At 56.3% G+C, this 57,671-nt stretch carries 52 protein-coding genes and 1 tRNA gene (1 of these 53 running past the window's edge); 21 read left to right on the plus strand and 32 right to left on the minus strand.

Translation table 11 applies throughout. The annotated features are described in order from the left end of the window. Positions 1-127: 127 nt before the first annotated feature. The 3 genes from istA to VLM75_00490 all read left to right on the plus strand — a co-directional run bounded on the left by istA (position 128) and on the right by VLM75_00490 (position 3,320). Positions 128-1,693, plus strand: a complete 1,566-nt coding sequence (gene istA / locus VLM75_00480) for an IS21 family transposase (protein ID HSV95387.1) — start codon at positions 128-130, stop codon at positions 1,691-1,693. Next, positions 1,686-2,459 (plus strand): IS21-like element helper ATPase IstB, encoded by a 774-nt coding sequence (gene istB / locus VLM75_00485; GenBank protein ID HSV95388.1) that lies wholly within the window; start codon positions 1,686-1,688, stop codon positions 2,457-2,459. The genes istA and istB overlap by 8 nt, the downstream gene beginning before the upstream one ends. 612 nt (positions 2,460-3,071) lie before the next feature. After that, the gene (locus tag VLM75_00490) at positions 3,072-3,320 is read left to right on the plus strand and encodes a zf-TFIIB domain-containing protein (GenBank protein HSV95389.1); all 249 of its coding nucleotides are present in this window, start codon (positions 3,072-3,074) and stop codon (positions 3,318-3,320) included. Positions 3,321-3,428: 108 nt separating this feature from the next. Here VLM75_00490 and VLM75_00495 read toward each other — a convergent pair whose 3' ends face one another. Together VLM75_00495 and oadA are read right to left on the minus strand one after the other, a co-directional pair. Continuing rightward, positions 3,429-4,895 carry an acetyl-CoA carboxylase biotin carboxylase subunit gene (locus VLM75_00495; protein HSV95390.1) on the minus strand — a complete coding sequence of 489 codons (1,467 nt, stop codon included), beginning with the start codon at positions 4,893-4,895 and terminating at the stop codon, positions 3,429-3,431. A gap of 143 nt (positions 4,896-5,038) precedes the next feature. Then, positions 5,039-6,763, minus strand: a complete 1,725-nt coding sequence (gene oadA, locus VLM75_00500; GenBank protein HSV95391.1) for a sodium-extruding oxaloacetate decarboxylase subunit alpha — start codon at positions 6,761-6,763, stop codon at positions 5,039-5,041. 545 nt (positions 6,764-7,308) lie between these two features. Between oadA and VLM75_00505 the strand changes: the two genes are divergently transcribed. The 3 genes from VLM75_00505 (at position 7,309) to ndk (ending at position 8,906) form a co-directional block, all read left to right on the plus strand. After that, positions 7,309-7,380: transfer RNA gene (locus tag VLM75_00505), tRNA-Gly, on the plus strand. A gap of 74 nt (positions 7,381-7,454) precedes the next feature. Next, a complete protein-coding gene (locus tag VLM75_00510) occupies positions 7,455-8,393 on the plus strand; it encodes a cysteine synthase family protein (protein ID HSV95392.1) in 939 nt (312 codons plus the stop codon). An 84-nt stretch (positions 8,394-8,477) separates the two neighbouring features. Continuing rightward, positions 8,478-8,906 (plus strand): nucleoside-diphosphate kinase, encoded by a 429-nt coding sequence (gene ndk / locus VLM75_00515; protein ID HSV95393.1) that lies wholly within the window; start codon positions 8,478-8,480, stop codon positions 8,904-8,906. 39 nt (positions 8,907-8,945) lie between these two features. Here the strand turns inward: ndk and VLM75_00520 are convergent, their stop codons facing one another. After that, positions 8,946-11,351 (minus strand): hypothetical protein, encoded by a 2,406-nt coding sequence (locus VLM75_00520; GenBank protein ID HSV95394.1) that lies wholly within the window; start codon positions 11,349-11,351, stop codon positions 8,946-8,948. 248 nt (positions 11,352-11,599) lie between these two features. Here VLM75_00520 and VLM75_00525 point away from each other — a divergent pair, with 248 nt between their 5' ends. The 4 genes from VLM75_00525 to VLM75_00540 are packed head-to-tail and all read left to right on the plus strand — an operon-like array spanning position 11,600 to position 17,078. After that, positions 11,600-13,294 carry a cation:proton antiporter gene (locus tag VLM75_00525; protein HSV95395.1) on the plus strand — a complete coding sequence of 565 codons (1,695 nt, stop codon included), beginning with the start codon at positions 11,600-11,602 and terminating at the stop codon, positions 13,292-13,294. 25 nt (positions 13,295-13,319) lie between these two features. Further along, positions 13,320-15,671, plus strand: a complete 2,352-nt coding sequence (locus tag VLM75_00530; GenBank protein ID HSV95396.1) for a hypothetical protein — start codon at positions 13,320-13,322, stop codon at positions 15,669-15,671. Positions 15,672-15,679: 8 nt separating this feature from the next. Further along, positions 15,680-16,264, plus strand: a complete 585-nt coding sequence (locus tag VLM75_00535) for a hypothetical protein (protein ID HSV95397.1) — start codon at positions 15,680-15,682, stop codon at positions 16,262-16,264. 10 nt (positions 16,265-16,274) lie between these two features. Beyond that, positions 16,275-17,078, plus strand: coding sequence for a histone deacetylase family protein (locus VLM75_00540; GenBank protein ID HSV95398.1), 804 nt, complete (start codon positions 16,275-16,277; stop codon positions 17,076-17,078). Here the strand turns inward: VLM75_00540 and VLM75_00545 are convergent. The 6 genes from VLM75_00545 to VLM75_00570 form a co-directional block, all read right to left on the minus strand. Next, complete coding sequence (locus VLM75_00545) at positions 17,075-17,923, minus strand: MBL fold metallo-hydrolase (GenBank protein HSV95399.1); 849 nt, start codon at positions 17,921-17,923, stop codon at positions 17,075-17,077. The genes VLM75_00540 and VLM75_00545 overlap by 4 nt on opposite strands. 33 nt (positions 17,924-17,956) lie before the next feature. Further along, the gene (locus VLM75_00550) at positions 17,957-18,805 is read right to left on the minus strand and encodes an HDOD domain-containing protein (protein HSV95400.1); all 849 of its coding nucleotides are present in this window, start codon (positions 18,803-18,805) and stop codon (positions 17,957-17,959) included. Positions 18,806-18,936: 131 nt separating this feature from the next. Then, a complete protein-coding gene (locus VLM75_00555; protein HSV95401.1) occupies positions 18,937-19,317 on the minus strand; it encodes a PDZ domain-containing protein in 381 nt (126 codons plus the stop codon). A 115-nt stretch (positions 19,318-19,432) separates the two neighbouring features. Continuing rightward, positions 19,433-19,684, minus strand: a complete 252-nt coding sequence (locus VLM75_00560; GenBank protein HSV95402.1) for a hypothetical protein — start codon at positions 19,682-19,684, stop codon at positions 19,433-19,435. A 60-nt stretch (positions 19,685-19,744) separates the two neighbouring features. Further along, positions 19,745-20,914: a hypothetical protein gene (locus VLM75_00565; protein HSV95403.1), complete on the minus strand. Its 1,170-nt coding sequence runs from the start codon at positions 20,912-20,914 to the stop codon at positions 19,745-19,747. Between the two features lie 125 nt (positions 20,915-21,039). After that, entirely contained in the window at positions 21,040-21,501 is a 462-nt protein-coding gene (locus VLM75_00570) for a hypothetical protein (protein HSV95404.1), read from the minus strand. A gap of 498 nt (positions 21,502-21,999) precedes the next feature. Here VLM75_00570 and VLM75_00575 point away from each other — a divergent pair, with 498 nt between their 5' ends. The 5 genes from VLM75_00575 to VLM75_00595 all read left to right on the plus strand — a co-directional run bounded on the left by VLM75_00575 (position 22,000) and on the right by VLM75_00595 (position 26,227). Next, entirely contained in the window at positions 22,000-23,004 is a 1,005-nt protein-coding gene (locus VLM75_00575) for a DUF4899 domain-containing protein (protein ID HSV95405.1), read from the plus strand. Between the two features lie 202 nt (positions 23,005-23,206). Then, positions 23,207-23,335: a hypothetical protein gene (locus VLM75_00580; protein ID HSV95406.1), complete on the plus strand. Its 129-nt coding sequence runs from the start codon at positions 23,207-23,209 to the stop codon at positions 23,333-23,335. Further along, positions 23,336-24,661 (plus strand): glutamine synthetase family protein, encoded by a 1,326-nt coding sequence (locus VLM75_00585; GenBank protein ID HSV95407.1) that lies wholly within the window; start codon positions 23,336-23,338, stop codon positions 24,659-24,661. A gap of 18 nt (positions 24,662-24,679) precedes the next feature. Then, complete coding sequence (locus VLM75_00590) at positions 24,680-25,765, plus strand: Gfo/Idh/MocA family oxidoreductase (protein ID HSV95408.1); 1,086 nt, start codon at positions 24,680-24,682, stop codon at positions 25,763-25,765. Positions 25,766-25,885: 120 nt separating this feature from the next. Continuing rightward, entirely contained in the window at positions 25,886-26,227 is a 342-nt protein-coding gene (locus tag VLM75_00595; protein HSV95409.1) for an STAS domain-containing protein, read from the plus strand. A 67-nt stretch (positions 26,228-26,294) separates the two neighbouring features. Here the strand turns inward: VLM75_00595 and VLM75_00600 are convergent, their stop codons facing one another. The 19 genes from VLM75_00600 to VLM75_00690 all read right to left on the minus strand — a co-directional run bounded on the left by VLM75_00600 (position 26,295) and on the right by VLM75_00690 (position 44,400). Further along, positions 26,295-26,951: a riboflavin synthase gene (locus tag VLM75_00600; GenBank protein HSV95410.1), complete on the minus strand. Its 657-nt coding sequence runs from the start codon at positions 26,949-26,951 to the stop codon at positions 26,295-26,297. Between the two features lie 33 nt (positions 26,952-26,984). Beyond that, the gene (gene ribD / locus VLM75_00605; GenBank protein ID HSV95411.1) at positions 26,985-28,199 is read right to left on the minus strand and encodes a bifunctional diaminohydroxyphosphoribosylaminopyrimidine deaminase/5-amino-6-(5-phosphoribosylamino)uracil reductase RibD; all 1,215 of its coding nucleotides are present in this window, start codon (positions 28,197-28,199) and stop codon (positions 26,985-26,987) included. Further along, positions 28,186-29,118, minus strand: a complete 933-nt coding sequence (locus tag VLM75_00610; GenBank protein ID HSV95412.1) for a hypothetical protein — start codon at positions 29,116-29,118, stop codon at positions 28,186-28,188. The genes ribD and VLM75_00610 overlap by 14 nt, the downstream gene beginning before the upstream one ends. Positions 29,119-29,127: 9 nt before the next feature. Continuing rightward, on the minus strand, positions 29,128-30,003 hold the full coding sequence (gene secF / locus VLM75_00615) for a protein translocase subunit SecF (protein ID HSV95413.1): 876 nt from the start codon (positions 30,001-30,003) through the stop codon (positions 29,128-29,130). A gap of 22 nt (positions 30,004-30,025) precedes the next feature. After that, entirely contained in the window at positions 30,026-31,690 is a 1,665-nt protein-coding gene (gene secD / locus VLM75_00620; protein ID HSV95414.1) for a protein translocase subunit SecD, read from the minus strand. A 27-nt stretch (positions 31,691-31,717) separates the two neighbouring features. Further along, positions 31,718-32,344: a hypothetical protein gene (locus VLM75_00625; GenBank protein HSV95415.1), complete on the minus strand. Its 627-nt coding sequence runs from the start codon at positions 32,342-32,344 to the stop codon at positions 31,718-31,720. 26 nt (positions 32,345-32,370) lie between these two features. Beyond that, a complete protein-coding gene (yajC, locus tag VLM75_00630; protein HSV95416.1) occupies positions 32,371-32,685 on the minus strand; it encodes a preprotein translocase subunit YajC in 315 nt (104 codons plus the stop codon). A gap of 187 nt (positions 32,686-32,872) precedes the next feature. Continuing rightward, positions 32,873-33,547, minus strand: a complete 675-nt coding sequence (locus VLM75_00635; GenBank protein HSV95417.1) for a L,D-transpeptidase — start codon at positions 33,545-33,547, stop codon at positions 32,873-32,875. 6 nt (positions 33,548-33,553) lie between these two features. Then, a complete protein-coding gene (locus VLM75_00640) occupies positions 33,554-34,042 on the minus strand; it encodes an OmpH family outer membrane protein (GenBank protein HSV95418.1) in 489 nt (162 codons plus the stop codon). A gap of 1 nt (position 34,043) precedes the next feature. After that, positions 34,044-36,578 (minus strand): outer membrane protein assembly factor BamA, encoded by a 2,535-nt coding sequence (gene bamA / locus VLM75_00645; protein HSV95419.1) that lies wholly within the window; start codon positions 36,576-36,578, stop codon positions 34,044-34,046. A 164-nt stretch (positions 36,579-36,742) separates the two neighbouring features. Next, the gene (locus VLM75_00650) at positions 36,743-37,147 is read right to left on the minus strand and encodes a biopolymer transporter ExbD (protein HSV95420.1); all 405 of its coding nucleotides are present in this window, start codon (positions 37,145-37,147) and stop codon (positions 36,743-36,745) included. 10 nt (positions 37,148-37,157) lie between these two features. Then, entirely contained in the window at positions 37,158-37,775 is a 618-nt protein-coding gene (locus tag VLM75_00655) for a MotA/TolQ/ExbB proton channel family protein (GenBank protein HSV95421.1), read from the minus strand. A 9-nt stretch (positions 37,776-37,784) separates the two neighbouring features. Further along, positions 37,785-39,242, minus strand: coding sequence for a hypothetical protein (locus tag VLM75_00660; protein ID HSV95422.1), 1,458 nt, complete (start codon positions 39,240-39,242; stop codon positions 37,785-37,787). Positions 39,243-39,605: 363 nt separating this feature from the next. Next, entirely contained in the window at positions 39,606-40,760 is a 1,155-nt protein-coding gene (metK, locus tag VLM75_00665; protein HSV95423.1) for a methionine adenosyltransferase, read from the minus strand. Positions 40,761-40,873: 113 nt separating this feature from the next. After that, positions 40,874-41,065 (minus strand): ferredoxin, encoded by a 192-nt coding sequence (locus VLM75_00670; protein ID HSV95424.1) that lies wholly within the window; start codon positions 41,063-41,065, stop codon positions 40,874-40,876. A 66-nt stretch (positions 41,066-41,131) separates the two neighbouring features. Next, entirely contained in the window at positions 41,132-41,473 is a 342-nt protein-coding gene (secG, locus tag VLM75_00675) for a preprotein translocase subunit SecG (protein ID HSV95425.1), read from the minus strand. Between the two features lie 226 nt (positions 41,474-41,699). Continuing rightward, the gene (tpiA, locus tag VLM75_00680; protein HSV95426.1) at positions 41,700-42,455 is read right to left on the minus strand and encodes a triose-phosphate isomerase; all 756 of its coding nucleotides are present in this window, start codon (positions 42,453-42,455) and stop codon (positions 41,700-41,702) included. Between the two features lie 21 nt (positions 42,456-42,476). After that, positions 42,477-43,487 carry a type I glyceraldehyde-3-phosphate dehydrogenase gene (gene gap / locus VLM75_00685; protein HSV95427.1) on the minus strand — a complete coding sequence of 337 codons (1,011 nt, stop codon included), beginning with the start codon at positions 43,485-43,487 and terminating at the stop codon, positions 42,477-42,479. Positions 43,488-43,620: 133 nt separating this feature from the next. Then, positions 43,621-44,400: an alpha/beta hydrolase gene (locus VLM75_00690; protein HSV95428.1), complete on the minus strand. Its 780-nt coding sequence runs from the start codon at positions 44,398-44,400 to the stop codon at positions 43,621-43,623. Positions 44,401-44,552: 152 nt separating this feature from the next. On the opposite strand from VLM75_00690, the gene VLM75_00695 reads away from it, so the two are divergent. The 3 genes from VLM75_00695 to VLM75_00705 all read left to right on the plus strand — a co-directional run bounded on the left by VLM75_00695 (position 44,553) and on the right by VLM75_00705 (position 47,103). Beyond that, complete coding sequence (locus VLM75_00695) at positions 44,553-44,879, plus strand: hypothetical protein (protein HSV95429.1); 327 nt, start codon at positions 44,553-44,555, stop codon at positions 44,877-44,879. Positions 44,880-45,128: 249 nt separating this feature from the next. After that, the gene (locus VLM75_00700; GenBank protein ID HSV95430.1) at positions 45,129-45,737 is read left to right on the plus strand and encodes a TetR/AcrR family transcriptional regulator; all 609 of its coding nucleotides are present in this window, start codon (positions 45,129-45,131) and stop codon (positions 45,735-45,737) included. Between the two features lie 34 nt (positions 45,738-45,771). After that, the gene (locus VLM75_00705; protein ID HSV95431.1) at positions 45,772-47,103 is read left to right on the plus strand and encodes an NCS2 family permease; all 1,332 of its coding nucleotides are present in this window, start codon (positions 45,772-45,774) and stop codon (positions 47,101-47,103) included. A 52-nt stretch (positions 47,104-47,155) separates the two neighbouring features. On the opposite strand, the gene VLM75_00710 is transcribed toward VLM75_00705, so the two are convergent. From VLM75_00710 to VLM75_00725, 4 genes are all read right to left on the minus strand, one after another. Then, the gene (locus VLM75_00710; GenBank protein HSV95432.1) at positions 47,156-47,683 is read right to left on the minus strand and encodes an adenine phosphoribosyltransferase; all 528 of its coding nucleotides are present in this window, start codon (positions 47,681-47,683) and stop codon (positions 47,156-47,158) included. Positions 47,684-47,771: 88 nt separating this feature from the next. Then, on the minus strand, positions 47,772-52,259 hold the full coding sequence (locus VLM75_00715) for an acyl-CoA dehydratase activase (protein ID HSV95433.1): 4,488 nt from the start codon (positions 52,257-52,259) through the stop codon (positions 47,772-47,774). Positions 52,260-52,544: 285 nt separating this feature from the next. After that, a complete protein-coding gene (locus VLM75_00720; protein ID HSV95434.1) occupies positions 52,545-53,516 on the minus strand; it encodes a M23 family metallopeptidase in 972 nt (323 codons plus the stop codon). 176 nt (positions 53,517-53,692) lie between these two features. Then, positions 53,693-53,893 (minus strand): cold-shock protein, encoded by a 201-nt coding sequence (locus VLM75_00725; GenBank protein HSV95435.1) that lies wholly within the window; start codon positions 53,891-53,893, stop codon positions 53,693-53,695. A gap of 348 nt (positions 53,894-54,241) precedes the next feature. On the opposite strand from VLM75_00725, the gene VLM75_00730 reads away from it, so the two are divergent. The 3 genes from VLM75_00730 to VLM75_00740 form a co-directional block, all read left to right on the plus strand. Further along, positions 54,242-55,543: an ABC transporter permease gene (locus tag VLM75_00730; GenBank protein ID HSV95436.1), complete on the plus strand. Its 1,302-nt coding sequence runs from the start codon at positions 54,242-54,244 to the stop codon at positions 55,541-55,543. A 27-nt stretch (positions 55,544-55,570) separates the two neighbouring features. Then, on the plus strand, positions 55,571-56,242 hold the full coding sequence (locus VLM75_00735) for an ABC transporter ATP-binding protein (GenBank protein ID HSV95437.1): 672 nt from the start codon (positions 55,571-55,573) through the stop codon (positions 56,240-56,242). Positions 56,243-56,342: 100 nt separating this feature from the next. Continuing rightward, positions 56,343-57,671, plus strand: partial view of an MBL fold metallo-hydrolase gene (locus VLM75_00740; protein HSV95438.1) — the 5' portion only. Its footprint extends 267 nt past the window's final position; 1,329 of the gene's 1,596 nt are visible here — the first part of the coding sequence; it begins with the start codon at positions 56,343-56,345; its stop codon lies off the right edge, out of view.

Consider the following 57,671-nt stretch of genomic DNA (forward strand, 5'->3'; position numbering starts at 1 on the left):
GACCCCCCATCCGGCAGGGGAAGAGTCCCTCCTGTCGGCACTTAAAATGACCCCTTAAACGGCAGTCAAAGTGACCCCCCTCCCGTAAAATGGCCCTCCAAACGATACCTGTTTCTGGAGGGCATACATGGCACGGGAGAAAACGATTATGGAAATGCGCGACATACTATCCAGACTCAAACTCGGGCATGGGATAAAACAGATATTCAGGGATACCGGCACCCACCGGAATGTCATTCGAAAACTCAAGAAGATAGCCGTGAAGAAGGGGTGGCTTGCGCCGGATTCCTCGCTGCCTCCGGAAAAGGAGCTGTACGAGGAATATTACGGGATGAAGGGGAAATCGTCGACTCACCCGCTTGAACCGTTCCGGACGCTTCTGGAAGAGTACGTCGAGGCGGGGATTTCGTACGTGGTGATGCATCAGAACCTCCGGGATCGGGTCTTTTGTTCGGAAAGCACGGTGCGTAGATTCGTTCAGACACGCATTGAGAACACGCGTCCGAAGGAGATTGTGAGAAGAAGGCGGGAGTTCGGCGTCATGGAAGTGGATTTCGGGAGGCTGGGCGTCGTGTACGATCACCGTGAACGGCGAAACCGGATCGCCTACGTATTTTCCGCCCGACTGCGATATTCCGGGAAGGCGTACCGGGACATCGTGTTCGACCAGCGACAGGAGACCTTCTGGGGATGCCATATTCGCGCGTTCGATTATTTTGGCGGCGTTGTGGCCCGCGCGGTGCCTGATAATACCAAGGCCGCGGTGATAGCGGCATCGTTCTATGACCCGTTATTGAACCGCGGGTACCACGACCTGGCCGAGTATTACGGTTTTCTCGTCGATCCCTGCAAGCCGTATCATCCCCAGCACAAGGGCGGGGTTGAAAGCGACATCAAGTACGTGAAGAACAATTTCTACGCCGCTTTCCGTTTGCGCCAGAAAGAGATGGGGAGGGATATCCCCTGCGCGGATGATATTCTGCCGGCGCTTCGGCAGTGGGAGCGGACGATTGCCGATGTGCGCGTCATCAAGGGCATTGGAAGCACGCCCGACGAGCTTTTCGTTCAGGAGTCCGCCTCCCTGAAGCCGCTTCCCGGCGATCGATTCGATATCGTTTCATGGAGCAAAGGCACGGTACGGCCGGACGGCAGAGTGCATTTCGACCGCTCCCGGTATTCCGTTCCCGACCGGTATATCGGCAAAGACGTGCTCGTTGCCTCGGATACGCGCAGAATACGCGTGTTTTGTGACCTCGAACTCATCGCCTCACACCGGAGGGCATCCAGACCGCATCAGGACGTCGACAATCCCGACCACCTGGGCGCGCGGGCACGGGCATACCTGGAGCACACCCGCGATACACTGCTCGCACGGGCGCAGTGCATCGGCGATGCCGCACACGAGCTCTCCCGGCTTCTCCTCAACGAGCGGCCCGTCGCACGGGAGCGTTCCGTTCACGGCATTATCACCCTTGCCGTCAAATACGGGCAGCCGCGCGTGGAGGCCGCCTGCCGCCGGGCCCTCAACTTTGACGCGCCCCGCTACGACGCGGTCAAACGCATCCTCGAAAAAAATCTCGATACACTCGGCGCTTCTCACCCGGCCGACTCGCACGGGCAGCGTCTCTTCGCCTTCGCGCGGGTGTCCGGATATTTTAACACACATTCACCCGCGGAGGAACACCATGAATGAACTGGCACAACTCAAACCGAAGCTCACACGACTCAAGATGTCCGGCGTCCTCGACAACCTGGAGCTGCGTATCCGACAGGCCGAGGATGATCGAAGCGGATACTCGGAATTTCTGCTCTCGCTCTTCCAGGACGAGATCGAGCGGCGGGACTTCAAGGTCCTCGTCACCCGTCTCAAAAAAAGCGGCCTGGACCCGAAGATGACGTTCGAATCCTTCGACTTTAAATTCAACGCACGCATCCACGAACCGCTCATCCGCGAGCTTGCCACCTGTGCCTTCGTCGAGCGTGGGGAAAACATCTTCCTGGTCGGACCGTCCGGCGTGGGCAAATCGCATCTTGCCTGTGCCCTGGGGCACGAGGCGTGCCGGCGCGGCATCGATGTGCTTTTCCGGCGTACCTACGCCCTTCTCAAATGGCTTGGCTCAGGAAGGGCCGACGGTACCTTCGAACGGAAATTGAAATCGCTCGCCGACGTCCCGCTGCTCATACTCGACGATTTCGGGTTGAACGATCTCGATCCCATCCAGCAAAACGACCTCTATGAAATCATCTGTACCAGGTATGAATCGGCGGCAACCGTCATCACTTCGAACCGGGATTTCTCCGAGTGGCAGTCCATCTTCGAGAACCCGCTTATCGGCAGCGCCGCAATGGACCGCCTGGTGCACCGTGCGTTTAAAATCGTCATCGAAGGGAAAAGCTATCGCCTCGACGCTTTCGTCTCCAGAAACAGGCAGCAGGGATTGACAAATGAAATCGGTTAATGCATGATTCTCCAGTAACGGGAGGTGGGGACATTTTCATTGCCGACCCGGGGGCATTTTAAGTGACGGATGACATTCAAGAGAACAGTTGCATTTATTGCATTTTTCCGCCCGGTGGACTTCCGTCCGATCGGGTGAGACGCTCATCTTCAATTGGTTGCCTTCGTGACCATTCTGACCGCCGCGCTTTTTCCGGCTCTTTCGTTCGTGCGCACGTCTTTCCTTGCGGCTCAATCCGTCGCTCGAGGGTGGCTTGTTACTGTTATGACTGTCCTTGTTCAGCCGACGTTCAAGCTCTTCGACCCTGGCAAGAAGTTTTTCGATTAAATCAATAATCGCTTCCGGGTCTTGTTCTATTAATTTTCGTATATCGTCGCGATTCATGCGACATAAATTATACCATCCTATTCAGATTAATATTCTTTTTTTCCCTCATTGACTTTTTTTGCTGAATAGTTACAAAATTTTAATGATTGACAGGAGGGCGAGTTAGGGTTATGAAAAATTACCGCTGATGTATTTCCACTAAAAGCGGGACAGATTCGAAACGCCCTTCAAATGAGAAGGATAAGCTTTTTGAAAAAAGTATTAAATTAAGAAAGGGGTAACACTATGAAATGTCCAAGTTGCAATGTAAACCTGGTAATGACAGACCGAAGTGGTATCGAAATTGACTACTGTCCGGATTGTCGTGGAGTTTGGCTTGACCGCGGAGAACTTGATAAAGTCATTGAACGTTCTTCGCAAAATGTCAAGGATGTGCAACACGATAACTATTCCGATAAAAAACGATATCCATCGGACAAGGATTCTCATTATAAAAAGAAAAAAGGATTACTGGGGGAATTGTTTGATTTTTAAAGCATAAATGCAAGGACAAACCCATACCGACTGGAGAGACTGGAGTGACACCTTTTATTAAATAGTATCGGCTTGTGTCGGGTGTTATGCTAACTATTACAAATAAACCTAATTTGTTTTGATATATGATTCTACTGCTGCTGTTATTGCAGCGGTTTTCATTTCAGAACGAAATATACTTTTAAGTTTTTTCTGCAATGATTGTTCATCTATTATTATATTCATGGTTTGGCTAAGGATGGTTTGTTGTTCTGAAATAAAATGTGTTGAGAGGTCTCCTTTAACAAACATATCGTTAGACATAACTGCTTTATGAAAAGGTATATTTGTTTTAGGCCCAACAATTATATACTCATATAGAGCCCTTTTCATTCGTTCAATAGCCTCGTTTCTGTCTTTTCCGCACGCAATAAGCTTTGAAATCATAGAGTCGTAATAAGCTGGTATGGTGTATGAACTAAACACCCCCGAATCTATTCTTATACCAACCCCTCCCGGAGAACGGTATCCCTTCAGTTTCGCAGGGGAGGGCGCAAAATTATTTAACGGGTCTTCCGCGTTAATTCTGCATTCTATCGCATGACCATATATTTTAATATCATCCTGTTCAAAAGGAAGTTTTTCGCCGGCAGCGATAAGTATTTGATGTTTAACGATGTCGATTCCGGTAATTACTTCAGTTATAGCATGTTCAACCTGAATGCGGGTATTCATTTCCATGAAATAGAACTTGCCTTTGGTATAAATGAATTCTATGGTTCCGGCGTTTGTATAATTTATTGCTTTCGCTATTTTTACCGCTACATCGCCCATATTTTTTCTTAACTCATCTGTCATAACCGGAGATGGCGCTTCTTCTATAAGTTTTTGATGGCGTCGCTGAATCGAACATTCTCTTTCTCCAAGATGCACAACATTTCCGTACTTGTCGGCAATAATCTGGAATTCAATATGTCTTGGCTCTTCAACATATTTTTCAATAAAAACAGACGGATCCCCAAACGCTGATCCTGCTGTAGCTTTCGACTGTTCTATTGCAATTAAAAGTTCTTCGGGATTATTGGCAATTCGCATTCCAATGCCCCCGCCCCCGGCCGCAGCTTTAATGATTACAGGATAACCTATTTCGGAAGATATTTTCTTCGCTAATTCAATATCTTTTACCTCATCAACAGTTCCCGGAACCACGGGGGCGCCTGCTTCCGCAACTGTTTTTCTGGCTATAATTTTATTGCCCATTAGCTCGATAACCCTGCTCGACGGGCCAATAAAAATGATACCTTCTTTTTCACACGAATAAGCAAAATTGGGGTTTTCGGACAAAAAACCATATCCGGGATGTATCGCCGAAGCATCGCATTTCTTTGCAATAGCAATTATTTTCTTAATGTTAAGATACGTTTCCTTAACATTGTTTCCCCCCAAGGGGTATGCTTCATCGGCATATTTTGCGTGTAAAGCATGAGTATCAACATCAGAATAAATGGCTACAGTTTTAATTCCAAGCTCTCTTGCAGCACGCATTATTCTTATTGCTATCTCAGAACGATTCGCTATCAGTATTTTCTTTATCATAAATTTTATTTTTAAAACTTCTATTAGGGCGCCTCGAAAAATCAGGGCATTCATTATTCAAATAATAGTAAGTCCTGATATAACCAGCAGTTGTTCCCTGAGGGGAACTTTAAAAAACTAATTTATAGAGGTTCCCATTAATGTTATTCTATTACCATCAGCACGTCGTTTGTATCTACTACTTCGCTCTCTGAAACGTATATTCCTTTTACAATACCATCGTTTTCTGATAGAATTTCAGCCTGCATCTTCATTGCCTCAAGTACTACAACCGATTGTCCTTTTTTAACATTTTCGCCAATTTTAACTTTTATTGATACCACCATTCCCTGCATGGGCGACAAAACAGCTCCTTTTGAAACAGGCTCATTCGGTGGCTTTATTACCTCTTTTTCTTTTTCAATGACAATACCCTTAACCGGTTTTATCTTAACCCTGAACTCTTCATCATCAACTGTTACAATGAACTCGTCAGAACTAACGGGCCTGTTAGATGGTTTTTCAATAGTTTCGGCAACGGGGAGAGTCTCCGGCTTTGCTTCTCCTTTAAGAAACTTGGCTGCCACTTGCGGGTACATAACGTAACTTAACAGGTCTTCTTCTGAATTTATGGGGACACCCAGTTCTATTGCTTCTTTTTTCGATTTTTCCAACTCGGGACTTAATAAATCGGCGGGACGCACCGTAATGGGTTTTTGATTATTAATGATAATATCGAGTATTTCTTTTTTTATTGGCACGGGTGTTTCTCCATAACCGCCCATGCAATAATTTTTAACTTCTTCGGTAACCTTTTTATACCTTGCCCCCATCAAAACATTTAACACGGCCTGTGTTCCTATAATCTGGCTTGTAGGGGTTACCAGTGGCGGAAAACCCAAATCTTCCCTTACCCTGGGAACTTCTTTAAGAACATCATTGTATCTGTGTGTTGCTTTTTGTTCTTTTAGTTGCGAATAAAGGTTCGAAATCATTCCTCCAGGAATCTGGTGAAGCAAAACGCTTACATCCGACTTTTCGGCGACAGGGGTGAAAAGTGTCTCGTATTTCTCCCTCACTTTTAAGAAATAATACCCGATATCGACAAGTTTTTTTAAATCCAAGCCGGTATCGAATGGAGTATCTTTAAGCGAAGCAACAAATGATTCCATAGGTGGCTGGGAGGTCCCACCTGCCAACGGTGAAAATGCACAGTCAACAATATCCGCACCTGCCTCGCAGGCTGCGTAATAACTCAACATGCCCATTCCGCTGGTCATGTGTGTATGAAGGTCGACGGGGAGCCTGGTCGCATTTTTTATTGCAGAAACTAAATCATATGCGGCCTTGGGCGTAATAAGCCCTGCCATATCTTTAATGCAAACTACATCACTGCCCAGTATTTCGAGTTTAACAGCCATTTCGGCAAACCATTCTACCGTATGTACGGGACTGGTGGTGTAAGCGATTGTTCCCTGCACTATGGCGCCCGAGTCTTTTGCTGCTTTTATGGAGACTTCCATATTGCGTATGTCATTAAGTGCATCGAATATTCTTAAAATATCAATACCATTCTTTACACAAAGGCTTACAAATTTTTTTGTGGTGTCATCGGCATAATGGCGATAGCCAACAAGATTTTGGCCGCGCAACAACATTTGAAGCGGTGTTTTTTTTACTTTTTCTTTTATTTTTCGCAGCCGTTCCCAAGGGTCTTCGGCTAAAAACCTTAAACATGAATCAAAAGTTGCACCACCCCAAACTTCAAGCGAATAAAAACCGATTTCATCAAGTTTTTCTAACACAGGGAGCATATCTTCTGTTCTCATTCTTGTGGCAATGAGCGATTGATGCCCGTCACGTAATGTTGTATCGACAATTTTTATCATAATTATTTTTCGTTTTTTATTAAATAATCACAAAACAAAATTTCATTGTAATGTTACGATTTTATCAAGCGTTACACACATTAACGTCAACTATAAAAAAGAAATAAGTTGGTAATAATGACTGTTGTGCATCTTTTTTATTTCCCCTCGGATTCTCAGTTTTTGTAATTCACAGGCATTTTTTGCAGTTTCAGGTGAATCGCCTTATTTTACTTGTGTATCCCGTTACTGTGACCGGTAAGTTCCAAATTACGCAATAAATTTTTCACGCTCCCCTCGACGGGCAAATTAGGTAAATATCCGCCTAAAAATAACCTTTCAGAAATCGAATAAGAGAGGCTTGTGAGGTATTCGAACAGTACTGTAAGCTGCTGAATCACCTCTTTTTTAGGCAGTAAATTTAAACGGCCCCCGATACGAATGAGATAGAAATGGGATACAGCGTTACACATCCTATCACCTCACGGAACAAAATGCTAAAAAAGTATTGACTTTAATGTTCAATAATCACGTATTTACGCATAAATATACAGGGAGACACCAACGCGGGCGTAATTCAGTGGTAGAATGTCAGCTTCCCAAGCTGGACGTCGTGGGTTCGAGCCCCATCGCCCGCTCATAGGACGCACCGATCGAAACGCACGGGGGAGCGCCCGCGGGGCGTTCCGCTGCTCTACACAGGACGGCACACATGAAAACTACCGAAACCCTGCTCGCCAGCGCCGGAGTCGCCTCCGCGATCGGCAATACGCCGGTCGTGCGCCTGCGGCACCTCTCGCCCAACCCTCGCGTGGCGATACTCGCGAAGCTCGAGGGCGCGAACCCCGGCGGCTCGGTGAAAGACCGCCCGGCGTACTACATGCTTAAAAAGGCCGTGGAGAGCGGCGAGCTCACCGTCGACAAAATAATCCTCGAACCCACCAGCGGGAACACCGGCATAGGCCTGGCGATGGTGGGGGTCTCCATGGGCTTGCGCGTAACGCTCTGCATGCCCGATTGCGTCAGCATGGAGCGGCGGAGCATACTCATGGCCTTTGGCGCCGAGCTCGTGCTCACGCCCGGATGCCAGGCGACCGACGGCGCCATTGTCGAGGCGCGCCGCATGCTCGAGGCCGAGCCGGGCAAATACTACATGCCCGACCAGTTCTCCAATCCCGCTAACGTTCTCGCGCACTACGAGACCACCGCGCCGGAGATCATCGAACAGGCGGGCGGCCCAATTTCGGCCTTCGTGGCCGGGCTCGGGACCACCGGCACCATCATGGGGGTCGGCCGGCGCCTCAGGGAGCACGATACATCGACAAGAATCATCGCGGTCGAGCCTCCGGTGGGGCACACCATCCAGGGGCTTAAAAACATGACCGAGAGCCTCGTGCCCGGCATTTACAATCCGGCGATGATCGACGAGATAGTGACCGTCGGCGACGAGGAGGCTTTCGCGACGTGCCGCGATCTGGCGGTGCGCGAGGGACTGTTCTGCGGCATGTCCAGCGGCGCGGCCGTCGCCGGGGCCATACGAGCGGCGCGCGTGATGGACGAGGGGACGATCGTCACCATACTCCCCGATCGCGGCGACCGCTATCTCTCCACGGCGCTCTTCAAGTCGGTCTGCGCCAAGTGCCCGCCGTAGGGCCGCGCCGAAAACCTGATCGCATCCGGGAGCGCCGCGTCTCGCACAACGATATAACAGCCCGGATTACAAGGACGGAAAACCATGCCCAGGGAACGCACGCTCTCAATGATCAAGCCCGACGCCGTCGGAAAAAATGTCATCGGCGAAATATACTCACGGTTCGAGAAAAACGGCCTGCGCATAGCCGCCGCGCGCATGCTCCATCTCTCGGTCGACGATGCGAAGCGCTTTTACGCCGAGCACGAGGGGCAGCCCTTCTTCGAGCCGCTCGTCGAATTCATTACCTCGGGGCCCATCCTCGCCCAGGTACTGGAGGGCGACGATGCGATAGCCAGGAACCGCGAGATAATGGGGAAAACCAACTCCCCGGAAGCGGCGCCGGGAACCATACGACGCGATTTCGGTGAAAATAATCAGCGTAACGCGGTCCACGGCTCGGACAGCGCAAAAAGCGCCGAGAGGGAGATAGCGTTTTTCTTCGAGCCCGAAGAGGTATTCGTTCGCTGGTAGGCCCGCGCCCAGGCCGCGTCGCGACGCCGCAATGCCGTCCTACCGGACCTGAAGGCGCACCCGCACCAGGCTTTTCACCCTGAACCCCACAAGCCGCGCCCAGAAGCCCAGGCGCGTCCCGTAGCCGATCGTCACGAGCGAAAGCGCAAGCCCCAGAAGCGAAACGGAGACGACCACCCACCGGCGGTAGAGCCGCTTCTGCAGCTCCTCGGCGTAGGCCATAACCGGTGAAAGGTCGCGCCGCGCGGAGATGACAAAGCTCGCTCCCGCCGGCTGTGTCCAGAAAAGTGTCTTCTTTCCATCCTCTATCCGGTAATACTGGGCACGCGCGCTGATATAATAGGTACCCTCCTCGAGGTCGTCGAACGCGACGGTGTCTCCGGTATGATTTATATCCGCAGGCGCGCGTTTGGGCTCGCCCCCGGCTGAGATAGAATAGCCGGTGATGAATTCGGGGCGTATGTTCCGCGGCACGATGCGGGCCTCGAACGATCCGCGGTCGAACGGGTTTTTCGGATCGAACGGGAAGACGATCTCAATACGCGGAACCGCCGGACGTGGCGGCCCGGTCCCGGGACCGAAATCGAGGCCCTTCGCAATTCGCTCGTAAGCCTCCAGGTCGAGCGGATCGGCCTTGTTGACGATTATCTCGTATACCGAAACGCGGCCCATGGTGTTCGTTTTGTCCACCGCGGCCAGCGTAAAGAAATAGCGCCCGTCCTCAAGCCCCTCGAAAGCGGCCTCGAAGTCTCCGCTGAACGTCGCCGGGCGCACGGATGTATCACGCGCGATGCTGTAGAGAAAACCCTTCAGGCGGGCCTTCTCGCCCATCGTCCAGCGAAACCGCGGCGCGCGCGACGCCGATACCTGTGATTCCGGGTGCGTCGGCGACACCACAAGGGGCCCGGCAAGCTGGTTTTTGCTCACCTGCAGGGGATAGTGGATGGTACGGCTGTAATTGCCGGCGCCGTCCACCGCGCGGATATGGAAATAGCTGATACCGTCGTCAAGGTCGGGAATGCGATATGTGCGGACGTTGCCCTCGAGGTTCTGGACCGCCGGGATAAAATCGGGCACCTTGTTTACGATTACGGCATACCCTATGATTCCCGACTCGTCCGTCGGAGGGGTCCACTGCACCAGTGCCGTCGAATCCTTCGACCAGGCGTTTTCGGGATGCGTCGGCGAAAAAAGGACCGGGGTATCGACATAAATGTCCGAGTGTTTCGCCGCCACACGGTCGGCCTCCTCCCAGACCGCGACCACGCGTGCGTTCGAGGACACCATAGCGGGCTTGCGGGCCGGTACGTTCTGCGGCGAAAGACGGTTCTCGGCCGAAAAGGCGCGATCCGCGAGCATGTACTTTCGGGACATTATCCCCGGACGGACATCCCTGGTGTCGTACCACACGATCACCAACTCGTCGATCCGGCCCGGCAGCACCCGGGGCGAATAACAGTTCGCGTTGGTGGCGGTGACATCGAGGGGCCTTTCGGTCCAGGTTTTGCCGTAATCGCCGCCCCGGAGCATTTTAATGGCCCAGTTTTTGTCGTCGTTGTTCTGGTATACGCAGTAGATCGTATCGTGATAAAACGCGATCGACGGCGCGGCGTCGTTGGCCGGGCTCCGGGTGATCCTCCTGGCGGAGCTCCAGCTGCGGCCGTAGTTCTCCGAGCGGATGAAATACAGGTCATCGGCGAGCACGCCGTGGAAATCGCCCTTGCCCTGCCAAACCACGAATATATGATTCCCCTCCAGGTGCACCGCCGGGAAGAACGAACCGCGGAGATCGCCCGCCCTGGCCAGGACGTCGGGCTCATTGAAGGTCTTGCCGTCGGGGCTTTCGGCATGGAACAGCGTGAACGCGCCGAGGCGCTGCCCGTGGTAAAACAGATGCAGGGTGTTACGGTCGTCATAAAAGACCATCGGCAGAAGCTCGGTGTCGGAGGGCAGATACACCCTCGACGGGGATGCCCAGGTGGCCCCCATATCGGTCGAGACCGAATAAAACACCCTGATCTTCGCGTCTTCGGGCAGGATGTTCTGCCACACCACGGCCACCTGCCCGGACCCCGAAACCGCGATATACGGGTAGTGGTCCATTCCAATCGCCACGTCCGCGATCGGTATCGGATCGAAGAACGATTTCCCGCCGTCGAACGAAAGCGCCGCATAGATCCGATGGGCCTTTTTGTCCATGCCCTCGAATACGGCCGCGATAAACCTCCCGCGCGAAGCGACCTGGATGTTGCGCGCGTCGACCCCCACCGGGGAGATGAAGAAGCTTCTTTCCCAGCCCACCGGAAGCGTCGACACCTTCACGCTCACCGATACGACCACGACCACTCCCGCGGCCACCACGAGGCCCGCGAGCGACCATATCGCCTGGCGCACATACGGATAACGAAGGTGCAGACCGTAAAGGCCTGAAACGATCCGGTTCATCGGTATTCCTGAAAATATCTCATAGTGTCGTTGCTACTGTATTAATCGGCACAGCGGGCGGGCCACACGCCCCGAAAATGCCCGGTGACATCCGAAAAATAGCGATTTGAGGCCATTTCTTCCAGCAAAAAAAGGCCGCCTTCGGTAATTTAATTGCCATCCGGGCGCTTTCATCTATTATACGAAACGGCGTCATTTAAACCGGTTTTTCGTCCTTAAAAAAACCGGGATGTTCCTTATTGACCGGAATGAACACGCTTTCAGGCAACGATATCGTCGTCCTCTTTCTCGGCATCGCGCTGATGCTCGGGGCAGGCAGGGTCCTCGGCGAGGTTTTCAGGCGCGTACGCCTCCCCTCGGTCGTCGGCGAGATACTCGCCGGCATCTGCATCGGGCCCAGCCTCATGGGAAGACTGTCGCCCGATTTCTTCCATTGGATATTTCCCGCCGGCACACGCGGCTCCACTGCCTTGGATGCCATCGTCTATATGGGGGTGGTGTTCCTGCTGCTCGTCGCCGGGCTCGAGGTCGACCTGTCGACGGTGCTCAAGCAGGGAAAAACGGTATTCGCCATGAGCGCGTTCAATATAGCGGTGCCCTTCGCGCTCGGATTCAGCCTGGTCCTTTTCGCCCCGGGCCTTTTCGGCCGCGGCGACGATATCGTGCTGGCCCTATTTATCGGCGTCGCACTCTCCATCACTGCGCTACCCGTCATAGCGAAGATACTTCTGGACATGAAACTGTTTCACACCGACTTCGGCATGCTCGTGCTCGCCTCGGCGATGATAAACGACCTCTTCGGCTGGATCGTGTTTTCAATCATCGTACAGCTCTCTTCGACCGGCGCCGTCGACAGTGTGCCGGTCCTGAAAATAGTTGCGCTCACCCTCCTGGTGACGGTCATGATTCTCACCGTCGTTCGCTTCCTTATCAACCAGGCGCTCCCCTGGATCGAAAAGCACGCCGAGTGGCCCGGCGGAACCATCGCCTTCATCGTCTCGATAGGGCTCGTCTGCTCGGCGACAACCGAATCGATCGGCATCCACGCCATTCTCGGAGCGTTTCTGGCGGGGATCGCCGTCGGGGACTCACCGCACCTGCGTGAGCACACCAAGGACATCCTCAATCAATTCATCAACAATATCTTCGCGCCGCTGTTTTTCGTCTCGATCGGCCTCCGAATCGATTTCATCGGCAATTTCGATCCTGTACTTACAGTAATACTCATCGTAATCGCGTTCGCGAGCAAATTCGCCGGATCGATTGCGGGAGGATTCTTCTCCGGATACGGCATCCGCCAATCCCTCCCCGTGGGTTCGGCGATGAGCGCACGCGGCGCCATGGAGATAATTATAGGCCTCTTCGCCCTCAAGCACGGCATTATCGGCGATACCACCTTTGTCGCAATCGTTATAATGGCAATCGTTACCTCGGTGCTGAGCCCGGCCCTGATCAGGCTCTTCCTGCGGCCGGAGGATAAACCGCTTCTGCCCGCCCTGATCGACGAAGGCACATTCATCCCGATATTGGCGAACAATGACTCGTCCGGGGCCATTGCGGAAATGGCGGTGGCGGCCGCGCGTAAAACCGGCCTCGACGCGGCGCTGATTGCCGAACGCGCCATCGAGCGCCAGTCTATCATGAGCACCGGCATCGGCGACGGCATCGCCGTTCCGCACGCCCGCATGGCCGAAATCAGGAGGCCCTGCGTAATCGTTGGGCTCTCCCCGGCGGGTGTCGACTTCGACGCCCCGGACGGCATGCCCGCGCACGTCGTTTTTTTAATCCTCACTCCGATCGCGGACCATGAATCTCAGATCCGGATCCTCGCGGAAATATCGCGCGTCTTTGCGGACGGCTCGATAAAAAGACTTGCTATGCGGGCGAAGGATCATGTAGAATTCACAGGGGCGATCGGCACCACAGGCGCGCCGGCGGAATAAAAAGAATGCGAGGGGAATATCCCGGATGGAACTCAGCGATGTAATACGGCAGGACGGCGACAGGCTCTTCATACTCGACCACGACTGCTACGTGATATTCACCGGCGACACCGTCGACGACGAAAAGCCGTTCATCCGCATCGGCAACTGGGCGAACCTCCCGGTGGAGATTATCCCGCTCATCGAAAACATCATTGTCACCGACCACCTGATCGGCAACCCCTCGTACGAACAGTTCAATATCGACGTCAACTACCTTCCCACCAACCGATACATCGGAAGCAGGCTGGTGGTAAAACGCTACCTCGATTTCCAGAAGACCTTCGGCCTCGACCTCACGAACGTCTCGGTCGTCGAAATCGAAAGGGACATACCGCAGATATCGAAAGAAAAGATCATTTCCGACAGGGACTCCTTCATCGGCGTATTTTATACGAACGGAGACTTCCAGGTAACGCACAACCGCCGCGCCATATTCAACCTTAAAGCCCCTGAAGGACGGTACTTCGATGATCTTCGCATCCTCGACACCATCTCCGAAATCGGACGCGAATCGGCGCGCTATACGGGATGCGGATTTGTGGTTTTACAGAACAATCCGCTTTTTTATAAAAACCGCTATTTCACCCCGTACCACTTCCCGCGCGCCTGCCACGAGGACTTCGCCAGGCTCGAAATCGATCCCGCGCAGATCCGGGAGCTCCTGCTGCCGTCGTCCAATCTCATCAACATTACCCGTCTTGCCCGATGGAAACACCAGACACACGGCAAACTTAAAATATTCTCCGACCACCGCGACGACATCGACCTCCTCCAGAAGCTCTTTACCGGCGCCACCATCAGCAGAAAGGACTTCGACGGCTTTTCGTTCGAGACGGGCGACGGCATGAGCGCCCGTAATTACCCGGGGACCTTCAATGTTCGCATGCTGTACAAAAAAGCAAAGCCGTCGTTCGAAGACCTCACACTCGCCTACATCAAGGGTTTTGCCGGGGTGCAGTCCATCCTCGGGGAAGACCTCGATGCCATTATGATAAGCTACCCGGTGTACGAGGAGGCCAACCTCCTGTTTAAATCGACCGATACGCCGCTCATTCTCATTCCCGAACAGGGACGGCCCCTGCCCAAACCGAGGCCGGGCGGACCGGCGATCGCCATCCCGGGCATACAGTACGAGCTGCTCAAGTACACCGACACGGCCGGGCTCATCGCCGAAATCGCGAAACACGTTTCGGCGAAAGAGATCGTCGAGAAGCTCGCCTCGGGCGATGTCGAATCGATCAGGGGCCTCCTGCCCGCCGGCCGGCAAACTGACGCCGGCACCCGGTTCGAGTCGACACGGGAGGCCGTGAACATCCTCGCATTGCTGAAAATATACCGGAACACCACGACCGACCGCAAAGTATCCTCCGCGCTCCAGAAGCTCATGGACTCGCTCATAGTCCCGGCCGATCCCTCCGTCATCGCACCGGATGTTTCCCCGCGCTTCAGAATATGCATGGCGCTGTGCGACGGCTCGCTGTACGAGTACATGGAGGATATTCCGGGAGGCCCCGGGGCCTTTATCGTGCTCGACGAGGTGCCCGAGGACTCGCCCGCGGACCTCGACCGGATCGCCGACCCCGCACTACGGCGCCATTACGAAACCATCATCGCCGACCGCAGGCGTCTTCGCGATCTGCTCAGCCTCTTTGCCGGAAAGATGAAGGATGATTCGCGCATCCGCGAACTTCGCGCCGCCATCGCCCTGAAAAAGGAACAATACGAATTCGAGTCCCTCGGCGAACGAAACGACATGGAACGGGAGAGTGCCGCGCGTGAGCGCAGAAAGATGATGCTCAGGAAGGCGATCCCGTTCCTTGCCGTACTGGCGCTTGCGGCCCTCGCCGCGCTCGGCTATCATATCGGGGCGCCGATATACCACGAGCACCAAAAAGCCGCGGTGGAGGAAAAACGCGCGAATAAAGAGGCCGAGGAAAAGCGCCTGCGCGGGGAGCTCATCAAAAAATACGGCATCCACGTAAGCGAACACGACGTCTTCGTGTACGTCAACCGGGTGGCGGTTAGAAACGGATACGCCCCGATACCGTACGCGTCGTTGAAGAACAGAAACCCCAACTGGATTTACCCCGGAAACGTTTTCGTGATGCTCGACGGTGAGCGCGTGGTGGTGAAAGAGGGCGACACGCTGTGGGGAATGTCATATACGCGTCTGCTGGACAGCGGTATAGCGTTTCATCAAACCATGGAGGAAATCGAGAAAAGCGCCGCACGCGGCCTCGATATCGCACCGCTGGTCGAAAAGGCGCGGTCCCTCTCCGCGAGCGCCGACCGGGTAAAACGGCTCGAGTCGCTCCTCTCGAAGCTCGGAAAATAGCCGCGACGATGGACCCCTCGGACAAAATCAAATACTATGTCGAGCCGGTCGAGATAGAGATATACCTTAAAAAATCCGGCAAGGTACGGACCATAATCAAAGACATGTACGTCGAGCTTGTCGAGGCGGAGCCGCATAACGATCACAGCCGTAAAATTTTCGACCATTTCCGCGGGATCGACAGTCCGATCGACCTCATTGAAATCATGAACATCTTCCCCGAATACCTCAATCCCATATACGACTCCTATTACCAGCATATGGAACTCTTCGAAAAGCTAAGCATGCATTTTAAGTCGGCCTCGGGAGGCAGCATCGATTCCCTGCGCCTTTCACTTTATTTTATCGAACTATTGATCAAATACGAACCGACCATCGCCTCGATCGATTACATCGGCGATTTCCAGACGCACAATCTCAACTACCTCATTAAAAAACTCAATGTCCTCAACGAAACCTACCTGATCGAGGATTCCACGGTGGCCTATCTTATCAAGCGACGCAACAAGGCCTACGAGGGAAAACCGCGCGACCGCGAGTTTGAAAAGCTCGTCGAGCTGTGGCAGTACAATATTAAGGAAAAGCTTCTATAGGGGTGCTGGAATGAGAGGAATCTCCCGGTTCAAAAAAGAAATCAGGCTGATTTATCATCCCGTCTACCTTACGCCGTACAGCACCGCCGACTGCGAATCGCCGGAGCGCGTCCGCGCCATCATGGCGCATCTCACATCAAAGCTCGCCGTGGTGCGGCCGGAGCCCTGCGTGGAAGAGGATATCCTGCGCTGCCATACCCGCTCGCTCCTCGCCCAGGAGAAAAACAGCCCCGACCGCTACGCGGCGGCGTGCATGGCCGCGGGCGGCGCCATCCGTGCGGCGCACGAGGCGCTGCAGGGATTCGTCGGCTTCGGGGTCCTGCGTCCGCCCGGGCACCATGCCAATCCCGATCACAACTGGGGGTTCTGCTTTTTCAACAACATGGGAATCGCCATTCAAAAGCTCCTTCACGAAAAACTGATCGAATCGGCGGTGATACTCGACATCGACCTGCATTACGGCGACGGCACCGAGGCGATATTCAGGCCGCACCGCAACGTCCACGTGCTGAACATCCAGTCGTCACAGTCGGGCGATTTTCTGCGCGAAACGAGAAGCGCACTGGACGCGATCGCCGCCGCCGGCATCATCGGCATCTCGGCAGGCTTTGACCAGTACGAACACGACTGGGGAGGAAACCTTTCCACCGAAGACTACCGTACGATCGGACATATCGCGGGCGCCTTTGCGCGCGAGAAGGCGGGTGGAAGAATCTTCGGCATACTCGAAGGAGGGTATTACGTCCCCGACCTGGGGAAAAACCTCGAGGCGCTGCTCGAAGGAGTCTGCGAGGGGAAATCCGGCGCGGCCTAAAGATCGAAGCTCGCGCGCTCGCGGGCGGCGTCAATCTCCATCTTAAATCCCTTTTCGGCCATTTTACCGCGGTAATGCTCCACCAGCCGGTCCATCTCCGCATCGGTGCGAAGCGGGTCGTGATGAAAGAAAAAGAGGTGCTTCACCCCCGCCTTGAGCGCGAGGTTGACGACATGGTGCGTGTGGCTGTGGCCCCATCCCTTATGGCTTCCGTATTCGGCCGGGACGTACTGCGCGTCCGCCACCAGCGTATCGGCGCCGCGCACGAACTCCACCAGGCGCTCGTTCATCCGGCTCGCGACGGCCTCCGTATCGGGATCGCCGTCGTTAAAAACGTTGTAATACGGCTCGTTGTCTCCGAGATAGACGAAGACCCTCCCCCTGTAGCCGACCCGATAGCCCAGGCAGGTAACCGGGTGGTTGAGGAGCTGCGTTCGCACGGTGAAGTTGCCCACCCGGACCTCCCCCTCCTTCATCTCGCGGAACCTGATGTCCGCCGAGAGCTCCGCCGTCCTGACCGGAAAATATGAATATTTCATCTGCCCGGCTATGACGTCCTCCATCGAAAGCTCGAACGTGGAGGGGCCGTAGACGGTCACCCTGTTACCGGGAATATAGATGGGCGTAAAGAAGGGAAAGCCGCTGATGTGGTCCCAGTGCGGATGCGAGATCATGAGATTGATCTCGTGCTTTTTTGAAAGGTCAAGCGAATCGCCGAGGGCGCGCAGTCCCGTACCCGCGTCGAAGATGATCCAGTCGCCCTCGTCGGAGCGTATCTCGAGGCACGAAGTGTTGCCGCCGTACTTTACCGTTGAAGGCCCCGGGACCGGAATAGAGCCCCTCACCCCCCAGAATGTGACCCTCCATCCACTCATAATTTATTTGAGGAACAGCACCGCTTTCTCGATTTCGTTGTTGATCGTCGAGAGCGCCGCGAAAACCGCCTCCTCGTTGAGATTCAAGGCCGCCCACACCTCCTCGGGGACCGGCTCGATCCGGTAGTTTCCGCTGAAGCCGATTTCAAGGGATTTAACGAAGGTGTCCGCCACGCACACGGTCATCGAAAACAACGCGGATCCGCCCTCCACAACGGGCTGATGGTGCCGGCCCACGGCGTGGAGAAGGCTGCTCGCGAAGCGCCATTTTTTGCCGATGGCGATCCCGACCTCCTCGTGCGTGAGGCCGAAAATATTGCGCTCAATGTCGGTTATGGGCTCAAGCCGTTTGGCGGCCTCTTCGAGCACCCGGTTCATCTCATCCGGGAAAAAGTTGTTGATGAGCACTTTGCCGATGTCGTGGATGAGGCCGGCTATAAAGTATTCCTCCAGAACCTTCTGGTCGATATTCATTTTGCGCGCGATGAGCTTCGTCGCCACGCCAACCCCCAGCGAGTGCTTCCAGAAATCCCGTCCGTTGAGAGACGTGTTTGCCTTGAGGTTCACCTTGCCGAGAAAGGCCGAGGAAAGCGCGACGTTCTTTATGGTATTCAGCCCCAGCATGACCACCGCCTGCTTGAGCGATTTAATCTCCTGGGGCAGTCCGAAATACGCGGAGTTGACCATGCGTATGACTTTCGCGGTGAGCACGGGATCCAGCTGGATTACGTCGGTAAGATCCTGCGCCGACGATTTGACGTTGTTCGCCACCTCGGTGATTTTATGGATGACCGGCGAAAGCGTCGGCATCCGATCGATCGATTCCTTGACCCTGTCTATAACGCTTTTCATGATCAATAAAAATACCAGTAAACGATATCCACGGCAAGCACTGTCCAGACGAATACGGTGAATGCAATGAGTAGAATCCAGGCGAACTTTTTAGCCGTCATGGGTTGTCCTGTCGGTGGGAATTTGCTGATTCACTCTTTAAGGACGACCTTGCCGCGCAAAACCCTGAAGATCATAAGCTCGCCGCCCCGCTCCAACTCGAGCGTAACCATGGAGCCCGGCTTCCCGCGCAGCAGGTTTTTTACAATATAGTCGTGCTGCATCCCTTTTAAAGGATGCCCGTCAACGCTCAGGATCGTATCGCCGGAGTGCAGCCCGGCCATATCGCCGGTTCCTCCCTTGTAGACCGAGACGATCACATAGGGACTATCCCTGCCGACCTTGCCTTCGCCCGACGGCACCTCGATACCAAGACCGCCGAATTCCTCATTCGCACACCCCGCTATGACTGCAACGCACAGCGATACAACCGCCGCGATCACGCAGCTTTTCACCACGCGCCCTTTCATCATATTCATACCCCCGGAAAGTGTACTCGTGGAAACGACACCGAGCGCCCCGGCATTACAGGAGTGATTGTTACATTATTACTAATAAATGCAACAATTATTTGATATCCGGATAGAACTAACGCCCGCCCTTGATCTGCCTGATCATATCGACCAGCATGGCGGCGTGCTCGGACAGGATGTCCACCGCCATCGTGGGATTGTCGAGCTCCTCCAGCGCCAGATAGAGGGCTGCGATGGCCTTCCTGAGATTGCGGTCCGCTTCGCCGATCTTGCTGGCGGCGTCGCGCGAGCGGGCGTCACCGCCACCCCGCATTTCGTCAAGCACCCGACGATGAACCTTGTGCAAAAGTTCCTTTGGATCTTCCATAATTGTGCAGTCCGCGAGCGCGGGAGGGGCCTGTGCATTTATTCACGCCGGGAGGGCCGCTCACTTCTTCGCTTCGGCGGGCTCCTCCCCGGCGTGTTCGGCCGTCTTGTCCCCCGGCTTCATTTCGCCGGCTGGTTTTTCCTTTTCCACGAGATCCTCAACCTTCACTGTTCCGGAGAAGGTGGAAAGCGCTGACTCTTTCGAGAAACGCGCGTAATTGTCGGTGTGATGCAGAAGGAATTTCTTATACTCAACGCCGCCGCCCGGCTCGCCTCTTTCCGCGGCGAGCATTTCGATGGTCGCCTTGATGATCTTAAAATTAAAGTCGTCCACGTATTCGCGGATGGTGTCCTCGGCCTTTTCGAACTCCTCGGCCAGGAGATGATGCGCCACCGTCTTTTCCCCTCTGAAGCGCACCCGCCGCTCGGTCCTCTTTTCAAAGCTGCCGAACTCCCGGCCGGGTTGCGTTACAGGTACGCCATCCGCGGGCTTTTCTGAAGTGGCCTCTTCGGGAGCGTAATCATAGTATTCCCTGTTAAGCTCGTTTAGAAACGAGTCTCCATTCTTCGCCAGAAACCTGTTATAGAAGGGGCTGCCCGCCTCCCGTTCCATTTCGAACAAGTGGTTGAATATTTTCCTCTTCATTTCGCCCGTGCGGCTTTCATAGAGGGCCAGGAACGCATACCGCTTGGCCCTTCGGGCCATCTTTATGGATTCGACATATTTGTAAATCTTATACGAATGGAGCTTCGGATTCGACGCGGTGCCGATGGTGTAGTGGTTGAAGCCCACGGCCCTGTCGCGGTAACCAAGAGTCAGGTACAGCTTGGCCCTTGAGTTTTTCGACCTGATGATCTCCGGCGCGATGCTGTCGAGAATGTCCTTGGAGCCTTCGAGGTACCAGTCCCTCACCATCTCGGCGAAGAGTCCCACATGCTTTCCCTGCGACTCGTAGAGCCTTTTGAACGCGCCCCTGTAATCGGACTGAAGAAAGGCCACCTCGGCGTTGAAGTGACTACGATACACCTCCTTGAACAGGTCTTTCCGCTCTTCGCCGAAATTCGTCACGCACACGTCCATGAAGTCGATGAACGACTTGTTTTCGTTAAGTATCCGCTCGGTGGTGGTCTGATCTGAATAGGCCGACGCCGTAACCGCCGACATGAGTGATAAAAACCACACGGCAAGCGAGATAAGCGGACCATACCCGGTATTTTTCTTATTCAACATTTTCGCCACACCTTGATCGATGGAATTGTCGCCAATGCCAGAAGCACCGGTACTTCATCCGCCCCGAGGCGGAGAAAAACCATTGCTTCCTTCGGCGGCGCGACAAATCAAATCATTGCCGCCTTTCACTTCTCGGCATACTCGATTACATTCGCCGCTACGACCTTGCCGTCCAGTGACGCCTTTATCCGATACTTTCCCGGCCGCCGGAAATACTCGGTGGGAATATACGCGCCAAGGGCCTGGAAGTCCTTATCTATTTCATAGTTTATCTGCTTATACCGCCGAAAATCGGTATTCTCGAAATATTCAATCTCGATCGCGAACATATTTGAATCAAGGTTCTCGAATTTCCGGTTCAAAAAGAAATATACCTTGTCCTTGCCCCTGTACCGGGTTACCTGCGCCTCGTCCCCGGATGTTATCTCCTGGCTTGAAAGGACGAAGTTCGCCTTCCCATACTGTGAGGTGAAATAAATGAGATAAAAGACCACCGCAAATATCAGCGCCACCAGCACCACTTTACCGGCAAGCCTGATCGTGCCCCCTTTCCCGTTGTTACCCATATTTAAACCCTGGTCTTCCATAAATATCCCCCCGCCATCAGCGGCCGGCAACACCGATTCTACTCACTGTTATTTTCGGCCGTAAACCACCCGCGGAACAGTCCATTTTTCCGCCTTTCTCCGATCATGAAACGGTAAAGCGAAAAAGTCAACAGGCTTGCCAGATAAAAGGAGGATATCGCCGGTTCATCCGCCCGCGTTCCAAGAAGCAGAAACCACCCTCCCGGGGACAGACGGTCGCATAGAGCGAATACCCCGGCGCCTTGAACGGATTTTTCACGCGATGATTCATCCCTGCATGTGACCGGTATAAAAATAAATTAATTTTATATTGACAGAGATGCAATTTATGCGTAGACTGCGGCGCGGTTTGAGTTTCCGGAAATCCATATATTATAAAAAGGATTGCGCGTTCGTGCTATGGCCCGAAACGCCTCCCGGAGGATAACGACACCCTAGGGACCCGGAGAAACGGTATCGCCGGTTTCTGATTCACTTTAAAGCGTGTGGAACAGGGAAATGGCTGAAGACAGAACCCAGGGCGAATTCCTCGAAGGCGGCAATTACCTCATAATAAAAGGCCGATTCAAGTCGCAGTCACTCAACCTCTACGGCGTCTTCTTCGTGGTTTTCGACACCGAGGGCGCCATCGGAAACCAGAACATAATAGTGTCGACCTTTTCCAACGTCTTCGAGCTCGAGCCCCATGTCGGATGGGAGCGTTATGAGGAAAACATAATGGAGCTCAAGTGGAAGGGAAACTTCAACTCAAGCATGAGTTCGTCTCTCATGGACCTGCTCAAGGCGGTCTTGGCTCAGCCCAACCTCAATTCCCAGCTGTACGAATCGGCCCTCAATTATGATTACGACCGGGTTGAGATATTCATTTCGGACATTCTCTATCGCATCGTACACGACAAAAACCTTATTCTTGAAATAGGCATACAGGAAGCCACCGAAGAGGAGTTCAAAACCGTCCGCGAGAAACGGCAAAAAACCGCCGAAACTCCGGCGGCCCAGGCGGCCAAAAAGGGCTACAACCTGGAGGACGGTTCGGTAATACTCCCCCTTCAGCCCATCCTCGCGCCGGTTAAAGGAAAACCGCTGTACGAGCTTAAAATCGGCGATCGGATTATGGCCAAAATAGTGGCGAATTCCGAGCGCGAAAAATACTTCATCGACATTCTCAACCTGAGGGTAGAGGACCATGTACGGCCGGTTCCCTGCGAGGTTATCGACATAAAGGCAAACAGTAAAAGCGATCCCATCGAAATCCTTTCCCTGATAGCCCCGGGGATTTACGGTAAAATAATCGAGGATGAGCGTCAGGTCAAACTCCGCATGTATGACCCCGGGGTCGACGGCCCCATCAGCAAAAAATCCATATCGGCCGGATATCCATTCAAGGAACAGGACAAAACCGCGAAGGTCGAGATGGGAATGTCCCAGATGACGTACGTCATCATGGGCCTTTTCGCCCTCCTGCTCGTAATTTTCATCATCCTTATCTATCTCAGCTTCTAGGCTTCCCGCGTTTCAGGAACACCCCGCCCTGTGGACCATTGCACACGGAAAAAAGTGGTTTACATACACAATCCGGGGTGTTTCACCTGTAGGATAAACGCGGTTGTATATCCGCCCGATTTCCACGAAAACCGGTTCGGGCCCTAATAAACCGCCTCCCGGCGCGCCGATAAGTATACCAGACGCGCACCGGAGGTGGGACATGTTCTACATGATTCTTCGCCTGCTGCATGAAGAGATGGAAAGCGGAATTATTTCACCGCAGGAGTATCATTCGGCCGTGGTGAAGGCCGCGGTAATCCACGGCATCAGGAGAAATGGAATACGATAGATGGACAAAGACAAAGAATATATACTGAAGCTCGCGAGCGAAAGCCGGGTTAAATTCATCAGGTTCTGGTTTACCGATATTCTGGGCTTTCTCAAGAGTTTTGCGATAACGATCGACGAGCTCGAAGACGCCCTCATCGAAGGGGTGCGCTTCGACGGCTCCACTCTTCAGGGCTTTAGCCGCAGGGACGAATCGGAAATGATCGCCCTTCCTGACACCTCGACCTTCCAGGTTCTACCGTGGCGCCCGAAGGAGGACTCGGTCGCCCGCATGTTCTGCGATATATATAAAAACGACATGACCCCCTACGAGGGAGATTCACGCTACATACTCAAGAATATCCTCCGTAAAGCCTCGGACGACGGCTACTCCTTCTATACAGGGCCGGAGATTGAATTCTTCTTTTTCAAGAATTCCGCCGCGCCCGAGATTCTCGACCGCGGCGGCTACTACGATCTCACCCCGCTCGATGTCGCCACCGACTATCGGCGCCAGACCGTACTGATGCTCGAGAAAATGGGCATCGGCGTCATCTCTTCCCACCACGAGGGGGCGTACAGCCAGCACGAGATCGACCTCAGGCACGAGGACGCGCTCACCATGGCCGACAGCATCATGACCTTCAGGCTCATTGCCAAGGAGATCGGCCAGTCTAACGGAATCTACGCTTCGTTCATGCCCAAACCCATGGCCGGGCAGAACGGGTCGGGCATGCATGTCCACCAGTCGCTTTTTCGCGATGAAGAGAACATCTTTTTCGACGCAAACGAGGAGTCGTTTCTCTCGAAGGAGGGGCGGCACTATATCGCCGGATTACTGAAACACTCGAGGGATTTTTTCGCGATCACGAACCAGTGGATCAATTCATATAAGCGCCTGCTCCACGGCTTCGAGGCGCCGACGCATATCTCATGGAGCACGCGCTGCGACACCTCGCTCATACGCGTCCCCGAATGTAAACCCGACAAACCGCGCACCATGCGCGTGGAACTCCGGAACCCGGACCCGGCCTGTAATCCATATCTCGTATTCGCGGTCATCCTGGCAAGCGGCCTCAAGGGTATTAAAGAACGCTATGAGCTTCCTCCCCCGCTCGACTCGACGCAAAATGTTTCATGCAGGGCCGATTTCCAGAAGATGGGCCTCGAGCCCCTGCCCACCCAGCTCGGCGAGGCCCTGATCTATCTGGATAAAAGCGAGCTCATGCGGGAGACGCTCGGTGCGCGGCTCGTCGACAACTTCATAGAAAACAAGATGCTCGAGCTGGATCGATTCAACTCGCACATCACCGATTACGAGATAAACGAGTATCTGCCCATCCTCTGAAATCTACGCGGCCCCCACATGAAACGACCGGGCATCGCGCTTATCGGCTGCGGAAGGATCGGCTTCATGCTCGAATCCGACCCGCTTCGCTACAAGCCATGCACGCATTTCGGCGGCGCATCTTCGGCCGGCCTGCGCATCACGCACGCGTGCGATATCGATCCCGGCAGGCTCGAAGGCTTTGTCCGCCTATCGGGAATCCCGAATGAAAACGCCTTTACCTCCCACCGCGAACTATTAGATTCGGTCCGCCCCGAACTCGTGATCATAAGCACCTGGATCGAATCGCACACCGATATCGGTACGCGCGCCGCCGCGAACGGTGCCCGTGTGATCGTATGCGAAAAACCCATCGCCCCGAACCTCCGCGATGCCTCCAGATTAATCGCCTCCTGCGAAGCGCACGGCACGAGCCTTATCATCAACCACGAGCGCCGTTACGACATGCGCTATCGGAAGATCAAGGAAATGCTCGACGACGGCGCCATAGGCGAAATCAGGACAGTGCATGCCTCCATACTGACCGCCGGTTTCCTGGGCAGGTCCAGGATCGAGCAGGGAGGCGGGCCGCTCCTTCACGACGGCACCCACATGATGGACCTTATAAGATACTTCTTCGGCGATATCGCCACTGTCGTCGGGGATTTCAACCGCTCGGGAAATCGAAAAAGCGGTTTCGAGGACCGGGCCACGGCATGGATACGGACGCGCGGCGGCGTGGACGTGTTTCTCGAAGCGGGCGGGGCCAGGGAGTACTTCGTCTTCGAGCTCGCCATATCGGGCACCAGGGGAAAAATCATCGCGGGTAACGGCTACCAGTCGTTTTTCACTACCCGTGCGTCGCATCACTACACGGGCTTTCGCGACCTTGTTGAAAAACCCTTCCCCCGCTTCAGACGTCTCAACTACTTCACACGGGAATACTCCGAGGCGAAACGGCTTCTTGCCGGGGAGGACATCCCCGTAAGCTCGGGCGGTCTCGACGGTTACCGTGCGATCGAGGCGATTCACGCCGTCTATCTTTCGGCCCGGCAGGGAAGAAAAATTGTTGAATTGCCCATTAAACCGGGTACAATCCGTCTAAAAGAGATATTCAATCTTTGATTTTTTTATGATTGTGGTTATTAGACTCTCCGGCGTGCCACGGAAAATGACGGCTTCTCCGATGCGGGCGCGGCCGGGACGGGTGTTCTACGGATATTCAATGATCTTACCGGAAGGGGAATGGAAATTAAACCGAAAAAAATCAGCGATAACGCCATATTGCTCGCGATAAAAGGAAGGTTCAATATCGAGCAGGTTGGCGCTTTCGAGAGCGCGCTGGAGAAATGCGCAGGGAGCAAGTGGATAATCCTGGACCTCTCCGCGATGAAATACATCGATTCGTCCGGGATCGGTTCCCTTATAAAGGCGGTCAATATCGCGAAAAACGAGAAGCGGGAGATACTCCTGTACAGCATCGACCCGGCCATCATGAACGTCTTCAGGCTGGCGTATCTCGACAAGTTCTTCAGCATCCGCTCGCGCGAAGAGCTCGCGAAGCTTTTCCCCGCAAGCCACCTTTAACGAAGAGCGCGTTACCATCGCCGTTGGCGGTTACGACAAAGAGAGACCCTTCGGCGCGCGCATCCCGTTACAGATACCCCCCCTCCAGCAGTTTGCGTTTCAAATCATCATCCCGTGCGGTCGGCTTGTCTGACGAGCGAAGACTTAGCATGCGCTCGACGTATTTGGCGAGTATATCGACCTCGATGTTTACGGCGTCCCCCGCTTTTCGCTCGTACAGAGTGGTTTTTGCCGCGGTTTCCGGGACGATGTAAATGCTGAACCCGGTCGGAAGGAGCGAGACGACGGTAAGGGAAATCCCGTCTACCGCTACCGACCCCTTCGCCACGATGTAGCGGGAAAGCGCTTCCGGGACCGCGATGTCGATGCCGGTACCGTCCGGGTCTCGCCGCACCGCCCTTACCGTTCCCCTGCCGTCGACATGCCCCTGGACGATATGACCCCCCAGGCGCCCGTTGGGTGTCACCGCCCGTTCCAGGTTCACTCTCCTGGCGGGGCCGAACGAGCCGAGCGTGGTCGTCTGAAGTGTCACGCTGGAACAGAAAACCGAAAACGTCCCTCCTGCCAGGCGGGTCACCGTCTGGCAGGCGCCGTCGATCGAGATTGAATCACCGACGGCCGTGCCCTCAAGCGCCCGCGCCGCGGACACCGACAGCGTTGCGCCCGTTTGGGCGCTCTCGAGGCTTTTTACAACGCCTATTTCTTCGATCAATCCGGTAAACACGCACTACCTCTCAGATATTACATATCCGGAGCCTTACGAAATCCCGCCATAGCCGCCGTACAGAACATCCTCGCCGATCACGACCGTTGAGATGTCGCGCAGGCGAAGCGAACCGGCTATAGTATCCCCCCCCCTGCCGTTCAGTACCGGAACTCCCCCGCCGATAACGCGCGGAGCTATGAAATAGATATACTGGTCGATGGCGTTCGCATCGAAAAACGACGCCGCGAGTATTCCGCCGCTCTCCAGCAGGGCCATCATTATACCACGACCGTGCAGCAGCCGCAAGACATTATCCGCAATCTCGGCAGGAGAGTCCCCATCCACCAGAGCGAGCCGCCCCGAATCTTCCAGTTCGCGCACGAAGAGATGATCCTGCCGGCCCTCCAATAAATTCCTTTGTTTTTCTGTGCCTATGAGAAGGACCCTGTCGTCGCCGAAGATCTTCAAATCCGGACGCAGCATGTCCGGTATGCCGATAACCACCCGAAGCGGCGCGGCCGCGGTGTTGAATGCCACAGACTCGAGAAGGAGCCTGAGAAAATGGTTCTGGTAACCATCAATCCGCCAGCTCTCCCGCGCAAACGGTTCCCGCGCCTCATCGGAAAACGAGCCCAGCCGGACGTTGAGCTCCGGATCGTCCTTCTCCACCGTCCCTTTGCCGACGATGATCGCGTCAGCAAGCGAGCGCAGTCGGTGCACCAGAAATCGCGAGGCGTCTCCTGAAATCCAGCGGGAATCACCCGAATGCGTGGCGATCCTGCCGTCAAGAGAAATGGCCGCCTTGTGCACCACGAACGGCCGGTTGTGCAGTATGTATTTTTTAAAAGGGCGGATGAGGTCATTCGCCGCAGACGCCATCTCATCAATCATAATAACGTCCACTCCCGCGCTCCTGAGACATTCCACTCCCCTGCCCGCCACCCTGGGATTGGGATCGAGGATCGGAATGAACACGCGGCGAACACCCGAAGCGATAAGGGCATCAGTGCAGGGAGGGGTTTTGCCGTGGTGGCAGCACGGCTCGAGCGTGACATACAGGTCGCCGCCGTCGACCGGAGCACACGCATTGCCGAGTGCGCACACCTCGGCGTGATCGCCGCCGCGGCCGCAGGTGGAGCCCGTCGAGATCACCACGCCGTCCCTTACAAGGACGGCCCCCACCGAAGGATTCGGCGAGGTGGTGCCCATGCCGGCGAACGCCAGCCTGAGCGCCTGCTCCATGTACGCCCTGTCAACGGTCTCCATAGCCTATGCCGTATCTTGTAAAAATCTCTTCCCTGTCATCGCCGGGCCGAAGCTCCTCGTAAACGCTCTCGCGTATACGCTCCTCGATCGAGCGATTATACCGCAGAGTCTCCCGATAAGCGCCGACGATACCGCCGCCGTAAAACACGGCCGCCGACGCTCCGAAGACAAAGCCCAGCGGAGCATTGTCGGTACGGAACGAGAAATAGGTCAAGGCGGAAAATGCCGATACCACCAGGAAGGCCAGTGCCCCGTTCTGACGGTTGCCCGCGTAAACGTAACCCATTCCCGGAACGGCGCCCAGCGCGAGCGCTGTGCGGGGAGACCTCCTCCCGGCAAAACCGTCGCGCGCATATTCCGCAAGCGCCGCATGCGCGGCCGGATTAAAAGCGTCGTCGGAACGCAGAGTTTGCGGGCTTTCAAGACGTTTCGCCTCCTCGACCCTGTTTAACAGAATGAGCGAGATGAATGTGCGACGCCGGAGCGCCGAATCGATGAAGGGCTCGCATCCCTCCGCGGGCATGCCGATGCTCGTCTCGAGTGACCGGCCATACTCGCCGAGTGCGATTGCCGCGTCCGCCGAGAAAATCCTTTCTGGGCACGAGACTCCCCTGGCGGACGAGCGAACCATCTCGGTGATGGCCCCGTAACGTCCGCCTCCGTAGAGCAGGTACAGCTCGCTTAGCTTGAGGCGGGCTTCATCGACATGGCCGGGATAATAGCTTTTCAGGCGGGAGAGTTCCGTATACGCCCTGAAGTACTCACCGCGCCGGGCGAGGTGGCGCGCGAAGCCGAGGACGGCCTCGGCGGAGTACTCACTTTCAGGCGGAGCCGGAGCCGCGTCCGCAGCGGGCGCGGCTGAAACGCGAACCATCAATGCGACCGTGCATACGGCGATGTATCGCAGCACAAGCCGCATCGCCTTGCCTCATTCGGAACGCGCTTTATGCCACCACAGAACGACCGGTGCGGCGATGTAAATCGTCGAATACGTGCCGCTGATGAGTCCCGCGAACATAACGAGCGCGAAATCGCTGATGGTGCCCTCGCCTATGATATACAGCGACAGTACGCAGAAAAGCACGGTGAGCGAGGTGATAAAGGTACGGGTGAGGGTCTGCGTGACCGAGATATTCAGGATCTGCCCAAAGGCGCTCTTGGCGTGAATATTGAGGTTTTCGCGCACGCGGTCAAAGATGACGATGGTATCGTTGACCGAATAGCCGAAGATCGTGAGGATGGCCGCGACAATGGGCACGTTGATCTCGACGCCCATAAACCCGCAGAATAGGAAGGCCATTAATACATCATGGACCACCGCGACCATCACACCCACCGAATACTTGAGTTCGAAACGGAACACAAGGTACAGCGCCATGAGCAAAAGCGCGATTAACATGAGCTTTACCGCGGATTTCTTTAAAAAGTCTCCCACCGCCGGCCCTACGGTCTCGGTGGCAAGTATCTTGATTTTCGGGTACGCCGCGCTGAGTACGGCTTTAATGGTATCCGAGCTCTTTTCGGATGATTCCCCTCTCTCGAGAAGCTTCGAGGAAACAACGAACTCGTGAAGCTCGCCCCTGCCATATAGCTGGACATCGGCCTTGATGCCGTTTTTGTCGAGCGTTTTGCGCACATCGCCGGGATCGGTCGGCCCTTCGAACTGTACGGTCAGTTTTACGCCGCCGATAAAATCGATTCCCCAGGTGAATCCGCCTTTGAGATAGGTGGTCACGGAAAACAGAGTAATGACGATCAGTGAGAAACCGATCGCGATCCATCTATATTTAAGAAAGTCTATCACCCTATCCAAAGCGATTCTCCTTTTATACACTCAGTTTTTTCAGGTTCTTCGAGAGCGACAGCAGCTCGAACACGAACCGGGTGACATACAGCACCACGAAGAGGCTGGATATGAGGCCGATCGAAAGGGTGACGGCGAAACCCTTTATCGGGCCGGTCCCGAACTGCGAGAGCACGAACGCCGCGATAAGCGTGGTGATGTTGGAGTCGACAATGGCCCAGAAGGCCCTTTCAAAACCGTTGACCACCGCGATGCGCGGCGACTTGCCGGAGCGCTGTTCCTCGCGAATGCGCTCGTAGATGAGCACATTGCTGTCCACCGCCATGCCGAGGGTGAGAATGAACCCGGCTATACCCGGAAGGGTCAGGGTGAATCCCAGCCACGAAAGCAACGCGAGCTGACAGATCATATTCAATATCAGGCCGACCGAGGCTATGAATCCCGAAAGCTTGTAGTAGGCGACCATGAAGATCATAACCACCGAGAAGGCCATGATGGTCGCCTTTATTCCGGCATCGATCGCGTCCTGGCCGAGCGACGGACCGACCGTGCGCTCCTCGATTATGACGAGATTTACGGGAAGCGCGCCCTCCTTGATGATACGGGTGAGCGTGTTCACCTCTTCGAGGGTAAAATCGCCCTGAATCAGCGCCTGACCCGTGGTTATCTGCACATTTACCTGCGGGGCGCTGCGCACCTTTTCGTCGATGACGATGGCGAGTTTTCTTCCGTGGTTCTTCGCCGAGGTCACGGTCGCGAACTTCGAAGCGCCGTCCGGCGTGGTGGTAAAATGCACCGAGAGACGGCCAAACTCGTCGTGTCCCACCCAGGCCCTGCTGATATCGTCACCCGCCAGCGCAACCTTTTTCTCAAGGGCTATGGGATAGGCCGGCAGTATTTTTTTTGTTTTCTCGTCCCGCTCGTAGAAGAAAAGCAGCTCGCTTTTAGGAGACAGACCTATGGCCTTCGCCGCTTCCTCCAGTATCGTGTATTGCTGTTCGACGTCTTCGGGTATTTTCCCCTCTTTAAGCCTGTGCACATTGTTTTTAAGCCAGAGCCCCGCCAGGCGCGTATATTCATCGTCCACCAGTCGGTACTCGACCCGTCCCGTGGTGCCGATGGCCTTCTTTACGCTCATGGGATCTTTTACGCCGGGGAGCTGTATCTCGATCGCCTCCACGCCGCGCGGCCGTATGGAGGGTTCGGAAACGCCGAACTTGTCTATGCGGTTTCGCAGCAGTTCAAGTGCCTGCTGGGTTATGTCCCTCTTCTCGGAATCGGTTAGCTTCTTTCCCTGCTTGTGCTCTATGCTCTCAAAATCCGCGCGCATGACCAGGTTCATTCCGCCCTGCAGGTCCAGGCCGAGATTCATCTTCTTCGCCAGAAGCGCCTTCTCGGACCAGTGCGGCAGTATTCGCACGTCCTTGACACCGGAGATGATCTTCACTTCGTTCATCACGGCGTCGTTTATCCCGTATCCGCTGACCGACACGACCCCATCGGTCCTCACTACAAGCATGCCGCCCCCGGTAAAGCGCTTTTCAAGATCGGCAACCTGTTCCGCCGTGGCGTCTTTCTCAAGAACGACGCTCATCTCCCGTTTTCCGACGGTGGGCAGAATGAGCAGAACGGCAAATACAAGTATCGCCACTATGAACATGGCCTTGTATATCATGCCTCGTGTCATGACAGTCCTCGTTAGTGTGAAAAGTCTTTACGCTTTAGGGAAACGCTTCAGAACGCTCGAACGGCGGTTTCTCGCCCTGAACCGGTAAAGGACAAAGATGAGGATGACGATGCCGACCAGCGCTACCCTGGCCATCGTATCGGTTGCCGAGCGGCCCATACCGAACAATCCCTTCCCGGCGGCTTCTTCGCCTTCATCGCCGGAAACTTTGCTCTTCTCAGTCGCGATAACGGGCGTGGCGGTTTCGGCCACGGTCTCGGTTATCCGGATTCCTGGAATCCTCCTGTATTTGAACGCGCCGTCGGTTACATCGAGCAGGCCATCGCCCGCATACGCCTCTTTCGGTTCTTCCTGGGATGGTGTTCCACGTTCCGCCTGTTTCTTCCTGGCGGCGGTCTCATCATCCGCCTCGTGCGGCCTCTGAACGGGCGAAACGGGCTGCGCTGTCTCCTTATTAACGACAGGCTCCCGCTTTTCCTCGACCGACCCGGCATCTTCCCGCTTCTCCTTCTCCACGATGGCCTCGCCGGCGGCCTCTGTTCCGGTCTGGGCATACAGCGCAGACGGAACAACGGCGCGCACCGACATGCCCGCCGGAACGGCAATAAAGGCGAGGAATACGGAGATCGGCAGGATTTTAACGCCGGATTTCATTATCGGTTCGCGATAAACGGACGATGTTATACCTTCGCCTGAACCGCGGTACGAGCGAACTCAACCTTCGCCCCGTCGGCTATCTTCAATACTACGATGTTTTCGTCCACCTTGATATTGATCACCACCCCGTAAATTCCACCCGAAGTCAGGACCTTGTCACCCTTCTGGAGTGAATCAATCATCTTCTTCCGTTCCTTCTCGCGCTTTTGCGTCGGACGAATCAGCAGGAAGTAAAAAATGGCTATCATTAGAACGATGGGAATAAAGCTCATCCAGCCCTGGCCGCCGACCCCGCCGGGAGTCTGCGCATACGCAGTTGAAAGAAATAAATCTGACACCGTACATCCTCCGAATGAATAAAGTTGTTTCACGACAGAAAATCACACGACCCGCATTAACGCTTCCACCCGCAAAGGGGGCGCCGCGTTCGGGTATTACCCGGCCCGTGACGCGGGCCACATCACCGCGCACGAAACGCAGCCTGTACGCTGCACCAGTCGAAATATTATGTCAACCCTTTAATACTCACTCGCCGTAAATAATTACCGGTGTGCCGATTACAAGGTATTTTTCGAGTTCGAGGATATCCCGATTGTACATTCGCACGCATCCGCTCGTGGAGAGATGGCCTATCGACGCTTCGTCGCTGTTTCCGTGTATCGCGATACCGTGCCCGATCGGCGCGTATTCGCCGCGAACCCTGGGAACTTCGCCCGCGACGACCGCCGCCTCATAACGTGCGCGGTCACGCTCGAGCGGATAATCCAGAAGGAAGAAGCGCGGCCCATAGGCGTTGTCCCCAAGGTCGACGTTCGGCCTGCCATGCTTGTAATGGCCGTCCCTCGCGCGGAAATACACGCGGTTCATCGAGCTCAGTTTTTGATACGATGCGGAACCGGGATGCGCGTCCATGCTAAGCATTTCGATGATCCGGTAGACGCCCTCCGGCGTGCGGTTGTCGCCCGCATGAAGCTTCGTCGAGCGGTCCTGGTTCAATCCGTACGCGACCCGGTAACTCGCCACCACATCGGTGCGCCGGTCATGGACGCGGAGCGTAAACGAGCGCTTCTCGACGCTGAGAACGTATTTGCCCCTGAAGCCATCGAACGCTTTCCGGATTTCCGCCTCATGGCCGTTCCCACAGGCGGGCGCCGAAACCGCGACGGCCAGCACCACAGCAGCGAACGATAGCTTCAGCATGCGGCCTCAGCGCGACACCGGAGCGTTGCGTTTGCGAAGCGCGGCCATTTCACGCAATACTTCCTCGGTGATATCATACTCCTTACCCGAGTACACGGCGCCCTCTCCGGCACCCAGTATGAAATCTATCCCCTGCCTCGAGGCGACGGCGTTCATGGCACGGTTGATCTCGGCGAGGATGCGCTGCCGGTGCTGTTCCTCGGCCGCGTTCAATTTTTCGAGCTCTGCATTTCTTCGACCAAGCTCGCGCTCGGCCGGCTCACTCTCGGAGCGGTCGGCCGACATCGTACGAGCTTTCAGTGTGCGGACGGCCGAAAGGGCCTCCGTTTTGGCGGCCTTCACCCCTCTCGCGTCGGGGTCCGAGTTCACCGCGTACTCGAAGAGCAGGGCCATGTTCACGGAGCGTATCCTCGCCTCGCTTTCATCCGCGAGCCGGGCCTTGCCGCACGAGGACGCGATCGCCGCGGCCAGGATTATGGCATATACGGGTCTCATGCTAAAAACGGTAGTCCCCTATCCCGAACTGGAAGGTGAAATCCCCCATGGTATCGAAGTATCCTTTGTCCTGCCCGACCCACACGAGTTTGCGCCCGAACCAGAAGCGCAGCGGCATCATGGGAATCTGGATCTTGAACCCGAAACCGTACGAATACTTGAAGTAAGACATGAGGTTGATATCTTCGATATCGCGTATATCGTGCAGCAGTCCCGCCGCCTTGTCCTCGTTGATGGTCTCGAGGTTGCTGGTTCCCCGGTTCTGCTCCCAGAATTTGTCCGCCCACAGCGAGCCCGCATCGAAGAAGAACGCCAGCCACAGCATCTGGGGATGAATCGGCACCCGGAACTCCGCTCCGTAGAGGATACGATGATACATCCCTATGCGCCATGAGCTCGGCAGCTCCAGGTCGAAGTATTCCCATCCCCTGAGCGTCTCGGGGCCTCCGATATACAGCCTGTCCTCGGACTCCAGCCATTCGTTGCTTTCCCGCGACTGGAAACGGCCGACCGCGCCTCTGGCCAGGGGAGGCGCGAGGAAGGTGGCGTTGCCCCGGAACTCAAAAACGCACGGATGCGTTTTTAAAAACGGCAGGTTGAACGGCGAGTAATACAGGTACGCCTCGGGCGAATACTTTATATAATGGTCATCTCCATGAAGGATGTTTCCCCCGGTAAAGCCGACCGACATCTCAACGCGCGACCCCCGGGTGGGATTCATGTAGTTGTCCTTGGAATCGCGGTAGGTGTACAGGGTGATCGTCCTCTTCTCCTGAAACCCCAGCGATTCCTCTATGAAAACCTCGTCGCTCGCGTTGCCCGACGGGTCGATAATGCCCTTGAAAACATGCGACCATACGCTGCCGACGCCGTAATAATACCAGAACCGGTAACTGAGACCCAGGCTGTACCCCACCGATTGTTTCTGGTACTCGGCCTGATCGTCGGAGTTGGGGAACATCGAGCTGGTCTGGATGGTGTTGACCGTATAGAAGATTGACGCATTGAAACCGATCGGCTTGTCCATGAGCCATGGCTCGTTGAACGAAAGCGTAACCGAGCTTCTAAGGGGACCGTATTCAAACCGCAAGCCCACGCGCTGGCCGCTTCCCATCAGGTTGTTCTCTCCGATGTCGGCGAAGATGGAGAAACCGGAGGTGGTGCCGTAGCCGCCACCGAGCGAGATCGTGCCGGTGGGCTGTTCCTCGACGTCGACGATGAGGTTCATGTATCCCTCGCGGCTGCCCGGACGCACGTCGAAATTCACCTGTTTGAAGAACCCCAGGTTGAATATCTTTTCGCGCGAAACCTGCATTTTATACGAATTGAAGAGCTCTCCTTCCTTGACCAGCAGTTCGCGACGGATGACCTTCTCCTTCGTCTTGACGTTTCCCTTGACGAAAATATTCTCTATATAGGCCTGACTGCCTTCCTCTATCTCGAAATCTATCCGCACGAACTTTCTTTTTTCGGCACGTCCCTTCACCACAACATCACGCTCCTCCACCGTACGCTTGGGCACCACGCGCGCGAAGATATACCCCTTCGAAGCGTACGTGAAGCTGATCATCTGGCGGTCTCTCTGGAACTTGGTATCGTTGAATATCTCGCCTTCCCTGGTCTGCTCGAACTGCGACTCGAGCACCTTGCTCTCGACGATCTGGTTGCCCGCGATGGTATAGCGGTTGAAATAGTAGCGCTCACCCTCGGCCAGCTTGATTGTGATGAATATCACCCTCTTTTCCTTTTTCCGGGGGTCCTTCCATTCATACTCGACCCTGTCCTCCAGGATCTGCGCGTCGAGGTAACCCTCCTCCCTGTAGAGGGCCAGGATCTTCGTCTTGTCCTGCTCGTATATGTCCTTCTTGAAATCGCCGTCTTTAAAGAGGCCGTCCTCCTCGCTTTCCATCACCTTTTTCAGCGTCTTCGCGGGGATCTTCCTGGCCCCGAGGATTGCGATTTTTTCTATCTTGATTTCCTCGCCCTCGTCGATGATGAACAGAACCTCGACGGAATTGGGGTCGTCCTTGTACTGGCGTGTGCGGTATTCAATCACCGCGTTGAACAGCCCCTCACCATCGTATTTTTTCCGCAGTGACTTGACGGCTTTTTCGAGTCTGTCTATCCGAAGCGGCTCGCCTTCCTTTATTCCCACGACCTCCGACAGTTCCGTGTCATAAAGCTTCTCCACGCCGCGGAAGGTGATCTGCCTCACCATGGGGCGCTCCTTGCAGACGAAGCGCAGTCGCACGCCGTCATCGAACTCCTGTATCTCCACCTGAACGTTCTCGAACTGGCCGGCCTTGAACACCGCCCTGATGTCCTCACGGACCTCCGCCCCTTTGAGCGGAAAGCCGACGTCGCTGACAAGCACCTCGTAGAGGTCCTCATTGTCCACATTCTTGAGTCCGACAAACTCAATCTTGCGAATTATCTTCCCCTCGTATTTGGAAGGCTGTGAAAATACGCTATGGAGCATTAATACGGAAGCGCAGACGACCCCCGCCGCCGCTAAAACAATCAGTGCTTTTCTCATCTGCTGACGCTTACCGTTCCCACCATTATATGCAATAATTCCCGCTTCCGGAAAAAAAGATTCCGGATTTCAGGTCTCTTTATCTTTCATAATCCGTAATGTCAACAAAATAGAGTCGTTTTACGCTTTGAATAAATCGACGCCCATACGGGCCGGTGGGGCCTTCAATCGGCCGACCGCGTCGTCGCCAGCGTAAACTTCGGGATGCCGGCACGGTTGAGGCGGTCCATCACCCTGACAATCGTCTCATAATTGGTCATCTTGTCGCCTCGAATCACCACCGCCCCGTCCTTTACGCTCTCCTTCCTTTTTTTCAGCTCGTCGAGAAGTATATCCATCCGAACATTGACATCGTTCAGATAGACCTCGTTCTTTTCGCTGATGGTGATCACCAGGTCGCCCGAACGCTGGGCGCCGGCCTGTACCGCCCGCGGCAGATGCACGGTTATGGCCGAGACATTTCCGATACTGTATGACACCATAAAAAAAAGGATCAGATTGAAGGAAAGGTCAATCAGCGGGGTGATATCGATCGACGTCCTTCGCTGAAACCGCGATTTAAAATTCAAGCCCACGGCCTCACTGCTCCCCGTGGTCCGCAAGGGCGTTCGCGACATGTTCGAGGTCCTTTACGAAACCGTCGACCCGCGATACCATGTAATTATAGAATATCCAAGCGGGGATGGCGACGATCAGGCCAAGCGCCGTGGTGATAAGTGCCTCGGCTATGCCCCTGGCGAGCAGATCGTGGGCGAACTGCCCCTCCCTGGTAAGGCCGCTGAACGATTTCATCATGCCGGTGACCGTCCCCAGCAGGCCGAACATGGGAGTAATGGTCGCAATGGTCGACAGGGTGCCCAGATGACGCTCTATCTTGCGGATGGCCCCGGAAGAGAGATCCGCTATGATCCTGGGGCCGGCACCATTACCCGGAAGCGAGGAAAGGAAACCGTCTATGACCTCCGAGATCGGACCCGGGTAGCGCGCCACCAGGGCGCGGGCCTCCTGCGTTTTACCGGCACGGACGCCCTCGAGACAGCCGGCGACAACAAGCCGGTAGTCATGGCTTATCCTCCGGAAGAATACGACGCGTTCGATGATGATCGCCACCCCTACGATTGAGCATAAAAAGATCGGGGCGAGCATCACCCATGTCGGTACGGCATCGAATACGGAGAGGTAAATATTAGTGCTCATGATGTTTCCTCAAATAAGAATGCGGAGCCCTCCCAGGAACGTTATTCCCGGTTCCGGGTAGCCCTCGCGGAGGTTGTACCTGGCGTTGTACAGGTTCTCAACTCTGACGTAGGCATAGAAGCTCTCCAGCATCCGCCGCTGAAGGCCGAGCACACCGATAACCGCGCCCGAAATCTCCCCGTCGCCGTCGGGATCGGCGTACACCTTGCCCGCCAGCTTGTTGCTCCATTCAAAACGCCATATCTTTCCATTGTATTTTACCGCGCTGCCGAAGTTCTGGCGCGGGCGATAGGTGATATGTTCGGAAGCGATGAAGTAATTGTACTCATAGCGCAGCGATATCTCGAGCACCTCTTCGAAAAGGAGGAACCTGGAATCGACATGCGAGGCGCAGGTGGTCGCCTCGATGGTCTCGGCGCTCAGCACGTCCCCGGGGGTTACGGTATAATAATTATAGAAGTTGTTGTTGTTCTCAACGACGACCCCCGCCTTTATGCTGACGATGTCGTTGACGCGCACCTCCAGGCGCGCGTCACCATGATGCACACGCCCGGGAGGGAGATCGTAGGTCGGCATGATATATTTCTGCTCAAGATAAAACTCCTCGGGCCTGAAGGGGATAAGGTCGCACCGGTAGAGGAGCGAAAACGTAGTGTACTGAAAACCCTTCAGCGTTACGCCTACCACCGGAAACGCCAGCGGCTTTTCGTCCCGGTTGACATCGACGTTGACGCCGAAACTGAGGCCTATATTCGGAGTGATGTTGAAGTCGTCGATGAGCTCGCCGCTGAAGTAACGGTCGGAGGGAATGTCCCCCTGGTAGAAATAGTGCCCCCCCAGGACGTTGCCGCGGATCCTGTTCGACGCCGACCAGATGTATTCGCCGCCGATCTCCGTGGTGACGTGGTTGAGCCTGCTGCGCTCGGACCCATCCGCCGCTATGGCGTTAAGCCGGTGCCGGTATTCCGCGCCGCCGACCGTTATATATCCCTCGAACGAACTGGTCAGCTTGGCAATGTTCTTGATCGACATGCGCGCCTTGTCCTTTTCCTCGCGCGAGTACGTCGGGTTATCGAACATGCCGCGAGAATCATTGTTCACCTCGGCCTCGAGAATCGATTTCAACGAGTCCGTGGGGTTGAAATTACCGGTGTAGCCGATCCTGTTCTCGTTAAAGCTTGAATTCTCGAAAAGGCTGCCGTTGTAACCGAAATCGTTCGAGCGCTTGAAATAGGAGCTGAGGAGGTAGACCGAATTCTCCTGTTCGTGGGAGAGGTTGATCGTCGAGAGCATGTTGTTGTACTGGCCATAGACGACCTGCATATCGATATTGACATTGCGGGAGTGGTCGTTTTTCGGTTCAACGACCGGAGCTACCGCCGCTGGATCGTTTGCCGGGGTCTGGGAAAACCCGGCCGCGCACAGGAAGAAGAGAAAGATCGCTCCCGCCGTTGATTTCAGCCTCATGATCGAACCCGGTGGTGGAGGAATTATGGCGGCGGGGGTGCGTTAATCTACATCTGGTCGCGCCGTACCGCCCGCCTGCATTTCCGGCAGGCCACAGACTCCTGCGGCGTGCCGAAATCGACTAATACATTGATCACATAACCACAGCCGCATCTGTAGGTAAAGGATTTTATCGAGCCGCTCGTCATGGTCCACTCTCCTGTCTGGCACGGATCGCAGGTTATTGTTACACAACAGCCGTACCAGGAACTTAAAAAACCCGGTATTTCCGGTTTTCCTGTACCCCCGATAATTATCGGACCACGGAAAGATGAAGGCGAGGATTATATCCCCGCCCCCGATTTCGCGATACCCCGTCAGGGGCTATTTCAGCGCGGCGACCCTGTCGGTCTTTTCCCAGGTAAACTCGGGTTCCCGTCTTCCGAAATGGCCGTATGCCGCGGTAAGGCGGTAAATCGGCCGCAGGAGGTCGAGCGAATTGATGATGCTCGCTGGCTTGAGGTCGAAGGTTTTCCGGACGCGTTTGGTGATCTCCTCGTCCGAGATTTTCCCGGTGCCGAAAGTCTCCACCATTACCGAAACCGGTTCGGCCACGCCGATCGCGTAGGCGATCTGCACCTCGCATCGGTGCGCGAGGCCCGCGGCCACCACGTTTTTGGCGATATAACGTCCCATATAGGCCGCCGATCTGTCCACCTTCGAGGGATCTTTTCCGGAGAACGCGCCGCCACCATGGCGTCCCATACCGCCATAGGTGTCTACGATGATCTTGCGCCCTGTAAGCCCGGTGTCGCCGTGCGGACCGCCGACGACGAAGCGCCCGGTGGGATTGACGAATATCTTGGTGTCTTTGTCGATAAGGCTGTCGGGTATGACTTTTTTTATAACGGCCTCGATCATGGCCTGACGAATCGTTTCGTAATCGACTTCGGGTGAATGCTGGGTCGAGAGGACCACCGCGTCGATCATGGCGGGTTTTCCATCGACATAGCGCACCGTAACCTGGGACTTGGAATCCGGCCTCACAAATTTAAGCTCTCCGCTCTTGCGGCATTCGGCCAGCTTCTTCACCAGGCGGTTCGCGTACCATATCGGCATGGGCATGAGGTCCTCGGTCTCTGCGACGGCGTAGCCGAACATCATCCCCTGGTCGCCCGCGCCCTGTTCCTTGAACAGCCCCTGCCCCTCGGTGACGCCCTGCGAAATGTCGGGCGACTGTGAATGCACGTATACGTCGACCTGGCAGTTGCCGGTATCGAAGCCTATTTCCGGATCGGTGTACCCAATTTCCTCTATTACGTTAAGCGCGACCTTTTTATAATCGACCGTGGTCTTCGAGGTTATTTCGCCCGATACGACGATCCTGTTGGTGGTAACGAGGGTCTCGCAGGCGACCCGCGAAAACTTGTCACCCCCGAGGTGTGCGTCGAGCACCGCGTCCGATATCTGATCCGAACACTTGTCCGGGTGCCCCTCGGAAACGGACTCCGAAGTAAAAAGATAGCTCTTTCCCGCCATGGTAATCCCCTTTAATTGATAATCATAAAAGAACGGAACCCGCGACCCGCCGCAGGCTCCATCGTGCAAACTTGTATTTCAGCGCCCTGTTGGAGGGCCGTGCACCCTGCCCTTTATTTCTTCCAGTGAATGCATTCGGCGGGACAGCTGTCGATAACATCTTGAATCTTGTCCTCGGACGCGCCCGTCGGATTATGCACGATGCCGACGCCGTCGGACGTCATCTCGAAAACCTCGGGCAACGTATCAACACAAAGCTCACACCCGGTGCACTCACTTTCATCGACGTACACTTCTTTGGCCATACCGACCTCCTTAGACTGATATCGTTTTAACGCACTATAGCACTTTTGGCGCCCGGAGTGCCTTACTTATTTCTTTTCAGGCGTCTCGGCCGGGGCGGCCGGAGTCGAAGCTTTCATCTCTATAATGCCGGGGGTCTCGGCGCCTTCGTCGAGAAGGTCCTTTTCGATGGCCTTGTCGCGATACGACTCGAGGATCGCCAGTCCGAGCGACCCTGTCATGAAAATCGCGACCATAACGGCCGTAGCCTTGGTAATGACGTCGGCCGTCGACGAACCGAAAGCCGACTGGCTGGACCCGCCGAGGATCCCCATGCCGGCGCTTTTGTCCGACTGCAGGAGGATAATAATGACAAGAAGTACGCAGAGTACCGCGAACGATACCGTTCCTATGGTTATCAGTACGCCCATATAAATTCACCTCAGGTTTAATGCGGCCGTGTCTCCGGCGTTCACCCTTTACGACACGGCCCCACGGATGTAAAGGATTTTTCCACGCCTTCCGGGATTATTTAACACCCGATACATAAAGCGCTTTTGGGGGAAGGCGCTAACGAAAAGACGGCGCGGGGAGTCGAGAAAACCCGATAAGCCCCTTAAAGGACTCCCTTCGCACGGGCACCCGCCACCAAAGCGCCTACTTGACGCGCGCGATTTCGAGAAACGAAGCGGCCTTGAGCGAGGCCCCGCCTACCAGCGCGCCGTCGATGTCATCCATGGCGTAAAGCCCGGCTATGTTGTCGGGCTTTACCGAACCGCCGTACAGGATCGGCATGTCGGCGGCGACGGCCTCGCCGAACTTCCCGGCGACGACGCTTCGGATATACCGGTGCATGGACTGGGCGATATCGGGTGTGGCGACCTTCCCGGTGCCGATCGCCCATACCGGTTCGTAGGCGATGACGACCGAGGCGGCCTCGTCCTTCGAGAGGCCCTCGAAGGCCCTTTCGGTCTGTACGCGCACCACGTCTTCGGAGCGGCCCGACTCGCGCTCCTCCAGAAGCTCGCCGACGCACACCATGGGAAAAAGCCCTTCGGCGAGCGCGGCGCGCAGCTTCTTTCGCACGTCGTCGTCGGTCTCATGGAAAACCTGACGCCGCTCCGAGTGGCCGATGAGTATCCAGCTCGCTCCCGCGTTTTTCACCATGGCCGGCGAGATCTCCCCGGTGAAGGCCCCCTCCCTCTCGAAATACATGTTCTGCGCGCCCGCCATAACGGCGCTTCCCGCGCAGAGGGCCGCAACCTCCCGCAAATGCACCGCGGGCGCAAAGACGATCACCCCGCGCCCGGGCGACTCATTGAGTCCCTCGATTATTCCGCGCACGAGGGCGAGCGCCTCCCCGAGCATGGTGTACATCTTCCAGTTTCCGGCGAAAATCTTTTTTCGTGCCATGGGTGTACCGGGCCCCCGCTTCTATTTCATCACGTACTTCACGAGATCGACCACCCGCTTCGAATAGCCCCACTCGTTGTCGTACCACGAAAGCACCTTCACCAGGGTGCCGTCGACCGTGAAAATCGACTGACCGTCCACGATCGAGGAGTGCGGATTGCCCAGGAAATCAACCGACACCAGCGGCTCCATGCAGACATCGAGGTAACCCTTCAGCTTGCCGCCGGCCGCCGCTTTGAGCGCGGCGAGCACATCCTCTTTCGATGTCGACTTCCTGACCGTGCAGACAAAGTCCACCAGCGATACGTTGGGGGTTGGCACGCGGACGGCGAGGCCGTCGAGCTTGCCCTTGAGCTCGGGGATGACGAGCGTCACCGCCTTCGCCGCGCCCGTGGTGGTGGGAATCATCGACAGTGCGGCCGCGCGCGCCCTGCGCAGGTCATTGTGCGGAAAGTCGAGAATGCGCTGATCGTTGGTGTATGAGTGTATGGTGGTCATCAGGCCCTTCTCGATACCGAAGGAGTCATGAAGCACCTTGACCACGGGGGCGAGACAGTTGGTGGTGCAGGACGCATTGGATATGACGTGATGCTCCGCGGCCTTGTACTTGTCCTCGTTAACCCCGAGCACAATGGTGATGTCCTCACCCTTCGCCGGCGCGGTGATGATGACCTTTTTTGCCCCGGCCTCCATATGCGCCACGGCCTTCGCCTTCTCGGTAAACCTGCCGGTCGATTCTATCACCACCTCGACACCGTCCGCCTTCCATGGCAGAAGCCCTGGCTCCTTCTCGGAATGGATGCGTATCTTTTTCCCGTCAACTATGATCTCGTTTTCGGTATGCGAAACCCCTCCTTTAAAAATGCCGAAGACCGAATCATACTTGAAGAGGTGCGCGAGCGTGGCGGCGTCGGTCAGGTCGTTGATTCCCGCTACCTCGATGTCGCCGTAAAGCTCCTTCTCCTGCATGATGATGCGCAGGATATTTCTGCCGATTCTTCCAAAACCGTTTATGCCTATTTTTACGCTCATCACTTCACCCTCTGATTAGTTTATTATCGCCTCGGGACACGGGGCAAGCGCCTTCACAACGCCGTACCGACCATCCGATAACGCGGACACCGCGAAGCGAACTTCAAAACAGTATTATTGACGGGACGGCATGTCAAGCATTAAGGCTTTCGATAAATTCGGCAATCCTTTCGTTAACCTCCTCATGCCGTTCGAAATAGGACAGGTGGCCCTCTCCTTCACACACCTCCAGTCGCGCGCCGGGCATCCCCGCCGCGAGCGTCCTGGACACGTCGAGGGGCACCATTTTATCGCCGGTACAGGCGAGTACGATAGATGGGACGCCGACTTCCTTCAGCATACTCGTGTAATCGAAAGACGCACAGATGCGGAAATCATTCTTCACCCGGACGGGATCGAGCGACTGGGCCTCCTTAAGCACCATCTGGCGCACCTCCTCGGGAAGCGCCTTGCTGTATGATAGCTTAACGAGAAATTCGCAAAAGACCTTGAAATCCTTATCGAGAAAATCGAATACGAGATCCGACACGGGAAGCTTCGCCCCGGTGTTGAGAAAAACAAGGCCCGCTATTTTTTCAGGAAAAGATCGGTACGCCTCCAGGATGATACCGCCTCCCATTGAATGACCCGCGAGTACGCAGCGACCGACTTTTTCGGCCTCCACGACTGCCGCGACGGCGCCGACATAGTCCGCCATCGATGGAAGTGTCTCGATCGCCGACCTGCCGTGCCCGGGAAGGTCGACCGCGACAACCGTCCTCTTTCCCCTGAAATACTCGAGCTGGTAATGAAACTGGCGCGAATCTCCGGCCGCCCCATGGATGAAAATGATGGGAGGGGCGCTTCCTCCCTCCGCCATCCGGTATTTCAGTTCGCCGACTGGTGTCGCGCAACTCTTGATCCGTATAGCCATCACTCCTCCCTGCAGCCTGCCCATTGTTCAATCCACTTTTTCGCTTACCGCGCGGTCATTAACAAGCACTTTTTCAGCGGAAGAGCCGCCTTCCTTTTCCGTTTTCATGTTCCACCCTGATACGCCTGCGTCATACTGCACCCGGACATCCCATGAAGCGAACGGTCAACGTCCAAGGCCCGGACGTAAGAACGGGCGACGATCATGATCATCGCCCGTTCCCGGGAATCGCCGCCTGTCATTATCCTCTCCGACTCATTGACATTTTCAAGCAGCCGGGCATTATGATTCCGGGCGGCGTTCCACTTTTCCGGTGTGCGATTTCCATACCCGGCGAGATTGAAATCCCGGAGGGAGCTTCGCCTTCCCGCATGCCGGCCGGGTGCCTCGGGCTCGTCAACGCCTTCGGCTTCAGGGGCTACGGCGGACCGCAGCCGCCCGGGGGAAGCGGCATGCATCGCTACGAACTGGCCGCCTAAGCACTCTCCGAGGCGCTGAAAATCGGGGAGAGGGAGGTCTTCGAGGCTAACTTTCTCGAGCCTGTCAGGAATAAAGTTCTTGCAAAATCGACAATTACGGGCGGTTTTAAGAACAGGTGGCGGGCTGAACCATGACGTCTTTGCACTCGTTCGTCCCGGTAAAGACTGTCATCACTCACGCCGCGCCTGTCCGGCGGTTGTAAAATATTACGGCGAGTTAACGCGACGTCCGCGTCGGGGCTTTCATCAATGAACAAGAAAGAGCGCGGCGAACTGATCGTCGAATGCGCAAAGCGGCTCTTCGTGCGCAAGGGCTTTCATGGCGTGACGGCGAGCGACATCATCGAAGAGGCGCGCATCGCCCGCAGCACCTTTTACGCGCACTTTCCCGGCAGGATGGAGATATTCCAGATCCTTGTCGACCGCTACTCCGCGATCCTCCTTGACTCCATTATGGGCATAAACATCTCCCGCGCCGGGGACAACGCGCCGCTCTCCGCGCAGATCCGCGAAATGAGCGCAGGCCTCGTCGACGCCATCGACCGGAACCGCGACCTCACGCTCCTGCTCATCACCGCTCCGCTGGGCCACGACGACCAGTTCGACCGGAGCGTTTCCGATTTCTTTTCGAAGATACTGTCGGCCATACGACAGCTTTTGGCGGAGGGAATGGAGGGCCGCACCATACGGAAGCTCGATCCCGACACCATATCGTACGTCATCCTCGGCAGTATAAAGCAGATACTGCTGCAATGGCTTGTTTACCGGGAGATTGACGACATACACGCAGCGCTCGACGACATCACCGAATACACGCTCTTCGGCATTGCCGCCCTGTCGCCGGCGAAAACGCTTTGACACTGCGCGGCTTGCCGCGCAATCGGAGGACGGTATGAACGCACTCGATCGCTTCTTTAAAATCGGCGAGCGCGGCTCGAGCATCCGCACCGAGGTCCTGGCCGGACTCACCACCTTCGTAACCATGGCGTACATCATATTCGTCCAACCGGCAATCCTCTCGGCCGGAGGCATGGACTTCGGCGCGGTGCTGGTCGCCACCTGCCTCTCGTCCGCTATCGCGAGCGTCGCGATGGGCCTGTACGCCAATTACCCGATCGCGCTCGCCCCGGCCATGGGCGAGAACTTCTTCTTCTCGTTCGTGGTGATCGTCGCAATGGGCGTCCCCTGGGACGTGGCGCTGGGCATCATCTTCCACTCGGCGGTGCTCTTTCTCATCCTCTCGCTCTTCAAGGTGCGCGAACAGATCATCAACGCCATCCCGCCGTCGTTCAAAGCCGGAATCGCCGTTGGAATCGGCGTTTTCATCGCCTTCATCGGCCTGGTGTACGGCGGTATCGTCGAGAAATCGCCGGGCGGAGTTCTTCAGCTTGGCAAAGTGCAGTCCGTCCATGTGCTGCTTCCCTTCGCGGGGCTGCTTGTAATGGCCGCGCTCTCGCGCCTGCGCGTGAGGGGGGCCATGCTTATCGGCATGCTCGTCACCACACTCGCGGCGCTGCCATTGGGCATCGTCCAGTTCCACGGCTTCGTGAGCATGCCCCCATCGATTGAGCCGACCTTTCTGAAGATGGACCTGTTGACGGCGCTACGGCCCGAGTACTGGCCGCTCATACTGGTCTTCCTCTTTATGGACCTCTTCGACACGGTGGGCACCGTGGTGGGCGTCACCCAGCAGGCCGGACTCATGAGGGAGGACGGTACGGTTCCGAAACTGCGCGAGATCCTCATCACCGATTCGGCCGCATCGGTGCTGGGCGCGGCTCTGGGGACCTCCACGGTGGTCACCTACATCGAGAGCTCTGCCGGCGTGCAGGAGGGCGGGCGCACGGGCCTTACCGCGGTGGTGGCGGGACTTCTGTTCCTCGCGGCGCTCTTCTTCGAGCCGCTTGCGAAAATGCTCGGCGGCGGGTTTTCGCCGGGCGAGGGAGCCATGACGCTCTACCCGGTCATCGCGCCGGCGCTCATCTTTGTTGGTTCCATGCTCCTGCGAAACGCCGCGCGTATCGACTTCTCCGACATCACCGAGTCGCTGCCGGCGTTTCTGGTGGTGATCGGGATGCCGCTCACCTACTCGATCGCCGACGGACTTGCGTTCGGGTTCATTTCTTACCCGATTATCAAGATACTCACCGGCAGGCTCAGGGACGTGCATCCCATCATGTTTGCGCTCGGCGTGGTATTTATTCTGAGGTACGCGTTTTTATAGGATGATCAGGTTTCAGGCCCCGCTCACGATCGTCGCCTGAATGCGCAATCTCTCAATCCCCCTCAAACTCACAGAGGGCGAACATCCTGTGGCCCGCCTCTTTTATCTTAGCGCGCCCGCCCACGTCGGGAAGGTCGACGATGAACGCCATTTCGACCACGGCGCCGCCCAGCTTCTCGATGAGCTTCGTCGCGGCCATGGCCGTGCCGCCGGTGGCGAGCAGGTCGTCGACGATCAGCACGCGGTCTCCGGGTTTGATCGCATCGACGTGCATCTCGATGATGTCGGTGCCGTACTCGAGTTCGTACTCGTGGCGCTCGGTCTTATATGGAAGCTTTCCTTTTTTCCGCACGGGGACGAAGCCTTTCCCCAGCCTGTACGCAACCGCTCCGCCCAGGATGAACCCGCGCGCCTCGAGCCCTACCACGACATCGATGGGCATTTCCCGGTATCGCTCGACGAAAGAGTCGATCACCTCGCGCAGGCCCTCGGCATCTTTAAGGAGCGTGGTGATGTCGCGGAACATGATCCCCTTTTTCGGAAAATCGGGGATGGTGCGGATTTTCGATTTGATGGACATGGGCGCATGCCCTCCATTTATAATGATTGCGGGCGCGCACATTGAAGACGCGGATCCGGATCCGCGTCTTCAATGTGCGCGTCTTCCATTACGCCATGCTCTCCCCGGATACGTCAATTCTCTTTCGACCGAATTCGTCCATATTAACCGGTTCCGGTTCGCGCTTTGCGTAATCATCATCCTTCGCCGCTATATTTTGCAGGTACACCCCCACCATGCGGTTGACGTCACTCTCGCCGTCATAAAAGAGGGTGAGGAGGCGGGGAAACGTTTCCGCGCGTTCATGCAGGCGCGGATATGCATCCGTACCATGGTGTTCCGCGACCCGGCCAACCCGCGCGGCATCGCCCTGAAACAGCGCGTTCGTGATGTTCCCCGGCATGCAGCCGAACGGCGCGCAGTTCACCACCAGCGCCGCACCGTCGTCCGCAAATGCCGCGGCGCGACCCAGCGTGAGGATGGCCTCGCCCTCGAATTCGACCGGTAGGAAGCGTTTCCCGTAATCAATCATCGCCTCGATGGTTGGTTCGCGCCTATGGGAGAGATGCGCGTCCATGGCGCGCTCGAATTTATGATAACGGTGAAAGAGATAGGCGGTCTTGAGCCCCACCACGGTCCGATTCCAGAAACCGGTCCGGTTTCGCCTGGCGGAATGACGCTCCATCCACGCTGTGTAGAGTATCCACTCGGAGATCGGCGTAAGCCAGGCCTCGCCGCCGAAGCTCTCGATGGCGCGTACAAGGTCGTTGTTGCAATAGGGATTGCAGCGTACGTAGATCTCGCCGACGACGCCAACCAGCGGTTTTTCAACGAGCGAAACGGGCACGCGTGAGATCGAGTCGAGCGCCGCGAGGGTTGCCGCAATGAGGTCGCTTTTCGAGCCGGCGGCCTCCTCCACTCGCCGGAGGGCCTCTTCGGCCGCGCGATCGACCGAGCCCGGTTCCCGCTCATACGGCCTTCTCGCGCAGATCTGCTTGAAGAGCATGTCGCCCGAGATGATGATGTTCCACAGGTACATGCGCAGGCCCTCGGGCATCCCCATGTACGAATTGACCGATGACGGTGAAAAGATCTCCGCCTGGCCGAAACCGTTCTCGGCCAGGATCCTGCGGTGGAGCAGCGTATACTGGCCGAAACGGCACGGCCCTTCCGCCGTCGGCATAAAGAGCGCATGTCTTCGCGGGTCGGCGCCGATCTCCCGCATTTTTCGTAAAAACACGCCGATGGTGGTGCTCGCCGGCAGACACTCGCTCCCGCGCACGCCGCGCCGCCCCACCTCGTGCGCCGCGCCGTCCTCCACCGGCAGCGCCTCGGCGTCAAAGCCCCAGGCGCGGAAACCCGCCGCCGAGATGCGCGCGGATATCTCGTGCATGGGCGGGATCCAGAGCTTGCGGTCGCTCTGTTTCCATGTCGGAAGGAACGCCCCGGCCTTCGGCTTCGACGCTTCCGCTCCGGTTCCGTGCGTGCGGACTACGTCCATGAAGGCCTCGATGCGCGTGAGGTATCCGGTGTCCGACCCGTGCTCGTCGAGCTCGACGATGAGGTACGGCTTTCCTTTCATGATCTCCTCGAAGCGGGTGAGCACGAATGAATCCGGACCGCAGCCGAAGTTGGTGAGGTAGACGGGATACAGGCCGTCCATATCGCGGATCTTTTGGGAGAAGGCGAGGATACGCTCGCCGTAGTGCCAGTACATATAGTGCACGTTCGAGCTCCAGTCGGAGGGATCCATCAGGCACTCGTAGGGCAGGATTTCGACGTCGCTCCCCGCGAAGCGCTCCGGCAGTCCCATGTTGATGACCGGATCATACAGGTTATAGGGCCTGCCGATGAAGACGATCCCCTTTTTCCCGTCCTCCCTCATCTTTGCGAGGAGCTTCAGTCCGTATTCATAACGTCGCAAAAGATGGGCGTGATGGGCCTCAAGCCCCGCACGGTACGCCTGGCGGACATCTTCCTCCCCGAACTCGAATCCGACGAGGGCCTGTTTGAGCGATTCGACGATGAGCCGCTCGTCGAGACGGAAATCGACCACGGGCGCGATGACCGGCACCGGAAGGCCGAGCGTACCGGCGGCAAGCGACGGGATGGAGATCTCGTAGGGACACGAGATGCGCGGAAGGCCGCTCTCCTGCCTGCGCTCGCTGATCACCGTCGGGAAGAACAGGGCGTCGACGCCGTCCCCGGCGGCGAGTTCACGCGCGTGCGCGAGCGCCATCTTGACGGGAAAGCAGAAGTCCGATTTGGCGATGCGGATGCCGGCCTCCTTATGGAGCGGCGTTGAGGCGCCGGAGAGCGCGACATCGAAGCCGAGGCGCCCGAGAAAGGTCCGCCACAGCGGCAGGTAACCGTGCATGGAGAGCGCCTGCGTTATGCCGATGCGCCTCCCATGGATGCGCCGATTCGAATCGGCGCATCCATGGGAGGCTTTCCGCGGGCGCGAATATGCATTCGCGCTTTCAGCCATAGACCGCACGCGGGAAAGGTGATTGACGGGCCGCGTGTTTTTCCGGTGGCGCACATCTTCATGCGGGCTCGAATTCCCGCGGGGGTGTGAATAGTAATCCGCGCATTCCCCCTCGTCCCGCCCGCACAGATATCCCCACGACTCCTCGACGCCGCCTTCCAGGCGCGCCACGGTGATGGTGCAGCGATTGGCGCAGTCGGTGCAGGCGCGGTACCCGATGTCGATCTGCCGCTCGAAGACGGAAAGCCCCCGGAAAGCACCCGCGCAAGCGTCGCTGTGCTCGAGCGAAATAATCGCGGCACCGAGCGCGCCCATAACATGGCAGTGCGGCGAAACCACGATCTCCTTGCCCGTAATGAGCTCGAAGGCCGCGACAAGGCCGTTATTCCGCGCCGTGGCCCCCTGGAAAAAGACGCGCTCACCGGTGACCGGGCGCGTGCCCACCACCCGGTACAGGTAGTTTTTCGCGATGGAATGGAGCACCCCGGCCAGGGTTTCCTCGTGCGAACGCCCCTCGCGGAGCAGGCGCTGGATATCCTGCTCCATGAAAACGGTGCAGCGGTCGGAGGTATGCGGTATGCGGCGGCCGAGCGTAAGCGCGCCGATATCGCGCACGTCGTAGCCGAGGCGCACGGCCTGCTCCTCGATGAATGATCCGGTTCCGGCGGCGCAGACGAAATTCATGTTGCAGTCGATCACGGCGCCGCCGGAACCGCGAATGTACTTGGCGTCCTGCCCGCCGATCTCGAATACCGTTTCTATGGAAGGATCGTGATGTGTCGCGCCGCGATAATGCGCGGTGATCTCGTTCACGATGGCCGAGGCGCCCATAACGCGGCCCACCAGCCGGCGTCCCGAACCGGTGGTTGCCACGCGTTCGATCCGGGCGCCATCCTCCAGCACGCCGACAAGCGCGCTGAAGAGCGCGCCCGACGCGCCGAGGGGATCGCCCCCGGTCTTCCGGTATATGTCGCAGACCACCTCGCGGCTCTCAGCGTCGATCACAACGCACTTGGTGGAGGTGGAGCCTATGTCCACGCCGAGCGCCAGGGGCTTCCCGGCCGGCGCCTTTCGGTGTACGCGCACCTCGTTTCCCTCCGCCTGGTATTCTTCTATCGGATTGATTGTGCTCCGCTTCGAGCGGCAAAGGGCAAGCACACGCGAATCGGCGTCGTTGAACAGGCCCTGGCCCTCGCGAGGTGAGCATCCGACGAAGCATCCGGAGGGCCCCCCCCCTTCCGAAACCGGTAATCCGCCGCGGGCACTCCACTCGCGGGCGGTCTCCCTCGCGGCCTCCCGCTCGCCTGCAAGCGCGGCCCCGATGGCGGCGAGAAAATGCCCGCGATCGTGAAACACGGGCCGGCCCACCTCGCACCGCACCCATTCGCGCGCCTGGGGATTGAGGAAGAGTCCGCCGCAGAAGAGCACGGGGCAGGCCGGAACATCCCCCCGAAAAGCCGTGGCCAGCATGGTGGTCACCACGCCCCGGCACAATCCAGACCACAGCTCATCGCGCGTGTGGCCCTCCTGCTGGCGATGGATGATGTCGGACTTGGCGAAAACGGCGCAGCGCGTGGCGATCGAGGGCGGCTCCGCATGGGAGGGCAGGGCCGCGACATCCTCGTAGCCAAAGCCCATTCGGCGCATCTGTTCGTCGAGGAAGGAACCGGTGCCCGCCGCACAGAGGCTGTTCTCGCGGTAGGCGCGGAAGCTCATGGCGTCATCGAGCTCGATACAGCGAATGGAGCCGGCGCCCACGATCACGATTTGCCGGCATTCTATACCGAGGTAGCGCACGGCCTCGATGGCCGCGGCAATCTCATCAATGATCTGCGTTTGAATGTGCGGATTCGAATCCGCGCCTTCAAACGCGCCCCTGTCGCAAATCTGCCCGGCGAAGGGACCGGTGGCGACGATACGCAGACCCGGCGCGCCGGAACCGGCCGCTTCCATCATACCCGCTATCATCGAATTGAGCGCTAAACGCGGATTGCCGTGATGTTCACCGTAGAGCATGCACTCAGCGGTTCCTGAAACGTTTCGGTCGGAGAAAGCCCCTGCCGGTACTATCTTTAAAAATTTGCTCCCCGCGTCGACGCCGATGACCATTTAAACCTCACAGAATATGGACCGATCGCGGCCCGATTTATATTCATACACAATTATGATAAGTGTATTTATTCGGACAATTTTGTCAATGGTATTTTATTTTTATTTGTTCACCAAATGTACGGGATGTGCCGTGAAGGGGTGAATATATATGCGCCCTTTCGGCATATGGATTTCGCTTGAGGGAGTATTCGGCGGTTGATACCTGCGAAGACCATATGAAAAGCGCTGGGTGGTTTCCGCGCCTTCGTTCTTTACTTTACTCCACGCAAACGACCGGAGCCGCTACCACAAAACCTGAAGGGGATTGATCAACCTTCCGTTATGCCAGAGCGTAAAGTGCAGGTGCGGCCCCGTGCTCCAGCCGGTGGACCCGACTCTGCCGATAATCCTTCCGGCAGCGACCCGTTGGCCCGGACGCACGTGAATGGCGCCGAGGTGGCCGTACAATGTGCGGTAGCCATTCGGATGATCGATGACCACGGCCTTGCCGTATCCGCCCATCCATCCGGTCGCAACTACCGTACCTTCACATGAGGCACCGACCGCCGTGCCATGGGCCGTGGCGATGTCTACGCCGTTGTGAAATCCGTATTGCCTGAATATGGGATGCACCCTCCCGCCGAAGTGGGAGCTGAAACGCCCCGCAAGCGGCGAGCGGAACATCTCCCTGAGCGCGTACCTTCGCGCCATGTTCGGCGTCATGGTATGGGTGATGGGGCGCGCCCCCTCCACGAACACCGCCGCCGGCTTCTTCTCGCTTCTGAACCGGGAGAAAGCCCAGTACAGCGGCGGCAGTTTCTGAACGCTGACGCTCGAGCGCTCGACGCCGTAGAGCTCGGCGATCTCTTCGACCTCCGAGGGATCGGTGATAAAGTTGAGCACTCCCACTTCCGAGGGCACAACAACGCGCTGATTTACCCGCGCCGTAAGCGTGTCCCAGTGGGGGTTCGCTCCTATGAGGGTATCGATGTTGATCCCGTTGTCGCGGGCTATTTTCCAGAAATTGTCCCCTTTCCTGATTTCGACCACGCGCAGATCGATGCGGTCGAAACGGACCTCGCCGCTTATAAAACTCAAATAGTCGTTTTCGGTGGAGAACAGGCTGTGGATGCTGACCGGGGCCGCCGGTTCGTCCGCGGGCAAGAGACCCGCGACCGAGAGTCCCGCGATGACGGCGATCGCGGCGAAAAGCCCGATGAGTGAATATACGTATCTCCTCGGCATTGAGCACCCCATATCGGTAATCTCGATCATCGACGAACTTCCCCACGCCGTGAGCGTGGCACTGCGCACATCCGGGGGAAGGATTGAAGCCTCCGTACAGAGATCATCGGTCGAACAGTCGGTCAAGAAAATTTTACCTGTGAGACGAAAAAAAGAGAGCGCCCGAAACACTCTCTTCAGTATGATTATTTAGATTGCCGTGTGAGTTATATGACTTTCACCGAAACGGCCCTGGGTCCCTTCTCCCCGTTTTCCACCTCGAATTCAACATTGTCCCCTTCGGCAAGCGTCTTGAATCCATCCCCGCCGATTCCGGTGTAATGGACGAACACGTCGTTACCGTTCTCCTGTTTGATGAACCCGAACCCTTTTTTGTCGTTGAACCATTTTACCACACCTTTAGGCATTGTGAAAACTCCTTACCATTAATTTGCGGCTTGGCGCCTGGGGCAGAGCTCTGCATCTGAATCCGCTTCTCTGATGCTTTTCCTCGGGGGAAAACCGGAGTGTGCCGATCCTAAGCCTCTCCACCCGCCGGTAACGGTATATACTGCATTAATTAAGATAATATGTCAAATATTATTCGTTTTTTTAATGATTATTTGACCTCGTAGTATCCGCAGATTCGCAATAAGTTTATTTATTTACCGGCGATAGGGAAACAGGATTTCCCCGGAGCTCTAAATACAATTGACAAATACACCGTCGAAAGTACCCTCTCCTGACGCGCAAACTTCCGTTTTCCAGGAATATCGATGAGACCGTACGAACTGTTTGTTGGACTCCGCTACCTCAAGGCCAAAAAGAGCCAGGGGTTTATCTCATTCAATACGCTGCTCTCCATCGTAATTGTATTCCTCGGTGTCTTCATCCTCATCGTAGTCATAAGCGTGATGACCGGCTTTCAGGGCCAGATAAAGGACAAGATACTCGACGTCGACTCGCATATAACCGTATCGGGCTATTCGGGCGACGGCGGCGAGGGAATATCCGATTACGCCGCAATCACCGGGAAAATCAGGGCGATAAAGGGCGTCCGTTCGGCAAGCCCCTACCTGCAGGGCCAGGGCCTCTTCCGCTTCCGCACGGCGATAACCCCTGTCCTGATTCGCGGTATCGGTTCGACGGCGGGCATTCCCGAGGACACGGTGAAATTCATTACCGAGGGGCCGAAGTCCTATCAGCGCGACAACGATATTTACATCGGATCGGAGATGGCGTTCAACCTCGGCATACGCCGGGGCGACACGGTGGAGCTCATCGTCCCCCGCGGCCGGCTGACGGCGACCACCGGGGTGACCCCGGGGATGGGCTCGTTCCGCGTGGCCGGCTTTTTCAAAACGGGCTATTACGATTTCGACACCCGGCTCATCATGATGTCGCTTCCGGCGTCACAACGCCTTTACAGCCTCGGCAACATCGTATGGGGCATCGGCGTGAAGATCGACGACATCTACCGCATGGATTACATGTCCTCGCGCATACAATCGACGATCGGCTTCAGCTACCAGACGCTCACCGCCGAGCAGCGCAACCAGAACCTCTTCTACGCGCTCAGGCTCGAGAAGCTCATCATGACCATCATCCTGTTCCTTGTCATCATCTCGGCGGGTTTCTCCATCATGGGGACGCTGGTGATGGTGGTGATGGAGAAGCGCCGCGATATCGGCATACTCAAGTCGATGGGCGCCACTCCCATCTCCATCATGGTGATTTTCGTGCTGGAGGGGTTCTTTATCGGGGTGATCGGAACCGTGGCCGGCGTCGTCGGTGGACTGTGGGCGGCGCTCAACCTGGAGGTCATCATCCGCGGGATCGAAACGGCGATAAACGGCGTGATGGGTTACATCTACACCGTCTTCGACCTGGGCTTCTACTTCAACATCACCCTGGTCCCTAAAAGCGTTTATTACATCGATACCATCCCGACCGAGATCAAGCCGGAATTCGTGGTGCTCATCGCGGCCTTCGCGGTGTTCCTCTCGACCGTGGCCGCCATTTTCCCATCGTGGCACGCCTCGCGCCTCCAGCCGGTCGAAACCATACGATACGAATAGGGCCTGCGCTATATGGAACCGGACAAAATAATTGATGCGAAATCCATAGAGAAAGTATACGGCTCGGGCCGCAACGCCCTGCGCGTGCTGCGGGGGGTGTCTCTCTCCATCGGCCGGGGCGATATCATTTCGATAGTGGGCCCCTCGGGCGCCGGCAAGTCGACGCTTCTCAATGTGATGGGCTGTCTTGACGGATTCCAGTCGGGGAGCCTTTCGATCCTCGGCCGCGAGCTCTCCGGTCTCTCGGTCGAGGACCTTTCCAATTTCCGAAACCGTCACATTGGCTTCGTTTTCCAGCTGCACAACCTGCTTCCCGACTTCACCGCGCTCGAAAACGTCATGATGCCGCTCTTCATACGCCGCGATGGACGCGCCCGGGCAAGGGAAACGGCGCTTTCGGTCATCGAGCGCTTCGGCATGCTTGACAGAATCGGCCACCGCCCGGGCGAGCTTTCGGGCGGCGAATGCCAGCGCATAGCGGTCGCCCGGGCTATCGTCTGCAGGCCCGATATCATCCTGGCCGACGAGCCGACCGGGAACCTGGACAGCAAAAACTCGCAGGTGCTGATGAGCACGCTCTTCGAACTGGGCAGGGAAAACGGCACCACGATCGTGGTGGTGACCCACGACGCCGGGATCGCGTCGATGACCGGCCGCACCATTACCATCGTGGACGGCGCCATCATCTCGGCGCAATAATACTTGCAATGACGGCATTTGAGTGGTACTCTGTAATATGAAACCCATATCGGCACCCATGCGGCGCCTTTCCCCATATTGATCGGGCGGAGCGAACGGAATGAAAATCGAATTCGTCGGCGGAGCGGGAACCGTGACCGGTTCCTCGTATATCGTGAGAAACGGTGATTTCTCCATCATGGTCGACTGCGGGATGTTCCAGGGCAGACGCGAACTAAAGGAACGCAACTTCCAGCACCTTATCCACGCCCCGTCCGAAATCGACGCCGTCCTTCTCACCCACGCGCACATCGACCACAGCGGCCTCATCCCGAAGATCGTGAAGGAAGGCTACACCAATTCAATCTATGCCACCGACGCGACGGCGGCCCTGTGCACCATCATGCTTCCCGACAGCGCCCACATCCAGGAGACGGACATCGAATGGATCAACCGCAGGCAGAAGAAACTGGGACGCGAGGCGATCCCCCCGCTCTACACATCGGAAGATGCGGAGAAAGCCCTCCGGTTTTTCGCGCCGCGGCGATACGGCGAAATTTTCGATGTCGTTAAAGGCGTAAAGGCGCGCTTTCGCGACGCGGGGCACATCCTCGGCTCGGCATTTATCGAGATGTGGATCGAGACGAATGGCCGCACCGTCAAGCTCGTATTTTCCGGCGACCTGGGAACAAAAGGCCAGGCGATCATCCGCGACCCCGAAACGACCGACGAGGCGGACATCCTCCTGATAGAATCCACCTACGGCAACCGCCTGCATAAAAGCCGCGAGGACACGTTTGCGGAATTTAAACAGATCATCCTCGATTCGTACAACCGCAAGGGAAATATCATCATACCCTCGTTCGCGATCGAGCGCACTCAGGAGATTATCTTCACGCTCGGAAGGCTTTTCAAGCAGGGAGAAGTGCCGCCGATACCGGTGTATATCGATTCGCCGCTTGCGATTTCGGCTACCGAGATATTCAAGAAAAACGCGCACCTCTTCGATGATGAAATGCGCGCGCTGCTTTCCTCGGGCGACAACCCGCTGGAATTTCCCTGCCTGCATTACACCCGCAGCGCGGAGGAATCGAAAAAACTAAACGACTCGCGCGGGGCGATTATCATTGCGGCTTCGGGGATGTGTACCGCCGGCCGCATCAAGTTCCACCTGGCGAACAACCTGCACCGCGCGGAATCGTGCGTGGTCTTCGTCGGATTCCAGGCCCAGGGCACGCTGGGGCGTCGGCTGGTGGACGGCGAGAAGCGCGTGAGCATCTACGGCGAGGACATCGCGGTGCGCGCGAAAATCCACACACTCGGCGGATTCTCGGCTCACGCCGACCGTGATCACCTCCTCGAATGGATGGGCTCCATCAGGAACGACCGGCTGAATGTCTTTGTCGTACACGGCGAGGAGGCCGCCTCGCTCGCGTTCGCCGAATCGGTC

The organism is Spirochaetota bacterium (assembly GCA_035477215.1).
Taxonomy (GTDB): domain Bacteria; phylum Spirochaetota; class UBA4802; order UBA4802; family UBA5368; genus MVZN01.

Bases quoted from the DNA above. Each gene is read 5' to 3' on its own strand.
- istA (HSV95387.1), top strand. From the start codon at position 128: ATGGCACGGGAGAAAACGATTATGGAAATGCGCGACATACTATCCAGA.
- istB (HSV95388.1), top strand. From the start codon at position 1,686: ATGAATGAACTGGCACAACTCAAACCGAAGCTCACACGACTCAAGATG.
- VLM75_00490 (HSV95389.1), top strand. From the start codon at position 3,072: ATGAAATGTCCAAGTTGCAATGTAAACCTGGTAATGACAGACCGAAGT.
- VLM75_00495 (HSV95390.1), bottom strand. From the start codon at position 4,895: ATGATAAAGAAAATACTGATAGCGAATCGTTCTGAGATAGCAATAAGA.
- oadA (HSV95391.1), bottom strand. From the start codon at position 6,763: ATGATAAAAATTGTCGATACAACATTACGTGACGGGCATCAATCGCTC.
- VLM75_00510 (HSV95392.1), top strand. From the start codon at position 7,455: ATGAAAACTACCGAAACCCTGCTCGCCAGCGCCGGAGTCGCCTCCGCG.
- ndk (HSV95393.1), top strand. From the start codon at position 8,478: ATGCCCAGGGAACGCACGCTCTCAATGATCAAGCCCGACGCCGTCGGA.
- VLM75_00520 (HSV95394.1), bottom strand. From the start codon at position 11,351: ATGAACCGGATCGTTTCAGGCCTTTACGGTCTGCACCTTCGTTATCCG.
- VLM75_00525 (HSV95395.1), top strand. From the start codon at position 11,600: ATGAACACGCTTTCAGGCAACGATATCGTCGTCCTCTTTCTCGGCATC.
- VLM75_00530 (HSV95396.1), top strand. From the start codon at position 13,320: ATGGAACTCAGCGATGTAATACGGCAGGACGGCGACAGGCTCTTCATA.
- VLM75_00535 (HSV95397.1), top strand. From the start codon at position 15,680: ATGGACCCCTCGGACAAAATCAAATACTATGTCGAGCCGGTCGAGATA.
- VLM75_00540 (HSV95398.1), top strand. From the start codon at position 16,275: ATGAGAGGAATCTCCCGGTTCAAAAAAGAAATCAGGCTGATTTATCAT.
- VLM75_00550 (HSV95400.1), bottom strand. From the start codon at position 18,805: ATGAAAAGCGTTATAGACAGGGTCAAGGAATCGATCGATCGGATGCCG.
- VLM75_00555 (HSV95401.1), bottom strand. From the start codon at position 19,317: ATGATGAAAGGGCGCGTGGTGAAAAGCTGCGTGATCGCGGCGGTTGTA.
- VLM75_00560 (HSV95402.1), bottom strand. From the start codon at position 19,684: ATGGAAGATCCAAAGGAACTTTTGCACAAGGTTCATCGTCGGGTGCTT.
- VLM75_00565 (HSV95403.1), bottom strand. From the start codon at position 20,914: ATGTTGAATAAGAAAAATACCGGGTATGGTCCGCTTATCTCGCTTGCC.
- VLM75_00570 (HSV95404.1), bottom strand. From the start codon at position 21,501: ATGGAAGACCAGGGTTTAAATATGGGTAACAACGGGAAAGGGGGCACG.
- VLM75_00575 (HSV95405.1), top strand. From the start codon at position 22,000: ATGGCTGAAGACAGAACCCAGGGCGAATTCCTCGAAGGCGGCAATTAC.
- VLM75_00580 (HSV95406.1), top strand. From the start codon at position 23,207: ATGTTCTACATGATTCTTCGCCTGCTGCATGAAGAGATGGAAAGCGGA.
- VLM75_00585 (HSV95407.1), top strand. From the start codon at position 23,336: ATGGACAAAGACAAAGAATATATACTGAAGCTCGCGAGCGAAAGCCGG.
- VLM75_00590 (HSV95408.1), top strand. From the start codon at position 24,680: ATGAAACGACCGGGCATCGCGCTTATCGGCTGCGGAAGGATCGGCTTC.
- VLM75_00595 (HSV95409.1), top strand. From the start codon at position 25,886: ATGGAAATTAAACCGAAAAAAATCAGCGATAACGCCATATTGCTCGCG.
- ribD (HSV95411.1), bottom strand. From the start codon at position 28,199: ATGGAGACCGTTGACAGGGCGTACATGGAGCAGGCGCTCAGGCTGGCG.
- VLM75_00610 (HSV95412.1), bottom strand. From the start codon at position 29,118: ATGCGGCTTGTGCTGCGATACATCGCCGTATGCACGGTCGCATTGATG.
- secD (HSV95414.1), bottom strand. From the start codon at position 31,690: ATGACACGAGGCATGATATACAAGGCCATGTTCATAGTGGCGATACTT.
- VLM75_00625 (HSV95415.1), bottom strand. From the start codon at position 32,344: ATGAAATCCGGCGTTAAAATCCTGCCGATCTCCGTATTCCTCGCCTTT.
- VLM75_00635 (HSV95417.1), bottom strand. From the start codon at position 33,547: ATGCTGAAGCTATCGTTCGCTGCTGTGGTGCTGGCCGTCGCGGTTTCG.
- VLM75_00640 (HSV95418.1), bottom strand. From the start codon at position 34,042: ATGAGACCCGTATATGCCATAATCCTGGCCGCGGCGATCGCGTCCTCG.
- bamA (HSV95419.1), bottom strand. From the start codon at position 36,578: ATGAGAAAAGCACTGATTGTTTTAGCGGCGGCGGGGGTCGTCTGCGCT.
- VLM75_00655 (HSV95421.1), bottom strand. From the start codon at position 37,775: ATGAGCACTAATATTTACCTCTCCGTATTCGATGCCGTACCGACATGG.
- VLM75_00660 (HSV95422.1), bottom strand. From the start codon at position 39,242: ATGAGGCTGAAATCAACGGCGGGAGCGATCTTTCTCTTCTTCCTGTGC.
- metK (HSV95423.1), bottom strand. From the start codon at position 40,760: ATGGCGGGAAAGAGCTATCTTTTTACTTCGGAGTCCGTTTCCGAGGGG.
- VLM75_00670 (HSV95424.1), bottom strand. From the start codon at position 41,065: ATGGCCAAAGAAGTGTACGTCGATGAAAGTGAGTGCACCGGGTGTGAG.
- secG (HSV95425.1), bottom strand. From the start codon at position 41,473: ATGGGCGTACTGATAACCATAGGAACGGTATCGTTCGCGGTACTCTGC.
- tpiA (HSV95426.1), bottom strand. From the start codon at position 42,455: ATGGCACGAAAAAAGATTTTCGCCGGAAACTGGAAGATGTACACCATG.
- gap (HSV95427.1), bottom strand. From the start codon at position 43,487: ATGAGCGTAAAAATAGGCATAAACGGTTTTGGAAGAATCGGCAGAAAT.
- VLM75_00690 (HSV95428.1), bottom strand. From the start codon at position 44,400: ATGGCTATACGGATCAAGAGTTGCGCGACACCAGTCGGCGAACTGAAA.
- VLM75_00695 (HSV95429.1), top strand. From the start codon at position 44,553: ATGAAGCGAACGGTCAACGTCCAAGGCCCGGACGTAAGAACGGGCGAC.
- VLM75_00700 (HSV95430.1), top strand. From the start codon at position 45,129: ATGAACAAGAAAGAGCGCGGCGAACTGATCGTCGAATGCGCAAAGCGG.
- VLM75_00705 (HSV95431.1), top strand. From the start codon at position 45,772: ATGAACGCACTCGATCGCTTCTTTAAAATCGGCGAGCGCGGCTCGAGC.
- VLM75_00710 (HSV95432.1), bottom strand. From the start codon at position 47,683: ATGTCCATCAAATCGAAAATCCGCACCATCCCCGATTTTCCGAAAAAG.
- VLM75_00715 (HSV95433.1), bottom strand. From the start codon at position 52,259: ATGGTCATCGGCGTCGACGCGGGGAGCAAATTTTTAAAGATAGTACCG.
- VLM75_00720 (HSV95434.1), bottom strand. From the start codon at position 53,516: ATGATCGAGATTACCGATATGGGGTGCTCAATGCCGAGGAGATACGTA.
- VLM75_00725 (HSV95435.1), bottom strand. From the start codon at position 53,893: ATGCCTAAAGGTGTGGTAAAATGGTTCAACGACAAAAAAGGGTTCGGG.
- VLM75_00730 (HSV95436.1), top strand. From the start codon at position 54,242: ATGAGACCGTACGAACTGTTTGTTGGACTCCGCTACCTCAAGGCCAAA.